The sequence below is a fragment of the Streptomyces sp. NEAU-YJ-81 genome, assembly GCF_017592595.1.
Taxonomy (GTDB): Bacteria; Actinomycetota; Actinomycetes; order Streptomycetales; family Streptomycetaceae; genus Streptomyces; species Streptomyces hygroscopicus_B.
This window is the reverse complement of the sequence record NZ_JAGFNO010000015.1, coordinates 171,782-229,452: the sequence shown is the minus strand read 5'-3', so window position 1 is coordinate 229,452 and position 57,671 is coordinate 171,782. Positions and strand designations below refer to the sequence as shown.

General features: G+C 70.9%; 32 protein-coding genes and 1 pseudogene (2 of these 33 running past the window's edge). 6 read left to right on the top strand and 27 right to left on the bottom strand.

The window, feature by feature from the left end:
* The 5 genes and pseudogenes from J5X86_RS51060 to J5X86_RS28785 all read right to left on the bottom strand — a co-directional run.
* A pseudogene (locus tag J5X86_RS51060) lies at window positions 1–652 on the bottom strand (SDR family NAD(P)-dependent oxidoreductase) (its annotated part extends 7,163 nt beyond the left edge of the window); the annotation flags it as partial.
* A gap of 68 nt (window positions 653–720) precedes the next feature.
* Entirely contained in the window at window positions 721–8,847 is an 8,127-nt protein-coding gene (locus J5X86_RS51055) for a type I polyketide synthase (RefSeq protein WP_308124764.1), read from the bottom strand.
* A gap of 278 nt (window positions 8,848–9,125) precedes the next feature.
* Entirely contained in the window at window positions 9,126–11,264 is a 2,139-nt protein-coding gene (locus J5X86_RS28795; RefSeq protein WP_243981699.1) for an FAD-dependent monooxygenase, read from the bottom strand.
* Between the two features lie 200 nt (window positions 11,265–11,464).
* Window positions 11,465–11,986 carry a GNAT family N-acetyltransferase gene (locus J5X86_RS28790; protein ID WP_243981697.1) on the bottom strand — a complete coding sequence of 174 codons (522 nt, stop codon included), beginning with the start codon at window positions 11,984–11,986 and terminating at the stop codon, window positions 11,465–11,467.
* 64 nt (window positions 11,987–12,050) lie between these two features.
* The gene (locus tag J5X86_RS28785; protein ID WP_208519621.1) at window positions 12,051–13,628 is read right to left on the bottom strand and encodes an amidohydrolase; all 1,578 of its coding nucleotides are present in this window, start codon (window positions 13,626–13,628) and stop codon (window positions 12,051–12,053) included.
* Between the two features lie 110 nt (window positions 13,629–13,738).
* On the opposite strand from J5X86_RS28785, the gene J5X86_RS28780 reads away from it, so the two are divergent.
* Complete coding sequence (locus tag J5X86_RS28780) at window positions 13,739–14,839, top strand: alpha/beta hydrolase-fold protein (protein ID WP_208519620.1); 1,101 nt, start codon at window positions 13,739–13,741, stop codon at window positions 14,837–14,839.
* A 9-nt stretch (window positions 14,840–14,848) separates the two neighbouring features.
* Here the strand turns inward: J5X86_RS28780 and J5X86_RS28775 are convergent, their stop codons facing one another.
* The 8 genes from J5X86_RS28775 to J5X86_RS28740 form a co-directional block, all read right to left on the bottom strand.
* A complete protein-coding gene (locus tag J5X86_RS28775; RefSeq protein ID WP_208519619.1) occupies window positions 14,849–16,549 on the bottom strand; it encodes an ABC transporter ATP-binding protein in 1,701 nt (566 codons plus the stop codon).
* On the bottom strand, window positions 16,536–27,434 hold the full coding sequence (locus tag J5X86_RS28770; RefSeq protein ID WP_208519618.1) for a non-ribosomal peptide synthetase: 10,899 nt from the start codon (window positions 27,432–27,434) through the stop codon (window positions 16,536–16,538). Before J5X86_RS28770 ends, J5X86_RS28775 begins: the two co-directional genes overlap by 14 nt.
* A 54-nt stretch (window positions 27,435–27,488) precedes the next feature.
* Window positions 27,489–29,276 carry an ABC transporter ATP-binding protein gene (locus tag J5X86_RS28765; protein ID WP_208519617.1) on the bottom strand — a complete coding sequence of 596 codons (1,788 nt, stop codon included), beginning with the start codon at window positions 29,274–29,276 and terminating at the stop codon, window positions 27,489–27,491.
* Complete coding sequence (locus tag J5X86_RS28760) at window positions 29,273–30,328, bottom strand: iron-siderophore ABC transporter substrate-binding protein (RefSeq protein WP_208519616.1); 1,056 nt, start codon at window positions 30,326–30,328, stop codon at window positions 29,273–29,275. The genes J5X86_RS28765 and J5X86_RS28760 overlap by 4 nt, the downstream gene beginning before the upstream one ends.
* 76 nt (window positions 30,329–30,404) lie before the next feature.
* Entirely contained in the window at window positions 30,405–31,280 is an 876-nt protein-coding gene (locus J5X86_RS28755; RefSeq protein ID WP_208519615.1) for an ABC transporter ATP-binding protein, read from the bottom strand.
* A 41-nt stretch (window positions 31,281–31,321) separates the two neighbouring features.
* Entirely contained in the window at window positions 31,322–32,383 is a 1,062-nt protein-coding gene (locus J5X86_RS28750) for an iron chelate uptake ABC transporter family permease subunit (protein ID WP_208519614.1), read from the bottom strand.
* Window positions 32,380–33,438 carry an iron ABC transporter permease gene (locus J5X86_RS28745; RefSeq protein WP_208519613.1) on the bottom strand — a complete coding sequence of 353 codons (1,059 nt, stop codon included), beginning with the start codon at window positions 33,436–33,438 and terminating at the stop codon, window positions 32,380–32,382. Before J5X86_RS28745 ends, J5X86_RS28750 begins: the two co-directional genes overlap by 4 nt.
* A 19-nt stretch (window positions 33,439–33,457) precedes the next feature.
* Window positions 33,458–34,813, bottom strand: coding sequence for a lysine N(6)-hydroxylase/L-ornithine N(5)-oxygenase family protein (locus J5X86_RS28740; RefSeq protein ID WP_208519612.1), 1,356 nt, complete (start codon window positions 34,811–34,813; stop codon window positions 33,458–33,460).
* Window positions 34,814–35,055: 242 nt separating this feature from the next.
* On the opposite strand from J5X86_RS28740, the gene J5X86_RS28735 reads away from it, so the two are divergent.
* Complete coding sequence (locus J5X86_RS28735) at window positions 35,056–36,003, top strand: methionyl-tRNA formyltransferase (protein WP_208519611.1); 948 nt, start codon at window positions 35,056–35,058, stop codon at window positions 36,001–36,003.
* 99 nt (window positions 36,004–36,102) lie between these two features.
* Here the strand turns inward: J5X86_RS28735 and J5X86_RS28730 are convergent, their stop codons facing one another.
* Together J5X86_RS28730 and J5X86_RS28725 are read right to left on the bottom strand one after the other, a co-directional pair.
* A complete protein-coding gene (locus J5X86_RS28730) occupies window positions 36,103–36,765 on the bottom strand; it encodes a TOPRIM nucleotidyl transferase/hydrolase domain-containing protein (protein WP_208519610.1) in 663 nt (220 codons plus the stop codon).
* Window positions 36,766–36,873: 108 nt separating this feature from the next.
* On the bottom strand, window positions 36,874–37,905 hold the full coding sequence (locus J5X86_RS28725; protein ID WP_208519609.1) for a LacI family DNA-binding transcriptional regulator: 1,032 nt from the start codon (window positions 37,903–37,905) through the stop codon (window positions 36,874–36,876).
* A gap of 238 nt (window positions 37,906–38,143) precedes the next feature.
* On the opposite strand from J5X86_RS28725, the gene J5X86_RS28720 reads away from it, so the two are divergent.
* From J5X86_RS28720 to J5X86_RS28705, 4 genes are all read left to right on the top strand, one after another.
* On the top strand, window positions 38,144–39,187 hold the full coding sequence (locus tag J5X86_RS28720; RefSeq protein ID WP_208519608.1) for a substrate-binding domain-containing protein: 1,044 nt from the start codon (window positions 38,144–38,146) through the stop codon (window positions 39,185–39,187).
* 193 nt (window positions 39,188–39,380) lie between these two features.
* The gene (locus tag J5X86_RS28715) at window positions 39,381–40,586 is read left to right on the top strand and encodes a Gfo/Idh/MocA family protein (protein WP_208519607.1); all 1,206 of its coding nucleotides are present in this window, start codon (window positions 39,381–39,383) and stop codon (window positions 40,584–40,586) included.
* A gap of 24 nt (window positions 40,587–40,610) precedes the next feature.
* On the top strand, window positions 40,611–41,609 hold the full coding sequence (locus tag J5X86_RS28710; RefSeq protein WP_208519606.1) for a sugar phosphate isomerase/epimerase: 999 nt from the start codon (window positions 40,611–40,613) through the stop codon (window positions 41,607–41,609).
* 122 nt (window positions 41,610–41,731) lie between these two features.
* Window positions 41,732–42,616 carry a sugar phosphate isomerase/epimerase gene (locus tag J5X86_RS28705; protein ID WP_208519605.1) on the top strand — a complete coding sequence of 295 codons (885 nt, stop codon included), beginning with the start codon at window positions 41,732–41,734 and terminating at the stop codon, window positions 42,614–42,616.
* Window positions 42,617–42,835: 219 nt separating this feature from the next.
* On the opposite strand, the gene larC is transcribed toward J5X86_RS28705, so the two are convergent.
* The 12 genes from larC to J5X86_RS28645 form a co-directional block, all read right to left on the bottom strand.
* Window positions 42,836–44,047, bottom strand: coding sequence for a nickel pincer cofactor biosynthesis protein LarC (larC, locus tag J5X86_RS28700; protein WP_308124763.1), 1,212 nt, complete (start codon window positions 44,045–44,047; stop codon window positions 42,836–42,838).
* Window positions 44,040–44,723, bottom strand: coding sequence for a nickel pincer cofactor biosynthesis protein LarB (gene larB, locus J5X86_RS28695; protein WP_208519603.1), 684 nt, complete (start codon window positions 44,721–44,723; stop codon window positions 44,040–44,042). The genes larC and larB overlap by 8 nt, the downstream gene beginning before the upstream one ends.
* Window positions 44,720–45,544 carry an ATP-dependent sacrificial sulfur transferase LarE gene (larE, locus tag J5X86_RS28690; protein ID WP_208519602.1) on the bottom strand — a complete coding sequence of 275 codons (825 nt, stop codon included), beginning with the start codon at window positions 45,542–45,544 and terminating at the stop codon, window positions 44,720–44,722. Before larE ends, larB begins: the two co-directional genes overlap by 4 nt.
* Window positions 45,545–45,824: 280 nt before the next feature.
* Complete coding sequence (locus tag J5X86_RS28685) at window positions 45,825–47,249, bottom strand: lactate racemase domain-containing protein (RefSeq protein WP_208519601.1); 1,425 nt, start codon at window positions 47,247–47,249, stop codon at window positions 45,825–45,827.
* Window positions 47,250–47,362: 113 nt separating this feature from the next.
* Window positions 47,363–48,502: an XdhC/CoxI family protein gene (locus J5X86_RS28680; RefSeq protein ID WP_208519600.1), complete on the bottom strand. Its 1,140-nt coding sequence runs from the start codon at window positions 48,500–48,502 to the stop codon at window positions 47,363–47,365.
* 72 nt (window positions 48,503–48,574) lie between these two features.
* On the bottom strand, window positions 48,575–49,918 hold the full coding sequence (locus J5X86_RS28675; RefSeq protein ID WP_243981696.1) for an MFS transporter: 1,344 nt from the start codon (window positions 49,916–49,918) through the stop codon (window positions 48,575–48,577).
* A gap of 106 nt (window positions 49,919–50,024) precedes the next feature.
* Window positions 50,025–51,290, bottom strand: a complete 1,266-nt coding sequence (locus J5X86_RS28670) for a 2Fe-2S iron-sulfur cluster-binding protein (protein WP_208519599.1) — start codon at window positions 51,288–51,290, stop codon at window positions 50,025–50,027.
* Entirely contained in the window at window positions 51,287–52,183 is an 897-nt protein-coding gene (locus tag J5X86_RS28665) for a xanthine dehydrogenase family protein subunit M (protein WP_208519598.1), read from the bottom strand. Before J5X86_RS28665 ends, J5X86_RS28670 begins: the two co-directional genes overlap by 4 nt.
* Before the next feature lie 8 nt (window positions 52,184–52,191).
* Entirely contained in the window at window positions 52,192–52,971 is a 780-nt protein-coding gene (locus J5X86_RS28660; RefSeq protein WP_208519597.1) for an enoyl-CoA hydratase/isomerase family protein, read from the bottom strand.
* A gap of 1 nt (window position 52,972) precedes the next feature.
* Window positions 52,973–55,405 (bottom strand): xanthine dehydrogenase family protein molybdopterin-binding subunit, encoded by a 2,433-nt coding sequence (locus J5X86_RS28655; protein WP_208519596.1) that lies wholly within the window; start codon window positions 55,403–55,405, stop codon window positions 52,973–52,975.
* Window positions 55,406–55,410: 5 nt separating this feature from the next.
* A complete protein-coding gene (locus J5X86_RS28650) occupies window positions 55,411–56,964 on the bottom strand; it encodes a class I adenylate-forming enzyme family protein (protein ID WP_208519595.1) in 1,554 nt (517 codons plus the stop codon).
* 419 nt (window positions 56,965–57,383) lie between these two features.
* On the bottom strand, window positions 57,384–57,671 hold the final stretch of the coding sequence (locus J5X86_RS28645) for a PadR family transcriptional regulator (protein ID WP_137969355.1). 288 nt of this gene lie beyond the right edge of the window; the window shows 288 of its 576 coding nt (coding positions 289–576); its start codon lies off the right edge, out of view — the gene reads right to left on this strand; its stop codon occupies window positions 57,384–57,386.

Here is a 57,671-nt window from a genome sequence, read left to right as displayed (position 1 = left end):
CGGCGGCCAGCGCCAGCGAACACTCACCGCTGCGCAATGACTGCGCGGCCAGGTGCATCGCCACCATCGACGAGGAACAGGCCGTGTCCACGGTGACCGCCGGCCCCTCGAAACCGAGGGTGTAGGCGACGCGGCCGGACAGCACGCTGGCGGTGGTGCCGGTCAGCCGGTGCCCGTCGACCGCGCCCGCGGTGTGTTCCAGCGGCGGCCCGTAGTCGTGGTACATCACTCCGGCGAAGACTCCGGTGCGGCTGCCGCGCAGGGTGCCCGGTACGAGTCCGGCGCGTTCCAGCGCCTCCCAGGACGCCTCCAGCAGCAGCCGCTGCTGCGGATCCATGGCCAGTGCCTCGCGCGGGCCGATACCGAAGAACTCGGCGTCGAACCCGCCCGCGTCGTGCAGGAACCCGCCCTGGCTGCAGTAGGACGTTCCGGGGTGCGCCGGGTCCGGGTCGAACAGCTCGGTCAACCGCCAGCCCCGGTCGACCGGGAACCCGGTGACGGCGTCGCCGCCTCGCTCGACCAGCTCCCACAGGTCCTCGGGCGAGCGGACGCCACCGGGGTAGCGGCAGCTCATTCCCACGATCGCCAAGGGCTCGCGCGCGGCGGCGGTGAGGTCGTGGTTCTTCCTGCGCAACCGCTGGACCTCACGGATGCTGTCGCGCAGCGCCTCGGTGACCGCGGCGGCGGTTGTTTCGCTCATCGGTGTCGTCTCCGGCTCGCTCAGGATTCCAGGCTGCGACGGGCCAGCCTGACCAGGTCGTCCGCGTCCAGCTCGTCGAGGCCGTCCAACTCGTCTAGGCCGTACGGTTCGTCGAGGCCGTACGGTTCGCCGACGCTGTCCGGCCCTTCGGGGCCGCCCGGGTGGTCGATGTCGGCCGGGGACGTGGCCTGGGCGGGCGGTTCGGCCACCAGCGTGAGAAGGGCGTCCAGCAGACCGGCGGCGCGCAGACGTGCCACCGGCAGCGTGGCCAGCGCCTTGCGCAACGCCGCCTCGTCCACCGGTGGCGGTTCGGCGGGCGCCATCTTCTGGGCGATCAGGGCGGCCAGCCGGTTCGGGGTTGGGTGGTCGAAGACGACCGTGGGGGACAGCGCGAGTCCGGTCACCCGGTTGAGCCGGTTGCGCAGGTCGACCGCGATCAAGGAGTCCACACCCAGTTCCCGGAAGCCGCGATCGAGGTCGATCGCCTCGTCGGGGCCCTGCCCGAGGCAGCCGGCCAGCTCCCGCCGCACCAGGTCGAGGGGGGACGCGTCCCGCTCGGGCCGTGTCCTCGACGCCACCGGGACCAGGCCGCGCAGCAGTGGCCCCGGGTCGTCGGACCCGGACCGCGGCTGTCCGGCTTTCCGGCCCACCGCCACCAGGAGGGGGGTGTCCAGTCGCAGCGCGGCGTCGAACAGCGCCAGGCCGTCCTCGGTGGACAGGGTGGGCATGCCGATGTCCGCCAGCCGGTCGAGGTCGGTACGGGACAACTCGGCGGCCATGCCCGTCTGCTCCCACGGGGCCCACGCGAGCGAAGTGGCGGGCAGCCCCTGCGCCGCCCGATGCTGGGCCAGGGCGTCCAGGAACGTGTTCCCGGCGGCGTAGTTCGCCTGTCCGGCGGCGCCGAGGACGCCGGACGCCGAGGAGAACAGCACGAACCCGTCCAGGGCGAGGTCCCGGGTCAACTCGTGGAGGTGCCACGCCCCGTCCACCTTGGGACGCAGTACCGATGCCAGCCGCTCGGTGGTCAGCCCGGAGATCACGGTGTCGTCCAGGACGCCTGCCGCGTGCACCACCGCGGTCAGCGGATGTTCGGCCGGGATCGAGGCCAGCAGTCCGGCCACCGCGTCACGGTCGGCGACGTCGCAGGACCGCCAACTGACACCGGGGCCGAACTCCGTCACGTCCACCGGCCGCCTGCCGGCCAGCACCAGGTGGCGCATGCCGTGCTCGGTGAGCAGCCGATGGGCGATGAGCCGGCCGAGCCCTCCGGACGCGCCGGTGATCAGCACGGTGCCGTCGGGGTTCCAGCCGCGGAGGGCGGCGGGCCTGCGCCCGCGCGTCAGCCGGGGGGCGAGGAGTGTGCCCGCGCGCACCGCCAACTGCGGTTCGTCCAGGGGCAGTACGTCCAGGAGGGGCCGCGCCGCTCCGACGTCGGCGTCCAGGTCGAGCAGGACGAACCGGCCGGGATGCTCACGCTGCGCGGAACGCACCAGACCCCACACCGGGGACTGGGCGAGGCCCAGGACCTCCTCGCCTTCCCGGGTGCCCACCGCCGACCGCGTCACCAGCACCAGCCGAGCCGAGGCGAACCGCTCGTCGCTGATCCACGAGCGCACCAGCTCCAGCACCCGACCGGCCGTCGCATGGGCCGCGCCGGGCAGAGTCCGGTCCGCCTCCGAGGACACCGGCACCACCACGAGGTCCGGACGCTCCCCCGCGCACCGGGAGAGATCTCCGTCGTCCGCTACGGCGACACGGGATGTCGTGGACGCCGGAGTGACCGGAACCCACTCGACCTTCAGGAACGGATCGTCGTGCACCACGGGACCGGCCGTGCGGACACTCAGCGCCTCGATGTCGGCGACCGGCCCTCCGGCGGTGTCGGTGATGCGCAGCGACACGGTGTCCTCGCCGGTACGCCTGGTGTGCACCCGGGCGGCGGCGACACCGGTGGCGTGGACGGCCATCTTCTGCCAGGAGAACGGCAGTTTCGCACCGTCGAAGAGCCCGAGCGCGCCGGCGCCGTGCAGACACGCGTCGAGCAGCGCCGGGTGCAGGGCGAACTCACCGGCCCGCCCGGCGAGGTCCAGGTCCAGTTCGACCTCGGTGATCACCTCGTCGCCGGCCCGCCAGGCGCGTCGTACGTTCTGGAAGCGCGGACCGTACTCCAGCCCGCACCGGGCCAGGCCGCCGTAGAGGTCCTGCGTGGACAACTCGACGGCGGACACCGGCGGCCAGTGGCCGAGGACCCGCTGGGGGGTGGCCGATGCGGGGACGAGGGCGGCGGTCGCATGCCGTGTCCACTCGGCATCGCCGTCCGCCGGTCGGGAGTGCACACTCAGCGCACGGCGCCCGTCGGTGTCCTTCTCCCTTACGCCCACCCGGAGTTCGACGGTCTCGTGGGACCGCAGGGCGAGCGGCGCCGTCATCACCAGCTCCTCGACGGTGGGACAGTCCGTCGCGCCACCGGCGTGCACGGCCATCTCGAGGAAGGCCGTGGCCGGGACGAGCACGGTCCCGCCCACGACGTGGTCGGCCAGCCACGGCTGGGTGCGTGTGGACAGCACACCGGTGAACTCCACACCATCGCCGTCGGGCTGTGCGATCCGCGCGCCGAGCAGGGGATGCCCGGCCGGGCGCAGCCCGACCGCGCCCGGCGAGGAGCCGGCGCCGGGGGGCTGGTCCAGCCAGTAGCGCCTGCGCTGGAACGGATAGGTGGGCAACTGCGTGCGTCGTGCCGGGGTGCCGTCGTAGACGGCCGCCCAGTCCAGGCCGACACCGTGTGCGTAGAGCCTTGATACGGCCTCGGTGAGCGTGGCCGCCTCTGAGCGGTCACGGCGCAACGCGGGCACGAACCGCGCGTCCCCGTCGGCGCATTCGGGCCCGAGCGTGGTCAGCACGGCATCCGGCCCGAGCTCCAGGAAGTCCGTGACGCCGTGGTCGTACAGCCACCGCACGCCGTCGCCGAAGCGCACGGCGGCGCGCACATGCCGCACCCAGTAGTCCGGGGAGCACAGCTCCTCGTCGCTCGCGACCGTGCCGGTCACGTTGGACACGATGGGGATCGCCGGTGGGTGGAAGGTCAGCTTTTCCGCGACCGCGTGGAAGTCGGCCAGCATGGGCTCCATGTGTGCGGTGTGGAAGGCGTGGCCGACCCGCAGCCTGCGCGTGCGGCGCCCCTGCTGCTCCCAGTACCCCATCTGCCCGGTGACGGCCCGCTCGTCTCCGGCGATCACCACGGCCCGCGGCCCGTTGACGGCGGCGATCTCCGCGTACCCGTCCGCCCCTGGCAGACGGGTCAGCACCTCCTGCTCGGTCGCGGCGATCGCGGCCATACAGCCGTCGCCCGGAAGCGCCTGCATCAGCTTGCCTCGCGCGGCCACCAGCGTCACGGCGTCGGCCAGGTCGAGCACACCGGCCACGTGCGCGGCGGCGAGCTCGCCGATGGAGTGCCCCACCAGGTAGTCGGGGCGCAGTCCCCAGCTCTCGACCAGCCGGAACAGGGAGACCTCGACCGCGAACAGCGCCGCCTGGGTGTAGACGGTCCGGTCGAGCAGATCCGATCCGTCGAACACCACGGCCTTCAGCCCGGCATCGAGGTGCTCGTCGAATCCGGTGCACACGCGCTCGAAGGTGTGGGCGAACACCGGGTACCGCGCGTGGAGTTCCGCCGCCATCCGGCCGCGCTGGCTTCCCTGACCGGTGAAGAGGAAGGCGAGTGCACCGGCCGACGTCGTGCACACGTCGTCGGCCTCGAGGGAGCCCAGCCCCGCGAGCAGCGCGTCGCGGTCCCCGCCGACGACGACCGCGCGGTGCTGCCGGTGCTGCCGGGCGGTGGCCAGCGAGAAGGCGACGTCGTCCGGGTCGGCCCCGGCCAGCGCCACGGCCAGTCGCCGTGCCTGGTCGACCACCGCCTGCCCGGTGTGCCCGGACAGCAGCAGCGGCATGGTGCTGCCGCTGTCGGGCGTCCGCTCAGGCCCGGGCGCGGGGACGCCCTCGATGACGAGGTGCGCGTTGGTCCCGGAGATGCCGAACGAGGAGACGGCCGCGCGGGGCGGACGGCCACGCGACGGCCACGGTGTGGCCTCGGTCAGCAGCCGCACCGCTCCCGCCGACCAGTCCACGTGTGCGGTCGGGTCGGTGATATGCAGGGTCTTCGGCGCGATGCCGTGCCGCATGGCCTGCACCATCTTGATGACCCCGGCGATCCCGGCGGCGGCCTGCGTATGGCCGATGTTCGACTTGAGCGAGCCGAGCAGCAGGGGGTGTTCCCGGTCCTGGCCGTAGGTGGCGAGAAGGGCGTGCGCCTCGATCGGATCGCCCAGCACGGTGCCCGTGCCGTGTGCCTCGACCACGTCGACATCGTCCGGCACCAGCCGGGCCTGGGCCATGGCCTGCCGGATGACCTGCTCCTGCGCCGGTCCACTGGGCGCGGTGAGCCCGTTGGAGGCCCCGTCCTGGTTGACGGCGGTGCCGCGGATCACCGCGAGAACGTCGTGTCCGTTGCGCCGGGCGTCGGAGAGGCGCTCCAGTACGAGAACGCCCAGCCCTTCGGCCCAGCCGGTGCCGTCGGCCTGAGCGGAGAACGCCTTGCAGCGCCCGTCCGGTGAGAGTCCGCCCTGACGGCTGAACTCCACGAACATGCCCGGGGTCGACATCACGGTCACCCCACCGGCCAGGGCGAGCGAACACTCCCCCTGCTGCAGCGACCGTACGGCGAGATGCACGGCCACCAGCGAGGACGAGCACGCGGTGTCCACGGTGACGGCGGGCCCTCGCAGGCCGAGTGTGTAGGCCACCCGGCCGGACAGCACGCTCGCGCTGGTGCCGGTGAGCAGGAACCCTTCGGCGCCATGCGCGGTTTCGTGCAGGCGCGGCCCGTAGTCCTGGGCACTCGCGCCGACGAACACCCCGGTCCGGGTGGCGCGCAGGCTCTCGGGAACGATTCCCGCCCGTTCGAGCGCCTCCCATGTGCCCTCCAGCAGGAGGCGCTGCTGGGGGTCCATCGCCGTGGCCTCGCGCGGGGAGATGCCGAAGAAGGCCGCGTCGAACGTGTCGATGCCGTCGAGGAATCCGCCCGCCCGGGTGGCGGTGCTGCCATCAGCGAGGTCCCAGCCCCTGTCGGTGGGGAATCCGCTGATGGCGTCACGCTCCTCCGCCACCAGGTGCCACAGGTCCTCGGGCGAGCTCACCGCGCCCGGGAGCCGGCAGCTCATGGCGACGACGGCGATGGGATCGCCCGTCGCGACGGCGGCGACCGTCGCCTGGGCGGCCCGGGGACGCTCACCATCCAGCAGGGCGGCAAGGTGTTCGGCCAACGCCGCGGGGGTCGGATGGTCGTACAGCACGGCGGAGGAGAGCGGTACGCCGGTCGCCGCGACGAGCCGGTTGCGCAGTTCGACGGAGGTCAGCGAGTCGAAGCCGAGGTCGCGGAACGACTCGGTCACGGCCAGCGACTCCGGGTCGTCCCGCTCGAGCAGCACGGCCCCGTGCTCGCGCACCAGACGCAACGCGGCGGCATGCCGCTGTTCCTCGGTGCGCCGCGACGCCCGCGGTGTCCTCGCCTCGGGCTCATGTGTCGGCTCGTCGAGCCAGTACCTGCTGCGCTGGAACGCGTACGTGGGCAGGTCCACCGGCTGTCCGTCCGGGAAGGCGGGCCGCCAGTCCACCTCCACTCCCCGCACCTGGGCCTCGGCGACCGACCGCAGGAAGCGCCCCATACGGCCGTCGTCACGGCGCAGCGAACCCACCACGACGGCCTGGGGCCCGGTGGTCTCCTGAACCGGCATGACCAGGGCCGGGTGCGGGCTGCACTCGATGAACCCGGTGAACCCGTCGGCCTCCAGCGCACGCACACCGGTTTCGAACCGCACGGTCTCCCGCAGGTTGCGACACCAGTAGTCGGCATCGAGTCCGGTGCCGTCGAGCCAGTCCCCGGTGACGGTGGAGAACAGCGGGACCGCGGAGCTGGTAGGGCGAACGGCGGCCAGCTCATCGAGCAGCGCCGGCCGGATGTCGTCCACGTGCGGGGAGTGCGAGGCGTAGTCGATCGGTACCGTGCGCACCCACACGCCCCGGGCCGACAGGGACTCCAGGAGTTCCCGCACCGGCTCGGTGTCGCCGGACACCACGACCGAACGCGGGCCATTGACCGCGCCGATCGTGACACCCCGCGGCAGCAACGGCTCGACCTCGGCCACGGGCAGAGCGACCATGCCCATGCGGCCCCGGTCCTTGATCGCCTCGACAGCCCTGCTGCGCGCCACCACGACCCGTGCGGCGTCCTCGATGCTGAGCGCTCCGGCCACGCAGGCGGCGGCGATCTCGCCCTGCGAATGCCCGATCACCGCGTCCGGCAGCACTCCGTGGGATCGCCACAGTTCGGCCAGCGACACCATGACCGCGAAGGTGGCCGGTTGTACGACATCGTCGCCGGTCATCGGTTCGCGCAGCACATCGAACAGATCCCAGTCGACGAACCGGGACAGGGCCCGTGCGCACTCACGCATCCGTGCCGCGAACACCGCCGACTCCTCCAGCAGTGCCAGCCCCATACCGGACCACTGGGAGCCCTGACCGGGAAACACGAAGACGGTGCGCCCCGGTTCTCCTGCCGTACCGAGCACGGGTCCCGGCAGCTGTTCTTCGAGTGCCGCCAGCTCCTCCCGGCCGAAGACCACGGCGCGGTGTTCGAGCAGCGTGCGCGTGGTGGCCAACGAGTATCCGACGTCGGCAGCAGGCAGATCGTGATGGTCGAGGTGGTCGAGGAGGCGTTCCGCCTGGCCGCGCAGCGCCTGTCGGGTACGGGCGGACAGCACCCACGGCGTCACCGCCGGGGATGTACCGGGCGGCGTCGGCTCGACGGAGGGCGGCTCGGCAAGCACGACATGGCAGTTGGTGCCGCCGATACCGAAGGAGCTGACCCCCGCCACCAGCGGCCGTTCCTCTTCCGGCCACGCGGTGGTCTCGGTCTGTACCCGCAGGTTCAGCTCGGACAGCGGGATCGCCGGATGGGGCCGGGCGAAGTTCAGGCTCGCGGGCAGCCGACGGTGGGTGAGAGAGAGGACCACTTTGAGCAGCCCGGTGATTCCGGCCGCGCCTTCGAGGTGACCGATGTTGGTCTTCACCGAGCCGACGCGCAGGGGCGTGCCCTCCGGCCGTTCGTGGCCGAGTGCCGCTCCCAACGCTGCTGCCTCGACCGGGTCGCCGGCCCTGGTCCCGGTACCGTGCAGCTCGACGTACTGCACGGTACCGGGTTCGACGCCCGCGGACCGGTAGGCGGCGCGCAGCACGTCGGTCTGCAGGGAGGGGTCCGGTGTGGTCAGATCCGCCTGACCGGCACCGTCGTTGTTGACCGCGCTGCCGAGGATCAGGCCGTGTACGCGGTCGCCGTCCGCCAGCGCGTCGGCGAGCGGCCTGAGCACGATCATCACGCCGCCCTCGCCGCGCACGTAGCCGTTCGCCCGTTCGTCGAAGGTGTAGCAGCGACCGTCCGGGGAGAGGACACCGAGCGCGTCGACGGCCCTGGCGGAGACGGGGGCGAGATTGAGGTTGACGCCGCCCACGAAGGCGTGGTCGACCTCGCCACGGCGGATGCTGTCACAGGCCAGGTGCACCGCCACGAGGGAGGAGGACTGTCCCGAGTCGACGGTGACGCTCGGGCCGCCCAGCCTCAGCAGGTGCGACACCCGGTTGGCGATCATGGAGCGGTGGGTGCCCGTCAGGGTGTAGCGGTCCTCCGCCGCGCCGCGGGCACGGGTGAGGGCCGCGTAGTCGTCGGACGACACTCCCAGGTACACACCCGACCGGCTGCCACGAAGGGGGTCCGCCACGAACCGTGCGGACTCCATCGCCTCCCAGGCCAGTTCGAGCGCGAGCCGCTGCTGTGGGTCCATCGCGGCGGCCTCGGCGGCGGTGACTCCGGCGAACTCGGCGTCGAAATGGGCCACTTCGGAGAGGAAGCCGCCTTGCTCGACGGCCTGTTCCGCGCTCCAGCGCCCGTGCGCGGTCTCGCCGACCGCATGGCGCCCGGCGCAGAGCAACCGCCAGAATTCCTCCGGGTTCCGGCCACCGGGCAGACGGCAGGCAATACCCGTGATGGCGATCGGCGCCGAGGCGTGAGCACTCGCGGAAGGCGCGACGGACACAGCCAACCTTTCCTCCCCACGGGACGGGACAACCGGCGAGAGGAATGTGCCCGGAAGATCCTTCCCATGCGAGCGGAATGCCGCTGGGCAAGACCGGGCCCATCGCCGAGTCATGGGCGGCGACAGGTTGTCGCTGCCTTCGACTGAGACGCTAATCAGCTCGTGGAGAGCCCGGAAGGCAACTGGTATCGATCAAGACCATCCGCGCCATGGATACCGGGCCTATTACGCAAACGACCCAGCGCCCGGTCAGCCCGCCGACCGCGGGAACCGTGGGATCACAGGTGTGACGCCATCTCCTGGATACGCTCCCGCAGCCAGCGGTGCGCCGGATCCGCGGTGTTCCTGGGATGCCAGTACATCGCTTCCGTCAACTCCCCCGCCGGCTCCAGAGGTACCGCCCGCAGGCTCATCGGATTCCCGAGCCGCTCGAAGAGCCGCCGGGGAATGACCGCGACCATCCGGGTACCGGACACCATGGAGGCCGCGCCGGCAAAAGTGTCGCTCACCGCCACTGTCCGGTCGGACACGCCGCAGTCGCCGAAGGTGAGGCCCGACAACGGCATGGACTGTGAGCCGATCCTGACATGGGGCAGGGCGCCCAGTTCCTCCAGGCTCAGGATCGGGCCCACATCGGGATGGCCACCGTCGACGACGGCGACCAGCTCGTCCGGAGGCAGATCGCTACGGGAGAACGACGTCAGCTCGTCGGTCAGCACGTTCGGCGGCCAGATCAGTAGGTCGGTCTCCCCGCGGCGCAACCGGTCGAACATGCCGGGGTGCACCCCGGTGACGCTGATCCGCACGCCCGGGACCACCTCGCTCAGCTCGCTGAGCTCGCTGAGCAATGGACGCAGCATCACCGCGGTCACGTAGTCGTCGGCGACCAGGTTGAAGGTTCGGGCGCTGGTGACCGGATCGAACTGTTCCGTGCGGTCCAGGACCTCGTACATCCCGCCCAGGAGTTCCTTGACCGGGTCGACCAGTGACTCCGCGAGCGGGCTGAGGACCATCGCGCGCCCGGCCCTGACCAGCAGCGGATCATTGAAGTGCCGCCGCAGCTTCGCCAGTGCCGTGCTCATCGCGGGTTGGCTGACGGAGACCCGCTCAGCGGCCCTGGTGACACTGCGCTCCGAAAGGAGCGCGTTCAGCGGGACCAGAAGGTTCAGATCAATCTTGGTGGGACGAGCCGCCGCGACGGGCGGCTGTCCCCCATCGGTAACAGGCGGCTGTTCCCCATCGGTCGAGGACGCCGGCCGGCTCTTCCGCTGCCCTGGGGCGGTCATACGCCCGAAGAAGTCGCCGATCTTCCGCACGCCGTGCGGATCGGCACCCCCGTCGAGGCTTCCCTCCAGCTCCCTGGCCATGGACGCCGCACGCTCGCGCATCGTCTTCTCGTACGCGGCGAGCGCCGCCGTAAGGTCGTCACCGGCCCCGATGACGGCTCGGGCGAGGTCGGCAGCGTCCCGCATGGCGAGATTGGCGCCCCAGCAGGATGACAGCATGCCATGGGCGGCATCGCCCAGCAGGGTGACTCCCGGTGTGGTCGGCCAGCTCGTGCCGATGGGGAGGCTGTAGACGGGGCGGGGGACGATCGTGTCATCGCAGTGGCGGACGAGGTCCTTCAGTTGCGGGGCCCAATCGGTGAAGTGCTCCAGGATCGCGGCGCGCGCCCGCTCGGGCCGGTCGTAGGGGATGCCGTTGGTGGTGAGCCAGTTCTCGGGAACGCGGAAGGCGATGGAGATGCGCAGGCGGCCATCGCCGCCGCGCCGCGCTATCAGACCCTTGTCGTCCTGCAGCGCGAACATGCTGCCGCGGCCCACGAGCGTGGCTAAGGCCGGCTGGGTGCGGTGGGCCTCGGGGACACCGAGCTCTATAAGGCTGATCCCAGAGTACGCGGGCTTGACTTCGGTGAGCATCGGACGGACGCGGGACCATGTGCCGTCCGCGCCGATGAGCAGGTCGCAGGTCTCCACCGCGCCGCCTGCGAAGTGGAGTTCGAGGCGGCCGCTCTCCAGGGTGGTGGCGTGGTCGAGGCTGTGGCTCCAGCGGATGCTGTCGGAGGCGAGGGCGTCGAGGAGGATCTCGCGCAGGGCGGACCGGTCCATCTCCGGCCAGCCCGTGTCGTCTTCGGGGGTGACGTCCTGGGGTTGGACCGTGGCGTCCTTGCCGAAAATCTTCATATCCAGGCCCGTGGGGCGGGCTCGGGCCCAGAACTCGTTTTCCAGTCCTGCCTCGCGCAGGGCGTGCTGACCGCACTCGGGGTGCAGCTCGAGGGTGCCGCCCGGGCAGGCGGCGGCATCGACTGCCTCGCGCTCGTATACGACCGTGTCGATGCCGTTGGCCTGGAGGACGCAGGCGAGGGTGAGGCCGCCGGGGCCGGCGCCGATGATCGCGATACGGGGGGTGGTGTTCATGGTCAAGGAGTCCTTTTCGGCGGCGGCGGTGGACGTCGTCCCGCATGACATCATCGCGTCCGCGACGCGCCGTCCTCCCACCAGTTGAGGGAGGTGACGGCATTACTGCCCGGGAACCAGCCATAGTCGGCCGAAGAACTCATGACCCCGGGCCGAAGAAACCGGAACGAAACGGCCCGGGCGTCACCCAAGGCGAGCGGTCACAAGGTCCTTGTGAGGATGCGCGCATCGCGCCGGGGGTCCAGCGACTCCACCCAGCGTGAAGGCGCCAGGCGCACCGTCGTGGGCGCGAATCCGTACCGGAGGAACAGGCCGCCACCGCCGGTTGTCGCCGTGAACAGGGCACCGAGCGACTGAGCGCGCGCCCTGGCCAGCACGGCGCGCAGCAGCCCGGCTCCCACACCGCTTCCCTGACTCGGCCCGGCCACGCAGAAGTTGTACACCACGCCCGCGGGCCCACGGCCCTCCCCCGGGTCGGCGGGGTGCAGGCGCAGGCCCACACAGCCCTCGACGGTGCCATCCGGGGCCTGTGCCACGAGGAAGTCGGCCGCACGGGTCGCGTAGAGCGTGACAGGCCGCTCCCGCAGCGCCCCCGAACCCACGAAGGGCCGGGACAGCTCGGCGAGTGCGGCGGCGTCCTCCGGACGGGCGCTGCGCACGCGGGACGTCGGCGCGAGGCGGGCGTGCGGCAGCGGGGCAGGGCATGGCGTAGCCGTGATCAAGGCTTTCCTTCCTCGGTTCCACGGTCGGAGGACCCGGTCGGTGAGCACCTCGGCGTGCTTCATCTCATCCGGTGCGGATCCCGGTCTCCCGGCCGTCGACGTACGTCGCCACCACCTCGATGTCCCCGATGCGCGAGGTGTCGACCCGGCGGGGGTCGTCCCCGAGCACGACGAGGTCGGCGAGTTTGCCCGGGGTGAGGCTTCCCAGGCCGTCCTCCCAGTGGCAGGCGACGGCACCCGCGACCGTGTAGGCCCGCAGTGCCTCGTCGAGGGTGATGCCCTCGTCCGGGCCGATCACCTGGCCGGACTCGGAGGTGCGCTCGACCATGAACTGGATGGCCCGCAGCGGAGATCCGTCCGTGACGGGGCGGTCGGAGCTGCCGACGAGGGGGATGCCGTGGTCCAGGAAGGCCCTGCCGCGGTAGAGCCACGGGGCCCGTTCCTCGCCCATGATCGCCGCATAGTCGTCGCCGAAGTAGCGCAGGAAGTTGGGCTGGACGACGGCGCTGACGCCGAGCCGTGCGAAGCGCGGAAGCTGGTCGGGGCGGATCAGTCCGGCGTGCTCGATGCGGTGCCGGGCGTCGGGGCGCGGCCGGAGGCGCTGGGCCCGCTCCAGGGCGTCCAGGGCGACGTCGGCAGCGCGGTCGCCGATGGCGTGAACGGCGAGCTGCCACCCGGCCAGGTGGCCGTCCACGATCGTGTCCGCGAGCACCTGCGGGTCGTCCTGCAGCTCACCCGTGTGATCCAGACCTTCGTACGGGCTGCTGAGCGCGGCGGTCCGGGCCATCATGCCGCCGTCGGTGTAGATCTTCAGCGCGCCCACGGAGAGCCGGTCGTCGCCGAATCCGGTGCGCAGGCCGAGGTCGAGCGCCCGGGGAATGCCGTCGGCTTCATGTGCGCCGACCGGGCGCAGCCGGTCGGCGGAGACCATGAGCTGTACGCGCAGCGGCAACAGGCCCGATTCGCGCGCGAGTTGGTAGGCGCCCAGCTCGACCGGGCTGTGGCCGAAGAGTGCGCCGCCGATGCCCGCCTCGGCGCAGGCGGTGACGCCCTCGGCCAGGCAGGTGCGGGCGGCGCGGGCGATCGCCTCGGCCAGCTCCGTTTGAGAGTGCGGGAGGCGCAGAGCACGGGCGGCGCCCATGGCGCCCTCGGCGAGGAAGCCGTTCTCGTGCGGGGTGTCGGCGGGAAGCAGGTCGAGGACGGCGGAGTTGACCATGCAGCCGTGCCCGGAGTCGTGCATCATGAACACCTTGCGCCCGTGGCTGACCCTGTCCAGTTCGGCGGCGGTCAGATGGCGGCCCAGGGCCCGCTGGTCGTAGCCGGCGATGCTCACCCAGGCGCCGGGCGAGCCCTTCCGGGTGATGGCCTCCTCCACGACGGCGAGCACCTCGTCGATCCGCGTGCACCCCGCGATGCTCGGGGTCTTCTGCTTGAACCCGGTCCAGGCCAGGTGCACATGGGGGTCGATGAACCCGGGCAGCACGGTGGCACCCTGTAGGTCGACCACCTCGCGGGCGGGCAGGGAGGTCACGGCGTCGTCCAGGCCCACGATCCGGCCCCGCCACAGGCCCAGATCGTGGGCGACGGGGTGGTCCGGGTCCATGGTGAGGAAGCGGGCGTTCGTCAGTCTGGTGCAGAGCATCTGCCGGAGCTCTCCTGGGTGCCGGGGCGGTTCACAGGTCAAACTTAGGTTAGCCTCGCCTAATTGACAGGAGCTTAGCTCTGTCCCTTCCCTCTCACAAGGAGACGTTCATGCGCCTGAGTGCGACCGATGAGGAGAACGCCTTCGTCGCGTTCGGACTGCCCGGCATACCCGGCACCGACGAGTTCTGGGCGGCGGCGGGGACACCCACGTCGGTGCCCGCCGACGGCGGCGGATGGACGACCTTGTTCCTGTGGCGCGGCTCTCCCGCGAGCATCGGCTTCGAGAGCTGGTCGGAGCCGGTCCCCCTGCGCCGGTGGGGCGATACGGACTGCTGGTACGCCGAGGTGCCCATGCCCGCACGGCTGCGGGTGACCTACCAGTTCCTCGCGGGCGACGCAGCGCACGCCGACCCGTTCAACCCGGTCGGCGCGGGCGGTGACCGGTCCATCGCCGCGACTCCGGACGCCCCGGCCCAGCCGCACTGGCCCGTCATCGGCGCCGATGCCGTACTGCCCCTCCCGCACAACCGGATCCGCTGGCACAGCGCACGGCTCGGCGGGCGCCGCACCGTGCGCGTCCATCCGGTGGGCGGCGGCGGACCCGTGGTCCTGCTGCTCGACGGGGACGACTGGCTGTATCTGCACCCGGCCATGACCGCGTTCGACTCGGCCGTCGCAGGTGGTGAGATGCCGCCCGTCACGCTCGTCTTCCTGCCGAGCAAGGACAGGGAGGCCGAGTTCGGATGCGGCCCCGCGCTGTGGGAGGCGATCCGGGACGAACTGCTGCCGCTGGTGGCGGAATCCGGCGCACCCGCCGACCCGGACCGGCTGGTGGTCGCCGGGCAGAGCCTGGGCGGGCTGAGCGCGCTGTACGCGGCGCTGGAGTTCCCGGACCTGGTGTCCCGCGTGGCCTGTCAGTCGGGGTCGTTCTGGTGGACACCCGACGCCCTGGACCTGCCGGATCCCATGGGCGGCCCGGTCGGCGGCACCATGGCCGCGCGCCTGCGCGAGCGCCCCGACCTGTCCGGTCTGCGGGTCGCGTTCGACCTGGGGGAGCACGAGAGGCGGATGCTCCCCCACTGCGAGCTGGCCGAGACCCTGGTCCGGCAGTCCGGCGCGACCGTACGGGTCTCGCGGTCGGCGGCGGGCCACGACCGGGCGGGCTGGCGGCACGCCCTGCTCAGGGATGTCGCCTGGGCACTCGGTTAGCGGGCCGGGTCACCGGGCCACCGCCAGGCAGTAGTCCTGGTCGGTGGCGAGGAGGTTGCGATGGGTGTCCTCGGCGGTGATGACGCCGTCGTCCAGGACGAGGACCCGGTCGGCGGCGTTCAGCAGCGCCGGGCTGCTGGTGATCACGATGGTGGTGCGGTCCCGGCGCAGCTTCGCGATGTTGCGCGCGATGAGCTGCTCGGTGACCGCGTCGACGGCTGTGGTCGGGTCGTGCAGGACGAGGACGTCGGTATCGGCGGCGAGGGCCCGGGCCAGGGACAGCCGCTGGCGCTGTCCCCCGGAGAGGTTCGCGCCGCGGTCGCGGACGCCGTAGTCGAGCCCTTCGCGGTGGAGGGCGACGACATCGGTCAGCATGGACGCCTCGACGGCCTCGGGAACCATCCGGCTGGTGCCCGAGGGGTCGATGTTCGTGCCGAGGGTGCCCGCGAAGATCTCCCCGTCGTACGGGTTCACCAGCAGGTGTCCGCGGACCGCCTCGATCGACAGGTCCGCGAGCTCCCGCCCGCTGACCCGCACCGCTCCCTCGTACGCGCCGGGCGGGACCTTCACGGCCAGGATCGACGCGAGGTCGGCCGCCGCACGCGGCTGGTAGGGCGCGATCGCCACGAACTCGCCGGCGGCCACCGTGAACTTCAGCTCGCGCAGCGAGCCGTACCGGACGCAGTCGAGGTCGAGGTCTCCGCCCGCGGCCGGGCGCTCCCGCCCATCGGCCGCCACCGGCGGGGCGGCCAGCACGAGCGCCATCCGCTCGGCGGACGCGCGCGCCATCATCACGTACTTCGGCATCTCCGAGAACAGTTTGAGCGGTTCCATGATGAACTGCGCCAGCCCCACGGCCATGACGAGTTCCCCGATGGTGATCCGGCCGCTGAAGGCCAGTGAGCCCGCCATCAGGGTCACGGCGGCGGCGAGGACCGCGTTGAGGGCCAGCGCGGTGCCCGCGTACACGCCGTTGACCTTGGCGACGGTGACCGCCTGGTGTTTCGCCTCCGTGCTGACCCTCCGATAGGAACCGAACGCCGCGTGGTTGCCGCCGAAGCCGTGCAGCGGGCGCAGGCCGGTGATCAGGTCCGCGACCTTCGCCCCCGCCCGTGCCACCCGGGCCTGCTGTTCGCGGGTGCTGGAGCCGATCCGCTTGGACAGCACGCTCAGGATCGACAGAATCGCGACGGTGCCCACGATCACCAGCAGGCCGAGCCGGACGTCGGCCAGGCCCAGTGCGACCGCCGCGACCATCACCGCCACCAGCGAGCTGACCAGCAGCGGCACCACCTCGATGATGTCGGCGGTCTGGTCGGCGTCCTCGGTGGCGATGGTCAGCACCTCGCCGGACTTCAGGTCGACGTCCCTGGCCACCGGCTGGAGGCCGTAGGCCGCGACCTTCACCCGCCAGCGGTGCGCCTCGGTGGTGTTGGCCTTCTGCAGGACGCGCATCCCGAACCGCCACGACAGCGACACCGTCGTGATGATGACCGCCAGCGCGGCGATCGCCAGGCCGAGCGAGCCGAGGCTGCGGTCCCGCATCGTGTGCTCGACGATCAGGCCGAGCGCGATGGGGAAGGCGGTCTCACCGGCCTGGTACAGGCCCATGAGGACGGTGCCCCAGGTCATGGCGCCGATGTTGCGGCGCAGTGCGGTCCGGAGGATGTCGGCCCCCGGGCGGGGCCGCTGGGTGTCAGGAGTGGTCATCAAGGTGGCGGGCAATCGCTTCCGGGGTTCGCAGGGTGAACAGATCACGGATGGTGATCACAGGGCCGTACTCGCGGCGGAGCAGCCCGATCAGCCGCACCGCCAGCATGGAGTGCCCTCCCAGGGACACGAAATCGCTCACCGCACTCACCTCGTCGTCATCCAGGTCCAGTGCCTCGGCGAAGAACTCGCACACCACGGTCTCGTTCTCGGTCCGCGGTCCCCGCTCCCCCGCCGTGGTCAGCGTGCCCAGCGGCTTGGCCTCCGGCAGCGCCTTGGTGTCAGCCTTCCCGTTCACGGTCAGCGGGATGCTGTCGACCTGGGCGTAGTGCGTCGGGCGCAGGAAGTCCGGCAGCCCGGTGCCCACGTCGGCCGCGACCGCCGCCAGGTCCGAGCCGTCCAGTACGAGGTAGGCGGCCAGCCGGTACGCGCCGTCGACCTGGGGATCGGGCTGGGCGACCGCGGCGACGAACCGCACCGCCGGGTGCGCGGCGAACGCGGCCTCGACCTCGCCCAGTTCGACCCGGTGCCCCCGGATCTTGACCTGCTGGTCGATGCGGCCCAAATACATCAGGTTGCCGTCGGGCCGGCGGGCCACCAGGTCGCCGGTGCGGTACATGCGCTCGCCGGGCGCGCCGAACGGGCACGCGACGAAGCGGTGCGCGGTCTGGTCGGGCTGCCCGAGATAGCCGCGTGCGATGCCGATGCCGGACACGTACAGCTCACCGGGGACGCCGTCCGGCAGCGGCCGCAGCCACGGGTCCAGCACATACACATCGGTGTTGTCGATCGCCACCCCCACCACCGGGTCCTGGCATTCGAAGGTGCCGACGCCGAGGGTGTTGATGGTGTATTCGGTGGGTCCGTACAGGTTGTAGCCGGCGGTCCCCTCGGTCTCCGCGAGCCGCTGCCACAGCGCCGGGGTGACGGCCTCGCCGCCGAGCAGCACCAGCGCCGGCCGCCGTTCCGGGTGGTCGAGCAGGCCCTCGGCCACCAGTTGCTGTGCGTAGGTCGGGGTCACATTGATGACGTCGATGTGGTGCTCGAGGCAGTACTCGACCAGCCGGGGCGCGTCACGGCGCAGTTCCTCGTCACAGATGTGCACCTCGTGGCCGTCGGCGAGCCACAGCAGTTCCTCCCACGACATGTCGAAGGCGAACGACACGGTGTGTGCGATCCGGAAGACCCGGTGGCCGTGGTCCGCCAGCACCGGCTCGAAGATCCGGCGCTGATGGTTGATCAGCATGTTGGTCAGTCCGGCGTACTCGGTCACCACGCCCTTGGGCTCCCCGGTCGATCCCGAGGTGTAGATCGTGTACGCGGGGTGCCGCAGGCGATGCGGGTCCTTGGGCTGATACGTCCGGTACGGCTCGGCCTCGGGCAGCGGGCGGTCCAGCTCGATCAGGTCGCCGGTGAGCCGGGGCGACACGGCGCTCACGGTGAGGATCACATCGGGGCGGGCGTCCGCGACGATCGCGGCGATCCGCTCGTCCGGGTGGTCCAGCTCCAGCGGCACATACGCGGCGCCGACGCGCAGCACGGCGAACAGCGCCACGATCGAGTCGAGGGAGCGCGGAATCGCGAGGCCCACGGTCGTCTCAGGGCCGATGCCGCGCCCGGCGAGCACACCGGCCACCGCGCGGCTGCGGTCCCGGAGCCCCGCGAAGGTCATGGTCGAGCCGTGGGCCACGAGCGCGATCCGCCGCGGATCGCGGTCCGCCGCCCGGTCGAACCGGTCGACCACGGTGTCCGTGCCGATGTCCACGCGTTCGGCGGGCACGGGCTCCGGCCCCAGTCCCCGCAGCGCGCCGACCGGCCCGGTCGCCCGGGCCAGGTCGTCGAGCACGCGCAGGTAGTCGTCGAGGAGCCGCCGGGCGTTCGCGGTGTCCTCGTCGCGGTACTCCAGCTTGACCGTGAGCCGATCGCCGGGGGTGACGACCCAGGTGAACGGGTAGTGGGTGGAGTCGTCGGCCGTCACCGAGGTGATGCCGTGCCTGGCGTTCATCTCGGCGAACGCGTCCATGTCCAGGAAGTTCTGGAGCACGAAGAGGTTGTCGAACAGGGTGTCGTGCCCAGTGGCCCGCTGGATCTCGCCGAGCCCCAGGTGCTCGTGGACCATCGCCTCGACCCTGGCGGCCTGTACGTCCGACAGGTACGCGCGGACGGTGTCGTCCGGCCGGGCCCGGGTCCACATGGGGACGGTGTTGAGCAGCACGCCGACGATGCCGTCCAGCCCCTCGCCCTCCCGGCCGGAGACGGTCACGCCGAACACGGCGTCGCCGCGCCCCGTGTGGGCGCCGAGCAGGAGGCCGAACGCGCCGGTCAGCACCGAGTTCAGGGTGACGCCGTGCGCCCTGGCCGCCGCCCGCAGCAGCTCCGACTGCCCGGCGGACAGCGTGTGCACGAGCGCGCGCGGCAGGCCGTCGACAAGGGACGGCGCCGGCCCGGCGAGCAGCGTCGGGCCGGGGAGACCGGCCAGGTGCTCGGCCCAGAAGCGTTCCGATACGGCGGAGTCCCTGGCGTCGAGCGCCCGGGCGTGGTCCTCGAAGCTCGGCGTGGCCGGGGCCGGGTCGGGCAACTCGCCCGCGAGGACGGCCTGGTAGGCGTCGAACAGGTCCCGCAGCACGATCTCGCGGGACCAGCCGTCCCACAGCAGCAGGTGGTAGCTGAGCAGCAGCCCGTCGCGGTCGCCGGGCAGCCGCACCACGGTCATCCGGATCAGCGGGGGCTCGCCCGGATCGAATCCCGTGTCGCGGTCCCGGGTGCGCAGCGCCTCGACGTCCGCGTCGCTCGTGAGCTCGACCGTACGGACGTCGACGCGCCGGCCCGCCCCCAGGACCTGGACCGGGTTGCCGTCGTCGTCGGTGGCGAAGCCGGCGGCCACGACCGGGTGCCGCGCCATCACATACGCCATCGCCTCGGACAGTGCGTCGGTGTCCAGGCGCCGGTCGAAGGTGAACCAGCTCTGCGCGACGTAGTGTCCCGCCGAACCCGCCATCTGGGCCTGGAAGTACAGGCCCCGCTGGAGCGGGGTGACCGGTGCCGTGCGCTCGGCCGTCGCGGCGGCGTCCGCGATGCGTTCCAGTGCGCTCCGCCAGTGGTCGGTGATCTCGTCCGGGATGCCTTCGGCGAGGGTGAAGACGGCGTGCAGGCTGCCGGTGGCCGCGTCGGTCCACGCGTTGACCTCGACGGCGTACGGGCTGCCCTGATCGCCGCCGGTCAGGTGCGGGGCCTGGGACTCGCCGCCCCGGCCCAGGTAGTTGAACAGCACCTGCGGGCGGGCGGTGAGCAGCGGGGCCGTCTGCGCGTTGAGGAACCTGAGTCGGCCGTAGGCGAGGTGTGCGCGCTCGTCCGGCTGGCGTTCGGCGACCTCGTACGCCGCGGCGACGGGGTCGCTGTGTGCCGTGAGCCGCACGGGCGCGATGGAGGTGAACCAGCCGACCGTGCGGGTGTAGTCGTGGTGCTCCAGCGCCGGGACCCGGCCGTGGCGCTCCAGTTCGATCGCGAGGTCGGTGGGCGATGGCTGGATGTGGGTCAGCGCGGTGCGCAGCGCGCCGCACAGCAACTCGGTGAGACCGACGCCGAGCGCGGTGGGCGCGGTACGTGTCACGCGGTCGCTCACTTCGGGCGTGAGCACCACCGTGGTCTCGCGCGGCCGCTCGACCGCGGGCAGGAGCGCGGGCGCCTGAAGGGTGGTGAGCCAGTGCCCGAGGTCGTCGATGGCATGGGCGGACCGGGACGCCAGAGCTTCCGCGTACTCGGCGTAGGACGTGGTCGGCGGCGCCAGGGGCGCCCCGCGCAGGGCGGCGGCCAGGTCGTCCAGCAGGATCAGCCAGGACACCGAGTCGACGGCGAGGTGGTGCACGGTGACCACCAGGGTCCGGCTCGCCTCCAGCCACGCGAACGCGATGACCTCCCCGGACTCGGGGTCGAGCCGTCCGGCGGCCTCGTTCGCCGCCGTCGTGGCGTCGGCCGTGCCCGCCCGTACGACAGTGACCTCGCGGGCGGGTTCGGTGCGCAGCTCCCACACCCCGTGTTCGACGCGCAGCCGCAGCCGGAGGGCCGGGTGCGCGGCCACGACGGCGTGCGCGGCGCGCTCGGCGTCGGCGAACCCGGTGCCGTCGGGGGCCACCACCGTTCTGGCCTGGGCGAACCGGGTGAGCGAACCGCCCAGTTCACGCTGGCGCAGGATGATCGGGGTAGGCGGCAGCGGGCCGTCCTCGTGGCGGGCGGGCGCGGGCGGCTCGGCCTGCGGTGTGCGCGCGCCCAGGTGCTCGGCGAGTGCGCGCGGTGTCCTGAACAGGAACACGTCCCGTGGCGCGATCGGCAGGCCGAGCGCCCTGGCCCGGTTGATGACGGTGATGGCGACGATGCTGTCGCCCCCGGCCCGGAAGAAGTCGGTGTCGCCGTCCACGGCGGATTGGGGCAGTGTGTCGGCGAAGATGCCGACCAGTGCGGTGAGCGCGGCGTCCCCGCTGCCCGCAGGACCGGCCGACGGGGTGTCGTCCTGTGCGGCGCGTGCGGTCAGGGCCTTCCGGTCCAGCTTGCCGTTGACCGTCAGCGGCAGGGCGTCGACGGGCAGCACCCGGCCCGGCACCATGTGTACGGGCAGCTTCGCGGACAGCAGGGCGGTGACGTCGGCGGGCGCCCGGCCCACGACATGCGCGACCAGGTGGTCGCCGCTGTCGGCCACGGTGACGGCCGCGTCGACCACACCATCGAGCCCCCTGACCGCGGACTCCACCTCGCCGAGTTCGATACGGAAACCCTTGAGCTGCACCTGGTCGTCGGCGCGGCCGGTGAACTCCAGCTCACCGTCGAGCGTGCGGCGGGCGAGGTCGCCCGTGTGGTACATGCGGGAGCCGTCGCCCGCGAACGGGTTCGCCACGAAACGGCCCGCGGTGAGCCCCGGCCTGCCCAGGTAGCCGAGCGACACCTGGTCGCCTGCGACGTAGATGGCGCCCACCCGGCCCGGCGGCACCGGCCGGAGCCGGTCGTCGAGCAGATAGGTGGCCAGGCCCGGGATCGGGCCGCCGATCGGGCTGATGTCGCCGCCGGGGCCGAAGTCGTCGTCGGTCAGCACCCGGTGGGTGACATGGACGGTGGTCTCGGTGATGCCGTACATGTTGACCAGCTCGGGTGCACCGGTGCCGTGCCGCTCGACCCAGCCGCGCAGCCGCCCGAGATCCAGCGGCTCGCCGCCGAAGATGATCCGGCGCAGCGCGGTGACCGGCTCGCCCGCATGCCGGTCGGCCTCGATGAACTGGTAGAACGCCGACGGGGTCTGGTTGAGCACGGTCACTCCGCGCTCGCGCACCAGCCGGTGGAAGTCGACCGGCGAGCGGGTCAGCCCGTACTCCGGCACCAGCAGCTCAGCGCCGTGCGCCAGCGCGCCCCACAGCTCCCAGACGGCGAAGTCGAAGGAGAAGGAGTGGAATTGGACCCATACGTCGTGGGGGCCGAAGTCCATGGCGGGCCGGGTGTTCGCGAGCAGCGTCACCACGCTGGAGTGCGGGACGACGACGCCCTTGGGTGCGCCGGTCGATCCGGATGTGTAGATGACGTAGGCGGGGTCGTGCCAGCGCGCCTCCGGCCCGGCCTCCGTACCGGCCCGCGGCAGCTCGTCTCCCAGTACGAGCACACGGGCCGGCACGCCCGCCCGGGCCAGCAGCCGGGTGAAGCGCTCGCGCTGCTCACGGTCCACGAGGACGACCTGCGGAGCGGAGTCGGCGAGGATGTACTCCAGCCGTTCGTCCGGGTAGGCCAGGTCCAGCGGTACATACGCGCCGCCCGCGGTGACGATCGCGACCAGGGCGACGACCTGCTCCAGGGAGCGCGGGACGGCGACGGCGACCCGCCTGCCCGGCCCGGCACCGGCCGTACGCAGGGGGGAGGCCAGCTCGTTCTTCGCGGCCGCCAGTTCGCCATAGGTCAGTGACCGGGTTCCGCCGTCGAGACCGCACTGGGTGACGGCGGTGGCCGCCGGGTCGCGGCGCGCTGCGGCGTCGAACAGTCCGCCCAGCGTCGTCGGAGTGATCGGCGCGGGACGCCGGGTGTCTTCGGGCGCCACCTCGCCGACCAGGGCGTCCGGGCGGGTGAGCAGGCCGGTGAGGGTCTGGGTGAACGTGCGCAGGATCGCCTGGGCGCTCGCCTCCCGCAGCAGCTCGCCGTCGTAGATCAGGTTGAAGCGGGGACGGCCGTCGGGTGCGCGCTCCACCACCAGCGTCAAGGGGTAGTGCGGGGCGCCCTCGTTCACGATGTCGGTGATGACCAGCTCGTCGCGCGGCCCCCGCAGGGCGGCCACATCGGTCGCGACATCGAACACCACCAGGGTGTCGAACAGGGCACCTGCACCGGCCAGGCGGCCGATCCTCGCCAGCGAGACATGCTGGTGCGGCAGCACCGCGCTCTGGTGTTCCCGCACCGAGGCGAGCAGATCGCGCGCCGTGGTGGCACCGGCCCACCGGGCGCGCACGGGGATCGTGTTGATGAACAGACCCACCATGTCCTCGATGCCGGGCACCTGCGCGTCGCGCCCGGACACCGTGGAACCGAACACCACGTCACTGCCGGGCAGAATGGAGCCCAGCGTCACCGCCCAGGCGCTGTGCACGGCCACGCTCAGCGGCACACCGGCCGAGCGGGCGGCCGCGTCGATGTCGTCCCCCGGTTCCACGGCGGTGTCGGCGAACCGGCCGGACGGGGTGTGCCCCTCGGCGACCAGCGAGGGCCCGGGCAGCTCGGCGAGCTGATCGCGCCATATCCGGTCGCTCTCGTCGTCGTCGCGCTCCGCGAGCCACCGTACGTAGTCGGGGAAGCCGCCGAGCGGGTACACCGTCCCCGGCGCGTGGTATTCGGCCAGCAGCGCGCGGAGCATCGGTGGCACCGACCAGCCGTCGGCGATGATGTGGTGCACGGTCTGCACCAGCACGTTCCGGCCGGAGCCCGCCCGGATGAGCGTGTACCGCATCAGCGGGCCGGTGGCCAGGTCGAACCCGGCGCGGCGGTCCCGCTCGGCGTATTCGCGGATCTCGGCGTCGGTGATCCCGGGGCGGTCGAGCGTGGTGAACGGCGCCCGCACCCCGCTCTCCAGCACGGAGACCACCCGGCCGTCGGCGAGGGCCGTGAACCGCGCCGCCAGGTTCGGGTACAGCGTGAGCAACCGGGTGGCCGCCGCCGCGAGCCGGTCGGCGTCCACCTCGCCGTCCAGCCTCAGCAGTTGCTGCTCGACGTAGGCACCCGCCGAGTCGTCGTCGAAGACCGAATGGAAGTACAGGCCCTCCTGCAACGGGGTCAGCGGCAGGATGTCCCGCAGCGCCGGGCCGTCCAGGACGTCGACGTCGGCCTGGGTGAGCGGCACCAGGCCGAAGTCGCTGGGCGAGTGGCCGCCCTGGTCGAGCGCGGCCAAGGCGGTCAGGGCCTCCCGGAAGTACGCGCCGATGGTCGCGATGTCCTCGTCGGTGAACATCCCGTCGGGCCAGGAGATGGTGGTGATCAGCTCGTACGCGCCGTTCGGTGCGGGTTCGGCGATCGCGTTGAACTCCAGGGGGCGCGGCAGGCGCATTCTCGGGTCGCGCTTCTCGCCCAACTGGCCGGTGTTGCCGCTGAGTTGCCAGTCTCCGGAGGCGCCCGCGTCGAAGCGGCCCAGGTAGTTGAAGAGCACCTGCGGTGCGGGGGCGTCGAACCCGGTGTGGGTCAGATACCGCAGGGCACCGTAGGAAACGCCGTTGGACGGCACTCGGGCGAGGTCTTCCTTGACCGCCTTGAGCGCGGCGGCCAGATAGTCGGGGGCGGTGAAATCGGCCGCCGCTCCGGGGTCCACGGTCACCGGGAACAGGGTGGTGAACCAGCCCACGGTCCGCGACAGCTCCGGCTCGAAGCCGGCGGCATCCGCCACGAACCGTCCTTCGCGGCCGTGGCCCTCGAGTTCGATATGCGCGAACGTCTGGTCCTGTCCGAGGTCGCGGCGCCATCGGGCGAGGGTGACGGCGAGCGCGGTCAGCAGCACATCGCCCACGCCCGCGTGGAACTTCGCGGGGATCTCGCCCAGCAGCGCGGCGGTGACCTCGGGGCCGGCCGAGACGGTCCGCACCCGCTCCCGGGCGACGGTGTCGGCGTCGCGCAGCGCGCGCCTGCCCACGGGGCCGTCTGCTCCCGGCAGGGGACGCTGGTAGTAGCCACGGTCCGCGTCGAACGTGGCATTCCCCAGCATCTGCGTCCAGCGCCGGAACGACGTGCCCACCGGGGGCAACTCGACCGGCGCGCCCGAGGCGAACTGCCGCCATGCCATGGCCAGGTCGTCCATCAGGACATGCCAGGACACGCCGTCGATCACCACATGATGGACGACCACGACCAGTTGCCGTGCCTCGCGTCGCCAGACGGCACGCAGCATCACGCCCTGGTCCGGGTCCAGCCCGCCGGTGGCGAGCGCGACGCACTCATCGAGCGGCCGGTCGCTCTCCTGCCACGACGGCGTGGCCCGCCCCGCCACCGGGATCTCGAAGCTCCAGCGCTCGCCGCGCACCAGCCTGGCGCGCAGCATGTCGTGCCGCCCGGCCACGGCGGCGAGGATCGTGTCGAGCGCATCGGCGGTCAGCTCCGCCGGGGTGTTCAGCACGACCGACTGTACGAAGCCGTCGATCGCGTCGGTGGTCTCGCCGAGCCACTGCACGATGGGCGATCCCATGACGGAACCGGTCGCGACATCGCCGTCGTCCGCGGTGGAGGCGTCCTCACGGCTCGCCATCGCCGCCAGCGCCCCGACCGTGCTGTTGGTGAAGATCTGCCGTGCCGTGAGGTGGAGACCCGCGTCGCGCACCGCGCTCAGCAGCGAGATCGCCAGCAGGCTGTCTCCGCCGAGCTGGAAGAAGTCCTGGTCGACGCCGACCTCGTCCAGCCGCAGCACCTTCGCGACCGCCGCGCACACCACCCGCTCGTTCTCGGTGGTGGGCTGGACGATCGAGCCCGTCCCGATCACGGGTTCCGGCAGCGCACGGCGGTCGAGCTTGCCGTTCGCCGTGAGCGGGAACTCCTTCATCACGACGATGTGGGCGGGCACCATGTACTCCACCATGTGCCCGGCGGCCCACCCCTTGACCTCGTCCGCGCGCAGGTCCTCGCTCCCGGCGGCCGGGATCACATAGCCCACCAGGTAGGTGCTGCCTGCCGCGTTCTTCTTCGCGACGACGCAGGTGTACCGCACCCCGGGGTGCTCCGCGAGACCGACCTCGACATCCTCGATCTCCAGCCGCATACCGCGGATCTTGATCTGGTTGTCGGCCCGGCCGAGGAAGTCCAGCGAGCCGTCCGGGGCGAACCGCGCGAGGTCTCCGGTCCGGTACAGCCGGGACCCGTCCCCGGCGAAGGGGTTCGCCACGAAGCGGGACGCCGTCAGGCCGGGCGCGTTGATGTACCCGCGGCCCAGGAGGAACCCTCCCACGTACAGTTCACCACCGACTCCGACCGGGACCGGGCGCAGCTCGTTGTCCAGCACATACAACTGGGTGTTCGGGTTGGCCTTGCCGATCGATGTCGACAGGCGCTCGGCCGCGCCCCGGTAGATGACGTGCGAGACACCGATCGTGGTCTCGGCCGGGCCGTAGCCGTGGTAGAGCGGGATGTCGAGCCGGGTGCGGAACCGCTCGTACAGCTCCGGGGTCAGCACCTCGCCGCCGCACCACACATGGCGCAGGCTGTCCAGCCGCCCGGAGTCGCCCACCATCTCCAGCAGCACGTCCAGCATGGACGAGACCAGGTAGGTGAAGGTGACCCGCTGCTCGGCGATCACGCTCAGCAAGTGGTGCGGGTCGCGTTCGCCGCCGGGCCGCAGGATGACCAGCCTGCCGCCGTGCACCAGTGGCAGGAAGATCTCGTTGATGGAGATGTCGAAGGACAACGGCGCCTTGAACAGCGACGCGTCGTCGTGGCCGAAGCCCAGGATCTCGTTGCCCTGCCACAGCAGGCGCTCGCTGATCGCTTCGTGCCGGATCATCGCGCCCTTCGGCCGCCCGGTCGAACCGGACGTGAAGATCACGTACGCCAGGGCGTTGCCGGGGAGGGTGACCCCGGTGCCCTCGGTGGAGTGGGAGCCGAAGCGCCAGTCGCCGAGGTCGACGGCCACGGCTTCCGGTTCGGCCGGGTCGCGTTCGGCCGAGTCGCCGAGCTGCGCCACGACCTGGGCGTCGTCGATGACGGCGGCCCGGCGCGCGGCGGGCCACTGCGGATCGAGCGGCACGAACGCGCACCCCGCCTGGAGTACGGCGAGCAGCCCGATCACCATCTCGGCCGAGCGGCCCAGTGAGATGCCGACGACCTGTTCGGGGCCCAGTCCGCGCTCGATCAGGTGGTGGGCCAACTGGCTGGATCGCTCGGCCGCCTCACGGTATGTCAGCGACCGGTGCTCGTCGACGATGGCGACCGCGTCCGGCCTGGTCCGCGCCTGCTCACGGAACATCTCCACGATGGTCGGGCGGACCCGGTCGGCCTCGGTGTCGTTCCACCCGGCCAGGGCCTCGAGCCTGGCCGCCACACCGGACGGGGAGATGGTGCCGATGGGCCGGTCCGGGAATTCGGTCAGGTCGTCCAGCGCGAGCTGCGCATCGCCCGGCCCGGCGCCTTCCGGGACGGTGATGCTCCGGTCGTCCGCGCCGACCTCCCAACCCGCGTGCCCCGCCCCGCCGTTGTCGACCCACCCGAGGACATCGGCGAAGAGGGTGCCGGGGGTGAGGTCGATACCGTCGGGGCTCAGGCCCGTCGCCCAGTACGACAGCCCGATGGCACACGCTTCGGCGATGGTCCGGTCGGAGAAGTCACCGATCCGCCGGCGTACGGCGGCAACCTGTCCGGGGGAAAGCAGTACGCGACGAGCGCCCGGTTCCACCATCGAAGACTCAGCATCCCTTCCACGTCATGAAAAGCTCACCTGAATCAGGGGTGTCTAACTACCTTCGCGCCAGGCCCGCCACAGTCGCGCGTACCGGCCGCCCAGGGCCACCAGCTCGTCGTGCGTGCCTTGTTCCACCACCCGGCCCGCGTCCAGCACGGCGATCCGGTCCGCCGCCATCGCCTGGGTCAGCCGGTGCGCCACGAACAGCGTGGTCCGGCCCGAGCACGCGGCCAGCACGGCCCGCTCCAGCTCGGCGGCGCCCTCGCTGCCCGCCTCCGCGGTGGACTCGTCGAGCACCACCACCGGCGCCCGGCCCAGCACCAGCCGGGCCAGGGCGATCTGGGCCACCTTGGTGACGTCCAGGCGCTCTCCGCCCTCGCCGACCATGGTGTTCAGCCCATCGGGCAGCGCGTCGACCCACCCATCGGCGCCGACCGTGCGCAACGCGTCCATCAGCTCGGCATCGGTCGCCTGCGGCGCGGCCAACCGCAGGTCGTCGGCGAGCGGCCCGGAGAACACATGCGTGTCCTGCGTCAGGATGCTCACCAGGGCCCGCGCCCCGGCCTCGTCCAGACCGGCGAGATCGGTCGTCCCGATGCGCACCGACCCGGCCTCCGGAATCCCGATGCCCGCGATCAGCGCGGCCAGCGTGGTCTTGCCCGCGCCCGTCGCCCCCACCAGGGCGAGCGAACCACCGGCCGGGATCGTGAGACTGACGTCCCGGAGGACCGGTTCCTCGGTGTCGGGGTAGCGATACGTCAGCCCCTCCACCGTCACCGAGTACGGCCCGGCGTCCGCCGGCGAGACGGCCGCGTCGCCCACCAGCCGGTCCTCGGCGGCCTCCCCCATCACGCCGACCAGCCGGGTCAGGCTCGCGCCCGACTTCTGCGCCTCGTCGAAGGTGAACATGATGGAGCCCAGCGGGGTGAACAGCCGGTGGAACATCAGCGGGGCCGACGAGACATCGCCCAGGCTGGCGGCATCGGCCTCCAGCAAGGAGTACCCCACCACGATGATCAGGACCAGCCCGATGAACTCAGCGCGGTTCTCCCTGCCGACGAACCGGCCGAAGAACCGGAACACCTCGATACCGAGATCGCGCACCCGCCATGACTCGGCGCTGACCTTCTCGCGGAAGGCGCCCTCGAGGCGGTACGCCCGGACCGTGTCGATCCCCTTCAGGCCGCTGATCAGCGCCTGCGCACGGTCGGCCTGGGCCACCCGCTGCCGCTGGTAGAGCGGGGCGGACCGGGGGAGATACCAGCGCAGGGCCAGCGCGTACGCGGGCAGCGCACCGGCGCCCGCCAGGCCGAGCCGCCAGTCCAGTCCGAACATGCCGGCCGTGGCGATGACGACCAGCACCCCCGCCGAGAACACGGTGGGGACGGCCGTGCGGATGCCCTTGGACAGCACGGCCACATCGTCACCGACCCTTGACAGCACGTCTCCCCGGCCGACCTGCTCGATCCGTGCGCTCGGCATCCCCAGCACCGCGCGGACGGCGCCTTCGCGCAGCCGCGCGAGCAGATCCGCGCCCAGCCGTCCGATGAGATAGGTCGACACCGCGGTGGCCGCCGCGCCGAGCAGCGCGGCGGCCCCCATCACCACCCCGATCGCGACCAGGGTCGAGCGCGACTCGCCCTCGACCACCCCGTCGACCACCCGGCCGAGCAGGATCACCGGGAGCACCTGGAGTGCCGCCCCGGCCACCGTGGTGAGCGCGGTGGCGGCCGTCAGCCAGGGCACCTCGCGGCAGTGCGCCGCGACCCATCGGGTGGCCACGCGTCCGGTCGCCGTGCGCAGGGTTGCCGGGGGGACGCGCGCCTCGGTGGTGCTCACCCCCGGCCGACCGACTTGACGAGCTCGTCGATCGCGTACGGCAGGGACAGCAGGGTGCCCTGGGAGATGGCCGCGCCGACGGCCGGACCCTCACTGTCGAGCAGGTAGGACACCTTGCCCTTCTTCACCGCGTCCAGGTTGGTGAAGAGCTGGAACTTCTTCAGCGCCTGCTGGTCGGCCTTGTCGTTGATGACGAAGACGCGGTCGGCGTCGACCAGGTCGACGCGCTCGGGGGACAGGACGGTGTAGAACTTCCCGTCCGCGATCTTGTCGATCTTGGTCTGGTACCTGAAGCCGATGCCCGTGACCAGCCGCCCGCGCACATCGGTGGAGGTGAACGGCGCCACCGAGTTCTTGTACCAGGACAACATGACCGCGGTCTGGTTCGCGAACTCAGGATGCGCCTTCTTGGCCGCGCCGAGCTTGTCCTGAATTCCCTGCACCAGCTTGGTGCCCTCGTCCTCCTTGCCCAGCGCCTTGGCGATCTGCACCGCGTTGTCCTGCCACGGGGCGCTGAACGGCTCCTTCTCGCCCTTGGTGCGGCCCACCGTCGGGGCGATCTGGGAAAGCTTGTCGTAGGCGGCCTTGTCGATCTCGGAGTAGACCGCCACGATCAGGTCCGGCCGCAGGGCGGCGATCTTCTCGTAGTTGGGGCCGGTGTCGCCGTTCTTCATGACGACCTCGGGCCGGGTGTCGCCCCACTTGTCCTTCACCCAGGGCCACTGGGTGTTGATGTCGGGCTTCTTGCCCGCCGGGTTCGGGTACTGGTCGACCATGCCGATCGGTCTGACACCGAGCGCCAGCATGGCCTGGTCGTCCGTATAGCCCACGGAGACGACCCGCCGGGGAGCCTTGGTGATCTTCGTGGATCCGAACGCGTGCTCCACGGTGACCGGGAACGCACCGGAGGCGGCGGCCGGGGCGTCGTCGCCCGTCTCGTCCGCCGAGTCGGAACCACATCCCGCGAGGAGGCCGACGCCGAGGGCCGCGGCGGACAGCACCGCCATTAACCGCCGCCATGGCGTCCTACGCGTCGTTCGATGGAGGAGCATCCGGAATCCCTTGCTGTCGCGCTGTCCGTTGCGCCCCTGACTAAGGGCAGCCAAACCTTATCCCGATGAAGTGAGGCTAGCCTAGCCTTACTTTTGCATTCCTTTGCGGGACCTGATCGAGCTGGACGTGGGTGCGGCCGATCGGCACGATGAGCGGCCGGTCGCCCACCGGGTCGTCAATCACCATGGCCCGCAGCCCGAATGCCTCGTCCAGCAACTCGGCGGTGATCACATCACGCGGATGCCCCTGCGCCAGGATCGAACCCGACCGCATCACAATGAGGTTGTCGCTGTACCGCGTGGCCAGATTGAGGTCGTGCAGCACCATCACCACGGTGCGGCCCGACTCGTGCAGGTCGTCCACGAGGTCGAGTACATCGATCGCGTGCGCCAGGTCCAGATAGGTGGTCGGCTCGTCGAGGAGCAGCAGATCGGTGCCCTGGGCCAGGGTCATCGAGATCCAGACGCGCTGACGCTGCCCGCCGGACAGCGAGTCGACCGGGCGGTCGGCCAGCTCCGACACCCCGGTCATGGCCAGCGCGCGCTCCACGACACCGGCGTCGTCCGACGACCACTGCCGCAGCCAACTCTGGTGCGGATGACGGCCCTTGGCGACCAGGTCGGCCACCGTCAGCCCCTCCGGCGCCACCGGCGCCTGCGGCAGCAGGCCCAGCTTCTTCGCCACGTCCCTGGTCCTGAGCCCCGCGATGTCCTCGCCGTCCAGCACCACGGCCCCCTTGGCCGGCTTGAGCAGCCGCGTCAAGGTGCGCAACAGGGTCGACTTGCCACAGCCGTTGGGACCGATGATCGTGGTGATCACGCCCGGCGGGATCGTCACATCCAGGTCCTCGATGACGGCCCGGCCGCCGTACCCGACCGAGACGCCTCTGGCCGCCAGCCGTGGGTTGCCCTGGGCCCCGGACTCGATCTCGGTGATGCGCTCGGCGCTCACAAGTCCCCCTGTATTGAGGTCTGCCTGAACTTTATCGCCATCTATCTGAGATTCGCCCGTACCAGCAGATAGACGAGGAAGGGGCCGCCGATCGCGGCGGTGACCACGCCCACCGGGAGAGTGATCGGCAGCGCCGTGCGCGCGACCAGGTCCGCACCGATCAGCAGCAACGCTCCCACCATGCCGGAGGCCACCATCGGCGGCGTAGGGCACCTCGCCAGACGCATCGCCACCTGCGGTGCCACCAGCGCGACGAACGGGACCGGGCCCGCCGCGCTCACCCCCACAGCGGCCAGCAGGACCGCGCACAGCAACAGGACCGCCCGCACCATCGCGTACCGGACGCCCAGGCCCGCGGCGACCTCGTCGCCCAAGTGCATCGGCTTGAACTGGAACGCCACACAGAACACGACGGCCAGGAGGACGAGCGTGCACCACAGCGCCACCCGGACCTCGCTCCACGAGCGGTTGTCCAGCGAGCCGACCAGCCATGCCTGGGCCCGGGCCACGTCCTTGATGTCGGCCGTGACCAGCAGCCATGTCGTGATCGCCTCCATCATGGCGCTCACCGAGATGCCGATGAGGATGAGCCGGAAGCCGTCGACCCCGCGCCGCCACGCCAGGAAGTACACCAGCAGCCCCGTGCCGAGACCGCCCGCGAGCGCCGCCGTGGACAGACCCACGGCGCTCACGACCGCCGCGGCGGTCCCGCCCGACACCGTCACCAGGAACACCGAGACCGCGCCGGCGCCCCCGGTGATCCCCAGAATGTCCGGGCTGGCCAGTGGATTGCGGGCGATGGACTGCGTCAGCGCACCGGAGACCCCCAGCGCGATCCCCACGATGAGCCCGGCCAGGGCGCGCGGCATCCGCAAGTCCATGATCACGAACTCGTCGACCCGCTCTCCGCCGCCGAGGATCGTGGCGATGACCCGGGAGAGGCCGATGGGGAAGTCCCCGACGCCGATGGACAGGCAGAACACCAGGAAGGTGGCCGCCGCCAGCAGCAGCGTGACGCAGACGAGCCAGGGCCGCCATACGAACGACACCTGGCCGAGCCGCACACCCGGCGCCACCGATGGTTTCACGTCCGTCCCGCTCATGCGCTCCTGAACTTTCCGAGCCACACCAGGGCCGCGAAGAACGGGGCGCCCAGGAGAGCTACGACAACTCCCGCGTCCAACTCGCCCGGCCGCACCACCAGGCGTCCCACGATGTCGCAGAGCAGGAGGACGACAGCACCGAGCAGACCCGCGTACGGCACCAGCCAGCGGTAGTCCGGCCCGGTCAGATACCGCGCCACATGGGCCACCATGAGCCCGAGAAACGCGATGGGTCCGCACGCCGCCGTCGCCGCGCCCGCCAGCAGGGTGATGGCGGCGATGCCGATGGTCCGGCTCAGCGCGATGTTCACGCCCAGCCCCCGCGCCACATCGTCACCCAGGTTGAGCAGGTTGAGAGCGGGCAACGTGGTCAGCGCCAACACCAGCCCGATTGCGATGAACAGGGCCACCGGCCAGATGACGTCGAATCCGACACCGGCCACGGAGCCCGCGTTCCAGAACCGCAGCGTGTTCAGCGACGCCTGGTCCGAGAGCGCGACCGCCGTGGTCATCGCCGCCAGGAACACCGTGATTCCCTGCCCGGCCAGTGCCAGCGTCAACGGATTGCCGGCCCCTCGGCCGATGCTCGCCAGCCCGAACACCACGACACCGGCGACCGCCGCCCCCAGGAAGGCGAACCAGACGTACTGGAACGGGTCGGCGAACCCGAACACGGCGATCACCGACACCACGGTGAACGAGGCGCCGGAGTTCACCCCCAGCAAGCCCGTGTCGGCGATCGGATTCCGCGTGTACCCCTGGATCAGCGCGCCACCGACCCCCAGGGCGATGCCCGCCACGATCGCGAGCACCGTCCGGGGCATCCGCACGGTCCGCACGATGAGCCTGATCTCGGTGAGCCGCTGATCGGAATCCGGCGCCGCGAACAACCCGTGCCACACCTCGGCGGGGCTCAGCGCGCGCGCACCGACGGCCAGCGACACCGCCGCCGCGATCACGAGGACCGCCACGAGCGTGCCCAGACCCACAACACGCCGCCGACGGGCCTTCGTTGTGCCCCTGGCCAAGGGGCGCTCCATCACAGTCGTGCCCATGTCTCAGTACGTCATCCCCCTATCGAGCGGTGCTGCCGACTCCGTCGGCGACCGGCCGGGCCCCGTCGGAAGCGGATGGGACACCCCGGTCGAGGAGCGAGTCCAGGATCTCGCCGACCCGGGTCGCGGTGTTGGACAGCAGGGAGGAGGTGATGCCGTGCGTATGCTCCGTACCACCCTGCAGATAGATGCCGCAGCGCAGCCCGGGATCCGTCGCGATGCGGTAGTCGCGCTCGACGCGGATGCGGCCCTCGTCGTCGCGGAGGCAGCTCTCGGCGACTTCGCCGAGGAGGCCGAGGGGGTCGGCGGGGCTGTAGCCGGTGGCGAAGACCACCACGTCCGCGTCCAGGAGCGTCTCCTCGCCGGTGACGAGGGATGTCACGGTGGCACGGACCTGTGTCTCCGTCTCCTTGACGTCGGCGAGCCGGGACACGTTGAGGAAGCGCAGCCGCTCCACGCCGAGGACCTTCTCCTGGTACATCTGCCGGTACAGATCGTCGATCAGGTCGATGTCCACCACGGAGTAGTTGGTGTTCCCGTGGTAGTCCATCAGCCGGCGCTTGACGTCCTCGGGCGCGGCGAAGTACTCGTCGACCGCCGCGGGGTCGAAGATCCGGTTGGCGAAACCGCTGTCGTCCGCGGGGCTGTAGCCGTAGCGGGAGAAGACCGCGCAGACCTCGGCCTCCGGGAAGCGGCGGTGCAGGTAGGCGACGTTCTCGGCGGCACTCTGCCCGGCGCCCACGACGATGAACCGGGACGGCGAGGTGCCTTCCAGGCCGTCGGCCTTCGCCAGCAGTTCAGAGGTGTGCCAGACGCGGTCACCGCGTTCCACACCCTCGGGCATGAGGGGACGCAGCCCGGTGCCGATGACGAGGTTGCGGCCCCGGTGGACCGCGAGCCCCTCCGCCGAACGGACCGTCACATCCACGTACTCAACGGCCCCGTCACGGACCACAGGCGCGACGCCGACGACCTCATGGCCGTAGGAAACCATGTCCCCGACCTTGGCCGCGGCCCACTCGAGGTAGTCGTGGAACTCCACTCGCAGCGGGAAGAGGTTCTTGTGGTTGATGAAGTCGATCAGCCGCCCCTTGCTCTTCAGATAGCAGAGGAAGCTGAACTCACTGGCCGGGTTCCGCAGCGTCACGAGGTCTTTGAGGAAGGACACCTGCATGGTCGCGTCGTCGATCAGCATGCCTCGGTGCCAGCCGAAGCGCGGCTGCTGCTCGAAGAAGTGAGCGCTGATCTCCTCTCCCCCGGCGGCGCGTGCGTTGTGCTCGCTGAGTGCGATCGCCATGGCCACATTGGACGGCCCGAAGCCGATGCCAATGAGGTCGTGGACCACTGATGCGTCACCAGGAAGAACCTGTGACATGTCACTCCCATCGTGCGGGGCAATCGCCTGTCAGGCGTGGGGAAGTCGCGGTGGGCACGCACGCCGACGAAGCGGCATGTCCACTGAAACTTAGGTGAGCCTAAGCTAAACCCGCAAGCCTGTCGATAGGGCGGATCAGGCAATCGCACACGCCAACTACGCCACCAGATACGCCCGTTGCAGGCTAAGGTAAGCCTTGCTTTACTTGATCCCGGTCATCCCCTGCTTCGAGGAGGAACCCCATGCGGGTCGTCATGTTCGGTTACCAGACCTGGGGGCACCGCACCCTGCAAGCCCTCCTGGACTCCGAGCACGACGTGGTACTCGTCGTTACGCACCCCAAGAGCGAGCACGCGTACGAGAAGATCTGGAGTGACTCCGTCGCCGACCTCGCCGAAGAGCACGGCGTCCCGGTGCTGATCCGCAACCGCCCTGACGACGACGAGTTGTTCGAGCGCCTCAAGGAAGCCGACCCGGACATCATCGTGGCGAACAACTGGCGGACATGGATCCCCCCGCGCATCTTCGGCCTGCCCCGCCACGGCACGCTGAACATCCACGATGCGCTGCTGCCGAAGTACGCCGGCTTCTCCCCGCTGATCTGGGCCCTGATCAACGGCGAGTCCGAAGTGGGCGTCACCGCACACATGATGAACGACGAACTCGACGCGGGCGACATCGTCCGGCAGGAGGCGGTTCCGGTCGGACCGACCGACACCGCCACCGACCTCTTCCACAAGACCGTCGACCTCATCGCCCCGGTCACCATCGGAGCGCTCGACCTCATCGCCTCCGGGCAGACGGAGTTCACCAAGCAGGACCGGTCCCAGGCGAGCTTCTTCCACAAGCGGTCCATCGAGGACATCCGCATCGACTGGAGCTGGCGGGCGGAGGACCTCGAGCGCCTGGTCCGCGCCCAGTCCGAGCCGTACCCCAGCACCTACGCCTTCCATAAGGGCAAGCGCCTCGAAATCCTGGCCGCGGTCGTGTCCCAGGGCCGGTACGGCGGCACTCCCGGCCGCATCTTCTACCGCGAGGGCGACGGCGTGGTGATCGTCGCCGGAGCCGACGCCCGCACCGGCCGCAACCACGGCCTGGCCATCACACGCGTACGGACCGAGGACGGCCACGAGATGGCCGCCACGGAGTACTTCACCTCCATGGGCGGCTACCTGACGAGCCGCCCCTGACGCGGGAACCCACCCACCGCGACTCCCGTGGGCCGAGAGGACATTGCCACCGCGCGGACCCGGAGGCCCGTGCGGTGGCCATCGTCTTCGGCCCGGCGGTCAGAGGCTGGTGAGCAGGCCGTCGAGCGGGGCGGGTATGCGGTCGGGGTCGAGGGCCTCGGCGAGGACGCGACCGTAGTGGATCTTGCGCCCCTTCTTCGTGCTGAGGAAGCGCCGCAACTGCTGCTGTGAGGCGCGGCCCCGCTGTGCGGGCTGGCGCAGGAAGGTCTGCAGGGCGCGCAGGTCGCCCTGCGCCCGGACGAGCTCCTCCACCCGGGTCACGCCCAGCGCGCGGATGAGCTCATCCTCCAGATCCACCGCGCAGACGAAGAACCGTTGCTGTGTTGGATTGGGCTGTGCCGCATGGGGCCGCGCCGCGTTGGGTTCTTCCGCATTGGCCCGCTCCAAGCCGCGGGCGTAATAGCCACGCTCCGCCTCGTCGCACAGTCCCGTGAGGCGAAGGCCCAGGCCGGATGGCCCGAGGAGGCGGGCGAAGCGCCCGACACTCATCGCACCACCCATCGACAGGACGCAGACTCCTTCGGCCGCCAGGTTCCGGCCGCGGCTCGCGGCCAGCGCGCCGACCGCTGCGACATCGCTCGGCCCTTCGAGCAGGACGGCCGCCCGGACGGGCAGCCGCGCGGCCAGCTCGCGCGCGCGGCCCCCGGGCGCACCGGCCGCCCACGCGACGACCGCTTCCCGGAACGCCCCCATGTCTGCCATGAGAGGAGTCTCCGCCCTTCCCGGCCAGCACGGTAGGGAATTTCCGTCGGCGCGCCGCTCGCCGGTGAGCGGTCGGGCGCGACGGCGCGAACGAATGGAGCCGCCCGCTCAGGCCGGACCGGCTGTGCTGCCACGTACGACGAGACGGGGCGGGAGAACGACCTCGCGGGGTTCGGTACGGCCCTGGTCGAGGCGTTCGACGGCCGCGGCCACCGACTGCCGTGCCTGCTCCCGCGCGTTCTGGCTGACGGTGGTCAGGTCGAAGCAACTGAGCCGGGAGAGGGTGTCGTCGTCGTAACCGGCCACCGACACCTCGCCCGGGACGGCGATGTCGGCGCGGGAGAGGGCGGCCAGAACACCGATGGCGCACTGGTCGTTGAAGGCCACGACCGCGGTGGGCAGCTCGCCACTGTCGAGGAGGTGGCGAGCGGCGCGCTCACCGGCCGCTTCGGTGTTGTCGCCGTGCAGGATCCGGATGTGCGCGCCCAGGCCGTGGCGGCGCATGGCCGTACGGTAGCCGCGGCGCCGGTCGGTGGCGATGACGCCCTTGCCCCCGTCGACGTAGACGATCTCACGGTGGCCGAGGCCGACCAGATGGCCGACGGTCTGGCTCACACCGTCGTCGTCGGCGGTACGGACCACATCCAGCTCGGCGTCGGCGATCCGGCGGCCGACAGCGATCACGGGGGCCTTGCGGTCGAGGGCGGCAAGCGTGTCGGCGGGGGCGGTCGGGCCGAGCAGGATCAGAGCCTCACTGCGGAAGGCCAGCAGGGTTTCGACGGCGGTGTGCTCGTCGCGGGTGCGGGTCTGAGTGCTGAGGACGAGGTCGTAGCCGACCTCCTCGGCGGCCGTATGCAGGTGCTCGACCAGTTCGGCGTGGAAGGGGCTGTGGATGTCGACCATCACGCCGAGCAGCCGGGTGCGCCTGCTGGCCAGCAGGCTGGCGGTGCGGTCCGCCTGGTAGCCGAGGTCGGCGGCGGCCTTCAGGACACGCTGCCGCGTGCGTTCACTGGGGCCGGGCACGCCACGCAGGACCAGGGACACCGACGCCGTGGACAGCCCCACCCGGGCGGCCACGTCCTCCAGCCGGGGGCGCTTGTCCGTGCCACTCCGGTGGCGCTCGGAACCGACGTCACCCACTGATACCTCCCGCGGCCATCTCCTCGCGCAACACCCTTGACACCCCCAGGAAACGCGCCGATAGTACCAGGAACTTAAAGCGCTTTAAAGCCGCGTCTCAAAACCTCTCGCTGTTCCACGAAGTCCACTCCGAAGCGCGTACTCCCTCACGGCTGTACGGACGCCGCCGGTCACGGAGACAGGCCACACCGGATCCACCCTGTTCCCCCCTCCCACCCGCATACGAGGTGCACGAGCCATGAACCGGACATCGACATCCCGCCCCCGCCCCCGCTCCCGCTCCCGCTCCCGCAGAATCGCCCCCGCCGTGGCCCTGACCGCCGCGGCCGCGCTCACCCTCGTGAGCTGCTCCAGCAGCTCCGGCGGCAAGAAGGCCCAAGAAGCCGCGAACAACGTCTCCGCGGGCAAGGCCGACACCCCCCGTATGACGATCGCGCTGATCACCCACGCACCCTCCGGCGACACCTTCTGGGACACCGTCCGCAAGGGCGCCCAGACCGCCGCAGCCAAGAACAACGTCAAGCTCATCTATGCGAGCGACGAGAACGCCGGCGACCAGGCCGGCCTCGTGCAGAACGCCATCAACCAGAAGGTCGACGGCATCGCGGTCACCCTCGCCAAGCCGGACGCCCTGAAGGCCGTGATCGCCAAGGCCGAGAAGGCCGGTATCCCCGTCGTCGGCCTCAACGCGGGCCTGTCCGCCTGGAAGAAGCAGGGCCTGCTGTCGTTCTTCGGTCAGGACGAGTCCGTCTCCGGCCAGGCGCTCGGCACCAGGCTCAACGGCACCGGCGCCGAACATGCCCTCTGCGTGATCCAGACACAGGGCGACGTCAACCTCGAAGAGCGCTGCGCCGGGCTGAAGAAGACGTTCAAGGGCAGGACGAGCATCCTCTACGTCAACGGCACCGACATGCCGTCGGTGAAGTCCACGATGTCCGCCAAGCTCAAGCAGGACAGTTCCATCGACGAGGTGGTCACCCTCAGCGCACCCATCGGACTGACCGCCGCGCAGGCGCTCTCCGAGTCGGGCAGCAAGGCGAAGGTCGCCACGTTCGACCTCAACAAGGAACTGGTCTCCGGCATCAAGGACGGCAGCATCCAGTTCGCCGTCGACCAGCAGCCCTACCTCCAGGGCTACCTCGCCATCGACGCCCTGTGGCTGTACAAGAACAACGGCAACTACAGCGGCGGCGGCGTGGAACCCGTGCTGACCGGACCGGCGTTCGTCGACAAGGGCAACATCGACAAGATCGCCGAGTTCGCCACGAAGGGGACCCGGTGATGGCTAGCGCCCATTCCACGGCACGAGCGGCGAATCCCTCGTAGCCGTCGCGGAAACATCCGCGTCATCGTGTAGCGACAACCTATTGACATGACATTTGAGCCCGGGCATCGTACTGCCCAAGCTGCTCTTAAAGCGCTTTAAGAAGCGCCGTCCCCGGAGTCCAACCCTCACCGTGAAAGGGGGCACCTCCATGCCCACCCACCCCAGCTCCGGCAAGCCCATCTCCGTGGCGGTGATCGGGGCCGGAATGGCCGGCCGCACCCACGCCGCGGGCTACCGCAACGTGAACACCGTCTACGGCGCCGGGCTGCCGCCGGTCCGCCTGGCCGCGATCGCCGACGCCAACATCGAGCTCGGTGAGGACGCCGCCCGCCGCTACGGGTACGAGACGGCGCTTCCGAGCTGGGAGGCCGTCGTCGAGGACCCCTCGATCGACGCCGTCAGCATCGTCGTCGGCAACCACCTGCACCGGCCGATCGCGGAGGCGCTCATCGCCGCGGGCAAACACGTGCTGTGCGAGAAGCCGCTGGCCGGCTCGCTCGCGGACGCCCGTGCGATGGCCGAGGTCGAGCGCACCGCCGATGTCGTCACCGCCGTCGGATACACCTTCCGGCGCTCCCCCGCCATCGCCGCGATCCGTGACCATGTCCGGGGTGGCGAGCTGGGCGACCTCAGCCTGTTCAGCGGCCGGTACTGGTGCGACTATGCGACCGACCCGAACGGGCCGCTGAGCTGGCGGTTCAAGGGCGGCCCCGGCTCCGGCGCGCTCGGGGACGTCGGCGCGCATGTCATCGATGTCGCCGAGTACGTCGCCGGACCCATCGCCTCGGTCTCGGGCGCCTCGCTGTCGACGCAGATCCCCAAGCGGCCCCTGCCGCTGGGCGCGGTCGTCGGCCACAACGCCGCGCCCGTCTCGGACGAGGTGGGCGAGGTCGAGAACGAGGACACAGCGTCCTTCACCGCACGCTTCGAGTCCGGTCTCGTGGGCACCTTCTCGCTGTCGCGCACCGCCTTCGGCCTGCCCAACGGGCTCTCCTTCGACGTCGTGGGGCTGGGCGGCCGGGCCGCGTTCGACCAGCACCGGCCGGCCGAGTACCTCTTCGACGACGCGCAGCCGGAGGCCCGCACGCGCGGCGCACGCCACATCATCGCCGGTCCGCAACTGCCGTACTTCGCGGGCGGCTACCCGATGGAGGCGCCGGGCGTGGGCGGCGGCAACGCCGAGATGTTCACCTACCAGGCCCGGGCCTTCCTCGACCAGGTGGCGGGGGTGGCCGAACCACTGCCCGCATGCGCCACGTTCGCCGACGCGCTGCGAACCATGGAAATCATCCAGGCGGTCGTCGAATCCTCCCGCAACGGTGGCGCGGTCGCCACGGTTGTGCCCCACGCCTGACCCGCCACACCGAAGGAGAAAGCAATGGCCCTCAAGCTCGGCGCCTACACCGCCTGTCTGCACGACCGGACCCTCACCGAGGCCCTCGATGTGCTGCGGTCCAACGGCCTGACCTCGGTGGAGGTCAACACCGGTGGCTTCATCCCCGCCCCGCACTGCCCGGTCGACCTGCTGTTGTCCTCGGCCACCGCGCGTGAGGAGTACCTGGCGACGTTCGCCGACCGCGGGATGGAGCTGACCGGGCTCAACTGCAACGGCAACCCGCTCAACCCGCTCCCGGGGGTCGGGCCCAAGCACGCCGACGATCTGCGCCGTACCATCCGGCTCGCGGGCCTGCTCGGCGTGAAGCACGTCGTGACCATGTCCGGCACCCCCGGCTCTGACCCCGACGCCAGGTACCCCTCCTGGGTCGTGAACCCGTGGGACGGCGTCTACATGGACGTGCTGGACTACCAGTGGGGTGTGGCCGTCGAGTTCTGGACGGAGATCGACGCCCTGGCCCGCGAGAACGACGTCCGGGTCGCCATCGAGATGCACCCGCACAACGTGGTGTTCTCCCCCGTCACGCTCAAGCGGCTCATCGACGCGACGGGCGCCACGAACCTCGGCGCCGAGATGGACCCGTCGCATCTGATGTGGCAGGGCATGGACATCGTCGCCGCCATCAAGTGGCTGGGCCCGCTGGTGTTCCACGCCGCGGCCAAGGACGCCATGCTCTGCCCCGGCGCCGACATCCGCGGCGTACTGGACACCTCGTTCACCCGGGTACCGGCCGACGATCCCGGCAAGGTGCCCACCGGCTACGGGTTCTGGTGCAACGCCTGGCCCAAGGACCCCGCCTGGAAGTTCGTCGCCGTCGGCATCGGACACGACGTCGCCTACTGGACGGAGTTCCTGCGCGCCCTCGCCGAGGTCGATCCCGACATGGCCGTCAACATCGAGCACGAGGACGCCGCGTACTCCCAGGCCGAGGGGCTCGCCCTGGCCGCCAAGAACCTGAACCAGGCCGCGGCCGACCTCTGACCGGCTCCCGCAGGTGGCCCCGTTCCCGCACGTGGCTCCGTTACCCACACGCGGCCACGTTCCCGCGGGCCGGGCACCGGGCCACCCGGCACCACCCACACCAATCGCGACGGAGGACAGCGGTGAAACTCGCCCTGGATCCACAGATGTTCTACGCGACGCACTCCGTGCTGGAGCTGCCCGATGTGGTCGCACGCATGGGCTACTCCTGGATGGAGCTCTCGCCCAAGGACGATTTCGTTCCCTTCTTCGGCCACCCGCGCGCCGACGACGCCACGGTCGCCAAGCTGCGCAAACGCGCCGCCGACGCCGGGGTGGGCATCGCCTCGGTGCTGCCGGTGCTGCGCTGGTCCGGCCCCGGGGAGGAGGAACGGCAGGCCGCGGTCCGGGCCTGGAAGCGGGCCATCCAGATGACCGTCGATCTGGGCGTCGACACCATGAACTCCGAGTTCAACGGCCGCCCCGAGGCGGCGGAGTTCGCCGAGAGCCAGTTCCTGCGCTCGATGGACGAGCTGATCCCGGTCTTCGAGCGCGAGGGCCTGAAGCTGGTGCTCGAACCGCACCCCGACGACTTCATCGAGGACGGCCACACCGCGGTGAACCTGGTGCGCGGGCTCAACCGGGAGTGGATCTCGTTCCTCTACTGCACCCCGCACACCTTCCACCAGGGCAACGACGCCACCGGCATCATCACCCACGCCGGTGAGAAGGTCACCTATGTGCATCTGGCCGACACGCTCGACCACACCGCATCGAACGGGCTGCGCTACATCGTCAACCCGCCCGGATCGCCCGCGCGGGTGCACCAGCACGCCGAAGTCGGCCGTGGCGAGGTCGACTTCGACGAGGTGTTCGCCGCGCTCGCCCCGGTCGGCTTCGATGGCGTGGTGTCCTCGTGTGTGTTCGGCTGGGAGGAGCGGGCAGCCGAGATCAGCGTCCGCCAGCGGGAGAAGGCCACCGCCCTGATCGAGAAGTACTTCGGCTCCGGCGCACTCGGCGGCAGCTGACCCCGGGAGCCGCCGCTGACGTGCCCTGACGCCGACGGGCGGGGCCGGAAGCCGGATCCGCCGCCACCGAAAAGGGCCACCATACGGCCCTCTTCGGTGGGTTCGGCGGCTTCCGGCCGCGCCGGTCGGGCTTCGGCCATTGGCGGCGAAGCCATACGCAGGGCGGCCAGGGAGGGGTCGGCTTCGCAGGCGGCGACGGCGCCCCTCCCCGGACCGGTTTCACGGGTGCTGGCGCTGGAACTCGGTCATCAACTGATCCACCACCACACGCAGCGGCAGATCCAGGGCTTCGGCCGCCGATTCCACATCGGAAAGCTCCGGTTTGACCGTACGGCTCCCGTCTCCGACCTCGGACACCTTGACGCTGATGCGCTGCCGTCGCCCCTCGGGTCCGACGGCCACGGTCACCGACCGGCGGGGAAGGGTGGCCCGTTGCCAGGACGACCAGCGCACCCCCAGCGTGGTGGTGTGACGGAACACCGTGTCGACGATCGCCCCCCGCAGGCTCTCGTCGCACAGGGCGGTGAGGACCTGTCCGTGCCGGCCGTGCCGGGCGGTGACCGGGCTCGTCCAGCAGTCCCAGGCGCCGGCGGCCCGGACCGCGGCGAGCACCGACGGCCACAGCTGCGGATCCAGGTCGTCGATCGTGGCTTCGACCACCAGCACATCGCCGGAGGGCCGGCGGACGGTCTCCTGGGCGGTGCCCAGGACGACCCGGGTGATGTTGGGGCGGTCGGCGGGGTCCCGGGAACCGCCGCCGATGCCGACGCTCCGGACCGTCATGGCGGGAAACGCCCCGGGCCGGGCGAGCGCCGCGACCAGGGCCGCCCCGGTGGGGGTCGTGCGTTCCCCCTCCAGGTCTCCCTCGGTCAGCGGCAGGCCCGCTCGCGCGGCGATGCCCAACACGGCCGGGGTGGGCACCGGCAGCCGGCCGTGCTCGGCGCGCACGGTGCCACTTCCGGACGCCAGTGGCGAGGTGGTCACCACGGGGCTTCCGGTGAGCAGCCCGAGGTCGTCCAGCGCCGCCGCGCAGCCCACGACGTCGGCCAGCGCGTCCAGCGCCCCCACCTCGTGGAAGTGCACCGCGGTGGGGGCGGTTCCGTGCACGCCGCCTTCGGCGTGAGCGAGCACGTCGAACACCCGCCGGGCGTAGCTCTTCGCGTCCGGGCCCAGCTCTGCCGACTCGACCAGCGCCAGGACGTCGTCCAGGTGCCGGTACACCGGAGGTCCCCCGGGGACGCGGACCTGGGCGCGCAGACACCGGAATCCGCCGCGCCGGTCGGATTCCGCGCGTACGGCGACGCCGAGACCGAGCGACGCCACCGCGGCGGCGACCCGGTCATGGTCCGCGCCCGCGTCGAGGAGGGCGGCCATCAGCATGTCGCCCGCCAGCCCGGACGTGGCGTCGATCCAGCACGCTCGCTCAGCCACGGCGCGCCACCCCGAGGATCTTCGCCACATGCACGGCGGCGCCGAAGCCATTGTCGATGTTGACCACGGCCAGCCCAGGGCTGCAGGACGACAGCATGGTCGCGGCGGCGGCGACGCCTCCGGCGGCCACGCCGTACCCGACACTGGTCGGCACACCGACGACCGGGGCCGCGACAAGCCCGGCGACCACGCTCGGCAGGGCTCCGTCCATTCCCGCCACGACGACGAGACAGTCCGCGGCGCGCACGTCGTCCAGCTTCGCCAGCAGCCGGTGCAGTCCGGCCACTCCGACGTCGGCCACCACCTCGGCGCCCACGCCCAGTGCCGTCAGCGTGACCAGGCATTCGCGGGCCACCGGCAGGTCGGTCGTGCCCGCGGTCAGGACCAGGGCTTGCCCCGTCGGTGGTGGCGGCTCCCCGACGGTGACCGTCGCGGCCGTCCGGTCGACGCTCACCGCCTCGCCGGGAAACGCCTCCGCCGCGGCGTCGAGAACCGCTTCCGGGCAGCGGGTCGCCAGAGCCGGGCCGGTGCGGTCATGCGCCCGCAGCTCGGCCAGGAGCCGCAGCGTCTGCTCGGGCGGCTTGCCCGTACCGAAGACCACCTCCGGGATGCCCGTCCGCGTCCTGCGGTCCACATCGAGCCGGGCGTACCCGTCGACTCCGACCACCCCGCTCACCGGCTTCGCTCCACGGGAGTGATCGGAAGGTTCAACGAGCCGGAGCGGAAGGGCTGTTCATCGATCTCCACCTGCTCGTAGCCGGCGGCCCGCACGGCCGCCACCACCGCGGCGCGCTCCCCGGGATCACCCACCCGCACGAGCTCCTCGGCGGCAAGCTGCACCCTGCCGAGCCGCCCGTGGTGCCGCACCCGCAGAACCCGGTAGCCGAGCCGCTTGAGCGCCAGCTCCGCCCTGTCGACCCGCGCGAGCACGGGACCGCTGACGGCCGTGCCGTACGGAAGGCGGGAGGCCAGGCATGGGGAGGCCGGTTTCTCGGCGGTGGGCACGGCCAGGTCGCGGGCCAGCGCCCGGACGGCTTCCTTGCCGAGACCGGCCTCCAGCAGGGGATGCCGTACACCGTGCTCGGCCGCGGCGCGCAGCCCCGGGCGCCAGTCGCCGACATCGTCGGCGTTCGCACCGGACAGCACCGCGGCGTAGCCGCGCCGCGCGGCGAGTTCATCCAGCCGGTCGTAGAGTTCGGACTTGCAGTGGTAGCAGCGGAAACGGTCGTTGCGGCGGTAACCCTCGCGGGCCAGCTCGGCGGTGTCGACGACTTCGTGGGCGATACCGACCGAGGCGGCCACCGCGCACGCCTCCTCGAGCTCGCCGGTGGCCAGTGCGGACGACACGGCCGTCACGGCCAGCGCCCGTGGCCCCAGCGCTCGCGCCGCCACCGCCGCGACCAGCGACGAGTCGACGCCGCCCGAGAAGGCGACGACGGCACTGCCGACGGCGCCGATGCGCGCGGTCAGGGCCTCCAGCGGGGTGGTGGTGTGCACAGTCAGCCCTCCTTGGGTTTCTTCGCCTTCGCGGCGGCGATCAACTCATCCGACGGCCACCCGTCATCGAGCGCCTGGCATACCCGCAGAAACGCCCCCGGGTCACGGCCGTGCCGACGGGCGGCCAGGGTGATCGGCTCCCGCGGAGCTCCACCGCAGTAGACACAGCCCACTCCGATCGCGGACAGCAACCGCGTCGCGGAGCCGTCAGGGTGCCGCCTGATCAGTTCCGTGATGGTGGTCGAACCCCGGACCGGTGGCCGGGGTGGCCCGTCCGCACTCACCGCAGTGCCTCTTGCGGGAAACGCAGGGGCTGGGCGTCCAGCCGGACCAGCTCGCGGGGCAACTGGTACCGGGCGAAGGGCAGGATGGCCACCTTGGCGTCGGGGCCATGGCGCTCCATCGCCGCGGCGAACGCCACATCCAGCGAGGTGGTGGCGTCGATGCCGATGTCGGCCGCCATGGCGAGGTTCTCCTCGAGGGTGACCAGGGTCAGGTGCTTGCGCACCATGACCTCGTAGATCGGGGCCCAGATGCAGCCGGCCCACATCTGGATCTCACGGGCGTGGATGTCCTTGAGCAGCCGGTGGTAACCGGCCTCGGAAGGCGGCATGTAGGGCTTCATCAGATCCATCAGGGCCAGCCCGGGGAAGAAACCCGTCTCGGTCCGCACACCGGGCGACGGGCTGGTGTAGATGACGGTGCCGCCGTCGCGCACCACGTGGTCGGCGGACATGCAGCCCCAGCCGGTGTGGAAGAACAGATGGTCGGTGGGCGCGAACACCCCGCAGATGACGATGTCGGCCGGGCCACTTTCGGCGACCGGGCTGTCGAAGGCGTAGATCTCGTTGAACCGCTCAATGGTCCTGCGGTGCGACACCGGATGTGCCCCGAAGTTCATCTCGATCACCTTGCCGCGGGTGTCGAGCAGGACGTCCAGGGTCGCGGTGAGCCCGGCCATCGTGGCGATCTCATCGATGTCCGAGCGCATCGGTCCGGCCAGCGCCCCGTAGTGCGTCTGGGGCGACATCACGAAGTTGCCGTGATTGGCCTCGATGGTGATGTCGGCGCACACTCCCGGCATGACCAGCTTGCCGCCTCCGCCGTAGCCCCAGTGGTTGGCCTGTGCCTGTCCGATCGCGATCACCACGTCGTGGCTGGTCACGGACTCATGCACCCATGCGGGTGTGCCCCGCGAGGTGATGTCGAGGTGGGTGTAGACGTCGTAGTTGAGGGGGTCGTTCTGGAGCAGCGGGATGCCCAGCCGGGCCATGCGCGCGAGGTTGTCCCGGCCGACCTTCTGCTCGATGTCGCGCTGTGACATCGAAATGACCTTGCCATTACCGGTGATGACGGTGGCCTTGGTCGTGCCCGCCCGTTCGATCTCGTCGAGTACCGCCGGAAGGATCTTCGAAGCCGGTGTGGGCCGGAACTGGTTGTCGATGATGACCGTGATGCTCCGGCCGCCCTCGAGCAACTGCGCGAGACTCGGCCCGGCCACCGGGTTGGCCAGTGCGCGCCGCGCCTCGTCGGTGGTGTTCGGCACCGCGGGGGGTTCGTCGGGGTAGATCGCCGCGAGCAGGTTGCGCTCAGGGATGTCGAGTTCGAGTTCTTCGCGGCGGACGTTGCTTTCGTCGTCCATGACGCCGATGGTCAGCGGGTCCAGCGACTCATAGGGGATGCGCGCGTGGAATGTTCCGGTCATCGTCGGCCCTCTCCCGGCAGTTGGCCCCGCATCGCGGCAACGATGCTCAACGGACCGTACGCTTCATACCATCTGTTCAAGATTTTGGACGCTAGGCGAAATTTCAGACCCTGTCAACGGTCACGATCACGGTTTCCGACCGGCACGGCCGTCTGCGGGAGCGTGCGCCGGTGGATGGGGCCCGACCGGTGGCCGAGCGGAAGCCCGGTGCCGCCCTGGCGTCGCTGGATGATCTCCGCGGCGATGGAGACCGCTGTCTCCTCCGGAGTGCGGGCCCCCAGGTCCAGGCCGATCGGAGAGGAGAGGCGGGCGAGTTGGGCCCCGGTGGCGCCCCGCTCCCGCAGTCGCCCGGTGCGGTCGATGTGCGTGCGGCGGCTTCCCATGACACCGATGTACGCCGCCGGGGTGCGGAGCGCGGCCATCAGAAGCAGTTCCTCGAACTTCGGGTCGTGCGTGAGCACGCAGATGACCGTGCGTTCGTCCACCTCGGTCCGGGCCAGGTAGTCATGCGGCCACGCGCAGACGACCTCGTGCGCCCGCGGAAACCGTCCGGCCCGGGCGAACACCGGGCGCGCATCACATACGGTCACCCGATACCCGAGATCGGAGCCCACGCGGCTCAGCGCCACGGCGAAGTCGTTGGCGCCGAAGACCAGCATTCCCGGCGCCGGTGCGAAGGACTGGACGAATACCGCGATGTCCTCCCCGCAGCGCTCTCCGTGCGCCCCGTAGCGCTTGATGCCGGTCATCCCGTGGGTGAGCAGGCCGCGGGCGTCCTCGGTCACCGCGGCGTCGAGCCGCTCGTCGCCCAGCGTGCCGTCCGCCCGGTCCTGCCAGACACAGCGCCGCGCGCCGGGCGGTGCCGGTCCGTCGATCACCGTGGCGACCGCCACCGGCTCCTCTTCGCCGATCGAGTCGAGCACCCGGGTGACCGAGGAGGCGGGGTCGACACGCTGAATGAGGATCTCGATGATCCCGCCGCAGGTCAGACCCACCGAGAGGGCCGTTTCATCACCGAAGCCGTAGGTCTCCCGGCGTGGTTCTCCGGTCTCCAGGACCTCCGTCGCCGCCTCGAACACCGCACCTTCGACGCAGCCGCCCGACACACTCCCGACGACCTCCCCGGCGGCGCTGACCGCCATCGCCGCTCCGGGCTCGCGCGGAGCGCTGCCGCTGACTTTGACCACGGTGGCGAGGCTGAAGACCGTCCCCTCGGCCAGCCACTGGCGCAGCCGTGGTGTCAGTTCACGCATTGCGGTTCATCCTCCGGCCTTCAGGCACCGGGCGCGTGACGACCGGCACCGGGACAGACATCGAACACCCCGTCAGAGACTGCTGCTGTGCTGCTTGACCCGTTCCTGACGTCGGCCGAAGGACACCGAGCCCCGGGTCTCCGGAACGGCGATGAGCGCGACGACGAACACCAGGCTCGATCCGGCCAGGAAGAGCACCAGCCGCGAGGGAACATGGGCGAGATCAGGACTGAGCAGGGTGACGAACGTCGGCGTGAGACCGCCGAGCATGAAGCCCATGTTCCAGCTGACTGCCGTGCCCCTGGCCCGCAGCTCCGTCGGATACCGCTCGTTCAGGAAGATCATTAGTGGCGCATAGGCCGCGTTGGACAGCATCACCATGATCGCGCACAGCACGGTCACCGTGGCGCCGCGCTCGCCTCCGGCTCCCGTGATGGCCCACACCACGGTCGGCAGGGCGACAAGGTTGCACAGCCCGAATCCCAGCATGGTCCTACGGCGGCCGAGCCGTTCACTCAGCTCCCCCGCACCGATCCCCGCGACCACCACCGCCAGGCTGCAGACCAGCAGGATCATCCCGCGCAGGCTCTCGCCGACGGGCACGATCTCACTGAGCAGGGTGGGCAGGAAGCCGGATGTCAGGTAGTACTGCGCCCCGCCACCGGCCGCGACGGCGATGTTCAGCGCGAGGACCTTCTTGCCCGTGCCGCGGAGGAGTGCACGGAATGGCACCGGCTCGGGGGCCCGGCCGGCCTCGCCCCCGTCCCAGGCCGGTGATTCGTCGACCTTCCTGGAGACGAACAGACTCAGCAACGCCCCGGCGAGCCCGCAGAAGAACAGCACCCGCCAACCCCACACCTCGAAGGCCGGGCCGGGGAACACGGCGGAGACGGCGATGTACGCCACACTGGCCAGCGCCGCACCCAGGCCCGCCCCACCAACACCGATCAGTCCACTCATCAGACCTCGCCGGCGCGGGCCGATGCTCTCCGTGCCCAAAGTGTGCGTGGTCGCGGTGACGCCGCCGACGAACAGGCCCTGGGCCACCCGGAGGGTCAGGAAGAGGACGGGAGCGAACACGCCGACCACGGCATAACTCGGCACGAGTCCCATGGCCGCCGTGGTCAGGCCCACACCGCTCATCACCACCACCATGGCCTTCTTGCGGCCCCTGCGGTCGGCCACCTCACCGAAGATCGCGGCGCCGACCGGACGCATGATCACCGTGACGGCGAACGAACCGAACACCGCGGCGATACCGAGAGTCGGATTCGAGGTCGGAAAGATACTCTTGCTGACCGGCCCTGCGACGTAGAGCAGCAGAAACAGATCGAACAGGTCGAACGACCATCCTGCGACCGACGCGAATATCGCGGCTCTGGGCGACTTTGAGTGCTCCTGGGTGGCGGGAGTCAAGGTGCTCTCCTCAATGTCGGAGTGTGGTAGGGGTGGGCCCCGTGGTTTCGGCGGGAATCCGGGGGCGTCGCGGTCGGCGACGAGGGGTGGCACTGACACCTGGGTCCTAACGCTCCTTCTCGCGGCCGCCGCGCCGACGCCTTCCGCCCCTGCGCAGCAGCCGCTTGACGCGGTCGAGCAGAGGGGCGAACACCAGGCTCAAGGCGCTGGGGGCCTTCACCGGGCCGGACGGGGCCTGCCCGGATGCCGCCGCTTCGGTGACGGCGTCGGCGAACTGCTCGAACATCCGGCGGCTGACGTCACCGGCGAGAGCGCGCCCGAACTGGGCGATGCGGCCGGTGAGATAGACCTTGGCGTCGGCGTGCATGGCGGTGCCGGTCTCCGTGGCCTCGGTGGTCAGGGTGATGTCCGCCTGTGTCTGCGCTCCACCGGTGTCCTGCCCTTGCGCGATGGCCCGCAGCCGACCGGCCGCACGGTCGTGTTCGAGGATCTGCGCCACCCCGTTGAACGTCAGCTTGACCGGTCCCACGGAGACCCGGGCCCGGCCCGCGTAGTGGCCATGGCCGTAGTCATCGGTGAGCTCCGCGCCCGGCAGACAACGCGCCAGCAGGTGGATGTCGTCGAGAACGCCCCAGACCCTGTCCTCGGGCAGGTCGATCCCCGTGGTGATCCGCACCGCGATCGTGGGATCGCCGCCGGGCAGCACGATGTCCTGGGTGCCCGACGACGCCGCGTTCTCGGTCTCGTCCGGGCCGTCGGACGCGTCCGCGCCCTGCCCGGAACGGCCGACGAGCGCCGTGCGCCCGCAGTTGCCCGGCGCGGGGACGCCCTCGGGGTGTGCGCGCCGGGTCTCGTCCACCGCGGTGAGGATGTTCCGGTACCCGGTGCAGCGGCAGATGACGCCCGACAGTTCCTCCGGCAGCTCTTCCTCGGTGACGTCCGGCTGGTTGGTCAGCAGGTCGTAGGAGCTCATCAGGAATCCGGGGGTGCAGAAGCCACATTGCAGGGCGTGGTGACGCCCGAACGACTCCTGCAGCGGGTGCAGGGCGTCGGGTCGTCCCAGGCCCTCGACGGTGACGATGTCCGCCCCGTCCAGCTGCACGGCGAACAGCAGACAGGCGCGGGCGGCCTCGCCGTCGACGAGCACGGTGCACATACCGCAGACCCCGTGCTCGCAGCCGACATGCGTACCGGTGAGGCCGAGGTGGTCACGCAGCGCGTCGGCGAGGGTGACCCGCGCCGGGAGACTGAGCGCCGTGGGCGTCCCGTTGACGGTCATGCGGACCTCGACCGGATCGTCCGCGCCCGCCTTCACCGGGCGCGGCGTGAGGGGCCCCGCCTCACCACGGTTCGCTGCTTCGTTGACACTCACGTGGCCACCTCCTCGGCGCCGTCGCGGGCGCGTTCGTAAGCCTTGGACAGTTCCCGGCCGGCCAGGGCGAGAAGCAGCCGACGCCGGTAGTCCCTGGATGCGTGGATGTCGCCGTCGGTGTCGACGATCTCGTCGGCGACAGCGGAGAGCGGCCCCTTGAACCGGTCCGCGGGCGCGTCGCCGCTGTCGGTGACCGCGGCGGCGAGCTGTTCGGAGACGTCACGGGTGACCGGCCGGTCGGACACGCCGAACGATGTCAGCGTCGCCTCCGGACGGCCGGCGCGCAGACGTACCCTCACGGCGACGCCCGCGAGCGCGAAGTCGCCATGGCGACGGGCGATTTCGGCGAATCCGAACCCCTCCCCCTCCGCGGCCACGGGCAGCCGTACGGAGGTGAGGATCTCGTCGGGGGTCAGCGCGGTGGTCATCGCGCCGTGGAAGAACTCCCGGGCGGACACGCGCCGGTGGCCGTTGGGCCCGGTCAGCGTCAACTCCGCGTCGAGGCAGCAGGCCACGGCGGGCAGCTCGGCGGCCGGGTCGGCGTGGGCGAGGCTGCCGCACACCGTCCCCCGGCTGCGCAGTTCGCGGTGGCCCACCCAGGGCAGCGCCAGGCGCAGCAAGGGAACACTTCCGCTGAGCGGGTCCCGCTCCACACGGCGCTGCCTTACGACCGCGCCGATGTGCAGGGCCGGCCCGGAGCGGGTCAGCGCCCCGAGTTCCTCGATGGAGTTGATGTCGATCAGCGTGTCGGGGCGGGCGAGCCGCATGGCGAGCACCGGTGCCAGCGACTGCCCACCCGCGATGACCTTGCCGCCCCCGCGGGTCTCCGCCAGCTCGGCGATCGCGTCGGACAGACGCGAGGGACGAACGTAGGCGAACGGTGCGGCTTTCATGGATCAGATCACCGGCCCTGGAACTTCGGGGCACGCTTCTCGCCGAACGCGGCGACGCCCTCGGCGAAGTCGTGGCTCGACCGCAGCATCGCGTACGCCTTGCGCTCCAGCTCGATCCCGGAGTAGAGCGGTGCGTCGACCCCCTTGTCCAGGACCTCCTTGGCGGTGCGCAAGGCCAGTGGCGAGTAGCCCAGCATCGTCTTCAGCACCCGCTCGACCTCCGCGTCCAGCGCCACGCGATCGGGCACCACGGCCGACACCAGGCCCCAGTCCCCGGCCTGCCGCGCCGTGATGCGGGTGGCCGTCATGACGTGGTACTTGGCGCGGGAGAGACCGATGAGCCGGGCGAGGCGCTGGGTGCCGCCGGAGCCGGGGATCATGCCCAGGCGCATCTCCGGAAGGGCGAACTGGCTGCGCTCGGTGGCGATACGGATGTCCGTGGAAAGCGCGAGCTCGAAGCCGACACCGAAGCAGTAGCCGTCGACCGCGGTGATGACCGGCTTCGGGCTGCGGGACGGAGCCGTGATGTTCTGACCCAGGTCGGTGAGGTCGGCAGGCTCCACCTCCATGAAGCCTTGGATGTCGCCACCCGAGGTGAAGTGCTCGCCCTCGGCCCGGATGACCACGGCCTGGATGTCCTGGTCCGCGTCGATCTCGGCGAAGCGGTCGGCCATCACCTGGCGGGTCTCCATGGTGACGATGTTGTACTTGCCATGCTCGAGGGTCAGGTAGGCGACACGTCCGTCGTGGCCGCGGTCCAGCCTGATCTGGCCTCCGGTCAGTGCCATGTCACAGGTCCCTTTCGCTGTCACTGCCGTTGAGCAGCTCGTTGAGTACGTTGCCGTGGAGGGGGAGGGTGGTGATGTCCACACCCGCCGGAGCGAGCGCGTCGGCGACCGCGCCCGCGATCGCGGCGGGAAGGCTCATGCTGCTGCCCTCGCCACACCCCTTCGCGCCGAGGCGGGTGAGCGGGGAGGGCGTCTCGAGGTGGTCGCTGTTGAGCGCGTACCGGGTCTCCGCCGTGGTGGGGCAGAGATAGTCCATGAAGGTCGCCGTCGGTTGTCCGGCGTCGGTGTAGCGCATCTCCTCGAACATCGAGCCGCCTATGGCGTGCGCGAGCGCGCCGTGGATCTGGCCTTCGAGGAGCGTGTGGTTGAGGATGGTGCCCGGGTCGTGGACGGTCACCACCTGGTCGAGCCGGAGCTGCCGGGTCTCGGCGTCGATGCGTACGGTGACGAGCTCGGCGACGAATCCGTAGCACAGGCTCGAGTTGATCTGATCGCTTCTGCTTGCGGCCTTCGACTGCGGGGGCGTGAAGGCGGCCTCCTCGTACAGCCGCGCGGTGGTGCCCTCGGGCAGCGCACCAGGGTCCCAGTGGACCAGCCCGGCCGCGTGCCGGAACAGCGCCGCCCGCTCGGGCTCGTCCCGGACCCGGATGTGGCCGTCGGCGAGTTCCACCTCATCCGGACGGACGTCCAGCAAGATGGCGCCGGCGACCTTGACGGTCTCCGCCAGTTTTTCACTGGCTTCGACCAGCGCGCTGGTCAGCAAGGGGGCGAACCGCGACGAATAGCTGCCGGAGGTCACTGTCCAGGGGGTGGTGGCGGTGTCCATCTCGACCACCGGACGGACCTGATCCAGCGGCAGCCCGAGCTGTTCGGCGACCACGGCCTGTGCCACCGTGGCGTGCCCCTGTCCCTGGGGCACGGTGCCCAGCAGGACGGACACGATGCCGTTGAGGTCGACGCTGACGCGCACGTGCTCGGTGGAGCCGGACTTGCCGCGCCCCGCCGTGCGCTGCTCGGCCGGGGTGGCCAGGCTCACATAGCCGATGTTGGTCGCCGACGGGTCGACGATGGTGGCGACGCCGATTCCGTAGTATTCGCCGCGCTCACGCGCCGCGCGCTGCTGTTCCCGCAGCGCCTGGTAGTCGGCGTTCTTCAGCAGCATGTCCATGGCGCGCCGGTAGTCGCCCGAGTCGTAGATGCCGCCGGTCGGAGTGGCGTACGGGAATGCCTCACTGCCGACGAAGTTGCGCTGCCGCAGCTCGACCGGGTCCAGACCGCAGACCCCGGCGATCTTGTCCATCAGCCGTTCCAGGCCGAAGTACAGCTGCTGACCGCCGAATCCACGGTTGAGTCCGGTGGGTGTCTTGTTGGTCACGACCGCGCGGGAGCGGATCCGCACGGCGTCGATCGTGTACGCGCCGGTGATGTTGCCGAAGCAGCGGTACAGCGTGCTGGGCTCCGGCGGGCGGAGATACGCGCCGACGTTGTCCACCAGGTCCGCGCTGAGCGCCCGCACCTTGCCGTCGGCTGAGACCGCCGCTTCGAACCACATCACGCGGTCGGATCCGGCGGAGCTGGCGAGCATGTGCTCGATGCGGTCCTCGGTCCAGCGCACCGGGCGGCCGGCGTGCTTGCTGGCCAGCGCCATCAGGGCCACGTAGGGGTAGATGCCGGCCTTGATACCGAAGCTGCCGCCGTTGTCGGACGGGATCATCAGCCGGACGCGGGAGGCGGGTACGCCCAGCGCCCCCGCCAGCACCGGAACCATGGAGAACGGGCCGTGGAAGTTCGCCCACGCCTGAACGGCCGGTCCGTCGGCCTCGTCCTGCCATTGGGCGATGACCGCGTAGCACTCCATCGGGGTCGAGGAGTACCGCGGGAAGGTGTACTTGCCCTTCACCACGTGGTGGGCGGTGGCGAAGCAGCCGTCCACATCACCGAATTCGAAGGTTCGATCGGTCGCCACGTTGCTGTCGGCGCCCTCGTGCAGTCGCGGGGCGTCGGGCAGGAGCGCCTTTTCGACGTCGACCACCGGGGGCAGCGGGTCGTAGTCGATCTCGACGAGTTCGGCGGCGTCCTCCGCGAGGTAGCGGTCCCCCGCCACCACCACGGCGACCGGTTCACCGACGAACCGGACCTTGTCGGTGCCCGTCGGGTAGTACGGCATGGGCGTCTTGAGGGAGAGCGGGAACGGCCGCAATGTCGCGGTGACCTCATCGGGACCGATCACGGCGGCCACACCGGGGTGCCGCCGCGCCCGTTCGAGATTCACGCCGCGGATGCGGGCGTGAGGGTGCGGGCTCCGGACGACCGCGGCGGTCAGTGTGCCCGGCAGCGGGTCGAGATCGTCGAGGAAGCGGCCTCGGCCGGTGAGCAGCGCGGGGTCCTCGATCCGTGCGGTCGGCGGGCCCGTCCGTCCCATGGTCGCGGTCACGTGGTTCACCTGTCTGTCGCGGTGTCGCTGTCGGCCAGCGAGTGGTAGTCGCCGGAGCTCAGCCGGCGGCGGAGGATCTTGCCGGCGCCCGACTTCGGGATTTCTTCGACGGCGATGAGCCGCTTGGGGCGTTTGAGGGACGGCAGTCCGGAGCCCTCGCGCACATAGGAGTGGAGCTCCGCCAGCGCGTGGTCGGGGGCCGTCCCGCTCTCGGGGACGAAGAAGGCGGTGGCGGCCTGTCCCCAACGGTCGTCGGGGAGCCCGACGACGACGACTTCGCTGATCACCGGACAGCCGATCAGCTTGTCCTCGATCTCGTCCGGATAGAGGTTCTCGCCGCCAGAGTTGATCATGTCATCGACGCGTCCGGTGACCCACAGGTCGCCGTCCTCGTCGGCGACGGCGAGGTCACCGGGGAAGTACCAGCCACCGCGAATCGACTTGACGTTCGCGTCGGGCCGGCGCCAGTAGCCGGCGAAGGCATCCGGGTTCCGCATGGAGACGGCGATCTGCCCCTGCTCGCCCGGTGCCACCTCGGCATCGGGCGAGGCGTCCGGGACCGGCTCCACCAGGCGGACCCGGGAGAAGATCCCGGCCCGGCCCGCACATCCCGGCTTCACGATGACGTCGGCCCCGATGGTGAAGGTGTAGATCTCGGTGCTGCCGAAGTGGTTGACGAAGGACTCCGGCCGCAGCGTGTCCACCAACTGCTCCACCAGCGTCGGAGTCATCGCAGCGCCGGCGTAGGCCAGCTTGCGTACGGATGTGGCTTGCTCCAGGCGGCCGGTGCGCAACAGCGACCAGTAGATCGTGGGCACCAGGTAGAGCGAGCTGATCTCCTCGTCGGCGATGAGGCCGAGCATCTCCTCGGCGTCGAACTTCGCCTGGGGAACCCAGGTGCCCGCGGCGACGACGGTGGAGATGAGTGTGCGCAGCCCCATGGTGTGAAACAGCGGCATCACGCCGAGCGTCGTGTCGAAGAGTGACTGTCCGCTCTGCAGCAGGTGGGCGACCGAGGCGTGGTACTCGGCGCTGTGCGTGCGTGGCACACCCTTGGGCCTGCCCGTGGTCCCCGAGGTGTAGAGCATGACGCTGATGTCCTGCTCGGACACCTGGACATCGAGCGGTCCGTCCGGCTGGGTGCGCGCCAGGCGTTCGATCGTCGCCTCGACCGGGTCTCCCGAGCGGATCCACGGCACCGCCTCGATGGCACCGAGTGCCTCCTGTGCGACGGCCGAGGTGGAGTCGTCCGCGATCACCAGCGCCGGCTCCGCGTCGGATATGCAGTAGGCGAGTTCCGAAGCGCCGAAGCGGAAGGACAGGGGGACCGAGGCGGCACCGAGCTTCTGCGCCGCCAGATGGAGGCTGGCCAGCGGCTCGCCTCCGGTGCTCAGGAGCACCACCCGTTCCCCCGGACGGACACCGAGCTCGGCCATCGCCCGTGCCAGCTGATTGGTGTGGGCGTCCCACTCTCTGTACGTCATCGGGGTCCTGCCGCCGACCGCCCGGCGATGCGGATAGCGCTCGGCTGTCCAGCGCAGAACCGTGCTCAGATCCATCGCGGTCCTCTCCGTTCCACACGCGCCTACCAGTGTTCGGCAGAAGCTGCGAATCACATGGTGCGATACGCACCGTATGATTCAGACTATTGGAGGTTGGAGTTGGAAGCTACGCCGACCTGGGGGACGTGTCAACGGTCCGGACGACGACGGCGCACCCCGCCCCTCCGGGCACGTGCGCAAGAAAGTGGCGCGGAGCCGGCCGGCCCAGCCTTCGGGGGCATTTCGCGGTGCGATGCTCGCTCCGGAAGCGGCGGTCCCGGCACATCGGGGCCTGGGTGACGGCGTCGCGCGTCGCACGCGCGAGTGACGCAAGCGCCCAGCGCGTAGCGGCCTGCGGCCGGACTTCAAGGGATGATGCGGCGCACGGAGGCCGCGACGCCCGGCGAGAGTGGCCGACGCGTCAGCGCGTGATGGCCCTACCGGGCCATCGGCCGCCCTTTCACGGACGAGAACTCACCGCGCTCGACGCGCGCCTGGACACCGCGCCAGAAGTCGCGCGCGGCGTATTCCATGCCGAGGCCGAGCTCGAGGGTGACCATACGGCTGGAAACCTCTTCGATCCCGCCGTAACGGCGCCGCATCTCCTCGTACTCCGCGATGCGCCGCTCGTGCTGCTCGATCTGGTCCCGGGCGAGGCGCGCCACGTCGTCCGGCTCCGCCAACTCGTTGAAGAACAGCTTGATCTCCGCGATGTCGCGCAGCTC

What these genes read in the sequence shown, in the direction of transcription:
- J5X86_RS28795 (WP_243981699.1), bottom strand. Translation starts at nt 11,264, where the DNA reads ATGAACACCACCCCCCGTATCGCGATCATCGGCGCCGGCCCCGGCGGC.
- J5X86_RS28785 (WP_208519621.1), bottom strand. Translation starts at nt 13,628, where the DNA reads ATGCTCTGCACCAGACTGACGAACGCCCGCTTCCTCACCATGGACCCG.
- J5X86_RS28780 (WP_208519620.1), top strand. Translation starts at nt 13,739, where the DNA reads ATGCGCCTGAGTGCGACCGATGAGGAGAACGCCTTCGTCGCGTTCGGA.
- J5X86_RS28775 (WP_208519619.1), bottom strand. Translation starts at nt 16,549, where the DNA reads ATGACCACTCCTGACACCCAGCGGCCCCGCCCGGGGGCCGACATCCTC.
- J5X86_RS28770 (WP_208519618.1), bottom strand. Translation starts at nt 27,434, where the DNA reads ATGGTGGAACCGGGCGCTCGTCGCGTACTGCTTTCCCCCGGACAGGTT.
- J5X86_RS28760 (WP_208519616.1), bottom strand. Translation starts at nt 30,328, where the DNA reads ATGCTCCTCCATCGAACGACGCGTAGGACGCCATGGCGGCGGTTAATG.
- J5X86_RS28750 (WP_208519614.1), bottom strand. Translation starts at nt 32,383, where the DNA reads ATGAGCGGGACGGACGTGAAACCATCGGTGGCGCCGGGTGTGCGGCTC.
- J5X86_RS28745 (WP_208519613.1), bottom strand. Translation starts at nt 33,438, where the DNA reads ATGGGCACGACTGTGATGGAGCGCCCCTTGGCCAGGGGCACAACGAAG.
- J5X86_RS28740 (WP_208519612.1), bottom strand. Translation starts at nt 34,813, where the DNA reads ATGTCACAGGTTCTTCCTGGTGACGCATCAGTGGTCCACGACCTCATT.
- J5X86_RS28735 (WP_208519611.1), top strand. Translation starts at nt 35,056, where the DNA reads ATGCGGGTCGTCATGTTCGGTTACCAGACCTGGGGGCACCGCACCCTG.
- J5X86_RS28730 (WP_208519610.1), bottom strand. Translation starts at nt 36,765, where the DNA reads ATGGCAGACATGGGGGCGTTCCGGGAAGCGGTCGTCGCGTGGGCGGCC.
- J5X86_RS28720 (WP_208519608.1), top strand. Translation starts at nt 38,144, where the DNA reads ATGAACCGGACATCGACATCCCGCCCCCGCCCCCGCTCCCGCTCCCGC.
- J5X86_RS28715 (WP_208519607.1), top strand. Translation starts at nt 39,381, where the DNA reads ATGCCCACCCACCCCAGCTCCGGCAAGCCCATCTCCGTGGCGGTGATC.
- J5X86_RS28710 (WP_208519606.1), top strand. Translation starts at nt 40,611, where the DNA reads ATGGCCCTCAAGCTCGGCGCCTACACCGCCTGTCTGCACGACCGGACC.
- J5X86_RS28685 (WP_208519601.1), bottom strand. Translation starts at nt 47,249, where the DNA reads ATGACCGGAACATTCCACGCGCGCATCCCCTATGAGTCGCTGGACCCG.
- J5X86_RS28680 (WP_208519600.1), bottom strand. Translation starts at nt 48,502, where the DNA reads ATGCGTGAACTGACACCACGGCTGCGCCAGTGGCTGGCCGAGGGGACG.
- J5X86_RS28665 (WP_208519598.1), bottom strand. Translation starts at nt 52,183, where the DNA reads ATGAAAGCCGCACCGTTCGCCTACGTTCGTCCCTCGCGTCTGTCCGAC.
- J5X86_RS28660 (WP_208519597.1), bottom strand. Translation starts at nt 52,971, where the DNA reads ATGGCACTGACCGGAGGCCAGATCAGGCTGGACCGCGGCCACGACGGA.
- J5X86_RS28650 (WP_208519595.1), bottom strand. Translation starts at nt 56,964, where the DNA reads ATGGATCTGAGCACGGTTCTGCGCTGGACAGCCGAGCGCTATCCGCAT.